This is a genomic window from Gemmatimonas phototrophica, from assembly GCF_000695095.2.
In the GTDB taxonomy this organism is placed as follows: Bacteria; Gemmatimonadota; Gemmatimonadetes; order Gemmatimonadales; family Gemmatimonadaceae; genus Gemmatimonas; species Gemmatimonas phototrophica.
Window position 1 is genome coordinate 2,243,206 of record NZ_CP011454.1, and the last position, 57,671, is coordinate 2,300,876.

The window sequence follows — 57,671 nt, forward strand, 5'->3', positions numbered from 1 at the left end:
TGATTCGCGGGTATATCACCGGATCGGCGTGGAAGGAGTATCAGGCGACCGGGACGTTGGCTGGTGAGGCGCTCCCGTCGGGGCTTCGCGAAAGCGACCGACTGACGCCGCCCATGTTCAGCCCGGCCACGAAGGCGGAAACGGGACACGACGAGAACATCACCATCGGAACCGTGGTCGATCGTGTTGGCGCCGACACGGCTGCCGAATTGGAGCGTCTGGCCAGGACCGTGTACGAGTTCGGTCGGGCCACCGCCGAACCGCGAGGCATTATCCTCGCGGATACCAAGTTCGAGTTTGGTTGGCGCGACGGACGCCTCCTGCTGATTGATGAAGTGCTGACACCGGACAGTTCCCGGTTTTGGCCGGCCGACAGTTACGAACCAGGACGCGGTCAGCCGAGTTTCGACAAACAGCCCCTGCGCGATTGGCTGGATGTGGAGCGAAAGGCCGGACGCTGGAACGGCGACGCGCCGCCCCCAACGCTTCCCTCCGAGATCATCCGCACGACCAGCCTTCGATATCGCGACGCGTTTTTCCGGTTGACCGGTGCCGCCCTCGATCTGGCCGCGCTCGGTCTTCCCGAGGATCGGTAACGCCATGATTGTGCGCGAGGGCTACCCGGTCATTCTTGGCGCCATGACGGCAGCAGTCGTGCTGTTTGCTGCGGCATTGCGTCTGCGTTCCTGGCCGGTGTGGTTGATGGCTCTCGCGGCAACCGTGGGTACCCTCATCATTTCATGGAGGTACCGGTGAGCGCTGGAGAGACCCCTGAACGCCGTCGGATGCGTCCCCGTCAGGCCGCGGCCATCGCTCTGCCGAACGGGTTCACGCTGGCCAATCTTTTCTTCGGCATCTTTGGAATTGTCGCCGCGTCCCGCGGTGACTTTGACGCCGCAGCACGGTTCATCGTGTTTGGTGCCATTGCGGACACACTCGATGGCCGAATCGCGCGCGCCACCAAGTCAGGCTCTCGGTTCGGGGAGGAACTTGACTCGCTGGTCGATGCCATTTCGTTTGGCACCGCACCGGCGCTGATCATGTACTTCGCCGTGTTCCAGAGCAGTCGATGGGAATGGATCTTCTGCTTCTTTTTCACGGCCTGCGCCGTCATGCGACTGGCCCGTTTCAACGTGGAACAGGCCGGGCGCAAGAATACCCATTTTACAGGCCTCCCCAGCCCTGCTGCCGGCATCACGCTGGCGACCTACTATTGGTTCAGCCAGACCCCGTTGTACACCGAAACCATCATCGGTGATCTCCCGTGGCACCAGATGCTGCGCTGGGTCATGCTGGGCCTTGGCATGCTCATGATCAGCAACGTCCAGTATGCCAAAGTCCCCACGGTGAATTTCCATTCGCTCAAGGGGATTCTCGGATTTCTGCTGGTTACCGGCACGTTCATCGGCGTCATTTTCCTGCCGAAGAAGTTCTTCTTTCCTGCGTCGATGGCGTATGTCCTGTACGGCATTCTGCGCACCGTCTTTCTTGGCCTGCTGGATCGACTCCCCGGACGCGAACATCCGGATGACGATGAAGAGGACGAGGATGATGTCCCACCCCGTCGCCGTCGCCGGCGGCGGCGTCCCAATAGAAACCAATCCGGTTCCGATACCGGTCGCGAGGAGTCACCCGCATGACCCGTTTCCGTTGCGCCATTCATATCGTTCCGCGGCGTGGTATCCTCGATCCGCAGGGGAAAGCCGTGGCTGATGCCCTGCACTCCCTGGGCTTCGGCGCCGTCGGCGACGTGCGCGTTGGGCGTTACGTGGTCGTTGACACGGATGCGGCGTCGGCAGATGCGGCCCGTGCGTCGGTCACGGCCATGTGCGAGAAATTGCTGGCCAATCCCGTGACGGAAGATTTCGAAATCGCCAGCGTGGAGCAGGCGTGAAGGCCGGGATCGTTCGCTTTCCGGGATCGAACTGCGATGAGGACGCGTACCACGCGGTTGCGGATGTCCTCGGACAGGAAGCCGTCTATCTCTGGCACAAGGATCACGACCTGCAGGGGGTCGATCTGGTGATTCTCCCGGGGGGATTCAGCTACGGGGATTATCTGCGCGCCGGGGCCATTGCGCGGTTCAGCCCGATCATGCAGGAAGTGGTGCAACACGCGAAACGTGGTGGATTGGTGCTGGGGATCTGCAATGGATTCCAGATTGCCTGCGAAGCCGGCCTGTTGCCCGGCGCGCTGTTGCGCAACGACACACTGCGCTTTGTCAGTGCACCAGTCTCGCTGCGCGTTGAAAGCATCGCGACCGCATTCACCTCACAGTATCACCTCGGACAGGTAGTCTCCATTCCGGTGGCTCACGGTGATGGTCGGTATACAGCCGATGGGGATACGCTTGCGCGTCTGGAGGGTGAAGGTCATGTGGTGTTTCGCTACGTCACCGGTGAAGGCGAAGCCACGACATCGGCGAATCCGAACGGCTCATTGCGGAACATTGCCGGTATCGTAAGCGCCGAGGGCAACGTCCTCGGCATGATGCCACATCCGGAGCGTGCGCTCGAAACCGCCCTGGGCTCCACAGACGGTCTTCCTCTCTTTCGGTCCATCCTCGAATCGATGCTCGGAGGCGTTCCGGCATGAGCACCCCCACATCTGCGACCGGATCAACGGTTGTCTCACGTCCTGGCGATCCGGTCATTACGCCGGCATTGGTCGCCGAGCATGGCATCACGGAGTTCGAGTACGAGCGATTGGTCAACATGCTGGGCCGCACGCCCACATTCACCGAGATCGGGGTAGTCAGTGCTCTCTGGAGCGAGCACTGCTCGTACAAGCACTCCCGCCCGATGCTCAAGACGCTCCCCACCAAGGCGCCGTGGGTTCTGCAGGGACCAGGGGAAAACGCTGGCGTGATCTCTGTTGGCGATGGCTGGGCGGTGGCCTTCAAGATCGAATCGCACAACCACCCCTCGGCGGTCGAACCGTATCAGGGCGCTGCCACCGGCGTGGGGGGGATCCTGCGCGATGTCTTTACCATGGGCGCGCGTCCCATTGCCCTGCTCAACTCACTGCGCTTTGGACCGTTAACGTCCTCGCGAGTGCGCTGGCTGTTTGCCGGTGTCGTGAAGGGAATTGGCGATTACGGGAATTGCGTAGGGGTCCCGACTGTCGGCGGCGAGGTCGTGTTCGACCCGTCGTATGAAGGCAACCCCTTGGTTAACGCCATGTGTGTAGGCCTCATGCGCGAGGATGAACTCATCCGCGCCGTGGCTTCCGGTGTGGGGAACCCCATCATGGCGGTTGGTGCACGAACGGGACGTGATGGCATTCACGGCGCCTCCTTTGCCTCGGAAGACCTGTCGGAATCGAGTGAGGCGAAACGGCCCATGGTGCAGGTCGGTGACCCGTTCACCGAAAAGCTGCTGCTCGAAGCCTCGCTTGAACTGATCCGCAGCGGCTTCATCGTGGCCATTCAGGACATGGGAGCGGCAGGCCTGACCTCCTCGTCGGCGGAAATGGCCGAGCGCGGAGATGTTGGTGTCACGATTGATGTCACCAAGGTGCCCGTGCGCGAGCAGGGCATGACGCCCTATGAGATTCTGTTATCGGAATCACAGGAACGCATGCTGGTGGTCGCCAAGCTCGGCCACGAAGACGACGTTCGCGCGATTCTCGCGAAGTGGGATCTTGAAGCGGCCGTCATTGGTGAGGTCATTGCCGAACCGGTGTATCGTGTCACCGAGGGGAGTACGGTGGTGGCCGAGTTCCCCGGTTCACGCCTCGTGACCGAGTGTCCGCAGTACGTGTTGGAGCCGAAGGAAAGCGAGACGCTCAAGAGTGCGCGAGGCAAGGATCCTCTGGCGGTGAAACCGCTGGACGAGGAACGGGATCATTCGTGGACACTCGAGAAGCTGCTGTCATCGCCGACGATCGCCAGCAAGCGGTGGGTGTGGCAGCAGTACGATTCCACCGTCCGCACGAGCACCGTTCGTGGTCCCGGAAGCGACGCTGCCGTTGTACGTCTGCGCGGCACCGACAAGGCCATTGCGTTGTGCATCGACGGAAACGGTCGGCATGTCGCGCTGTCGCCACGGAACGGAGGGCGAGCGGCCGTGTGCGAAGCGGCCCGCAATGTGGCCTGCAGTGGTGCCCGACCGATGGCGATTACCAACAACCTGAACTTCGGGAATCCCAAGAAGCCTGAAGTGTATTTCCAGCTCAGTGAAGCCATTGCCGGGATGGGCGAAGCGTGCACCGTGCTCGAGACGCCCGTAACCGGTGGCAACGTTTCGCTGTACAACGAAAATCCGCAGGGTGCCATTCATCCAACCCCAACCATCGGTATGGTTGGCCTTGTGGAATCCATGGCCCACGTCACCCCCTCGGCGTTTCAGCAGGTTGGTGACGACATCGTACTGCTAGGTGAATGCACCGATGAACTGGGGGCCAGTGAATACCTGCTGTCGATTCATGGGCTCACCATTGGCGAGCCACCGGTATGCGATCCGAAGGCGGAGCGTGGCCTGATTGATGCGCTGCTGGAGTCCATCAAGCAGGGAGCCGTTCGCTCGGCCCACGATTGCAGTGATGGCGGACTCGCCGTAGCGCTAGCGGAATGTGCCATGATGGCGCGTGGCGCCACTTTTGGGTTTTCCGTCGATCTGTCACCGTGGGCAGCGCTCCCCCACCGGGCGCTGCTGTTCGGCGAAGCGCACGGCCGTGTGGTGGTCTCAACGTCGAACAGCGCCGAGGTGCTGCAGATCGCGCAGCGGCACGGGGTACCGGCTCGCGTCATCGGTCAGGTGACCGACGCGTCGGCAGGCGCAAGTTTCACCATTTCCGACGATACGTTTTCGGCGCCCGTGGCCTGGCTTGCCAAGGCGTTTCATGAAGCGATCCCGCAGGCAATGGACGGCGAGACGCCGGCCGAGCATGTGGTGGCCGCATCGCACGCTCCTACCAACGACTGACGGGGAGTTCTCCCATGTGTGGTATTTTCGGCGTCTACGGCCATAAGGATGCGGCCGCCCTGACGCAGTTGGGCCTGTACTCGTTGCAGCATCGCGGGCAGGAGTCAGCGGGCATTGTGGCCGTGGATGATATCGGTCACGCCCGGGTCAGTCGTGCGATGGGATTGGTGTCGGAGGGATTTGCCGACGATGAGATGGCGGTCCTCCAGGGCCCCATCGCCATCGGGCATACCCGCTACAGCACCGCGGGCTCCTCGGCCATCGAGAACGCGCAGCCTGTACTGGCGCGGGTGCGACGGAGTCATATCGCGCTGGCGCACAACGGGAACCTCACGAATGCCGTTGAACTTCGGCGCGCACTCGAAGACGACGGGGCCATTTTTTCCAGTACGATGGACTCGGAGGTCATCGTCCACCGGATTGCCCGCGCAACGGGCGACACACCTGAGGCGAAGGTCGCGGAAGCGCTGCAGGGTGTAGAAGGCGCCTACTGTCTCCTCGTGGTACTCGATGAGACGGTCATTGTGGCGCGTGATCCCCACGGGTGGCGGCCGTTGGTGATGGGCCGTCTGGCCGACAGCATTGTTTTTGCCTCGGAAACCTGTGCGCTGGATATCGTTGGCGCTGTCGTCGAGCGCGAGATTCAACCCGGGGAAATCGTTGCCGTTGACAGTCACGGCATTCGCTCGCTCCGCGCCCTGGAAAGCGCGCCACTCAATCGCTGCGTGTTCGAGCACGTGTATTTCGCGCGCCCTGACAGCAAAGTGTTTGGGGGATCGGTGGATCGTTCGCGGCGAGCGTTGGGGCGTCAGTTGGCGCGCGAGTGCCCTGCGATTGGTGCCGAGGTCGTTTTTGCCGTCCCGGATTCATCAAACTCCGCCGCGTTGGGCTTCGCGGAAGAGTCCGGCATCCCGTACGAGCTGGCACTCATTCGCAATCACTACGTGGGACGTACCTTCATTCAGCCAACGCAATCAGGGCGAAATGCGAAGGTCAAGGTGAAGTACAACCCGGTGCGCGAAATCATTGAAGGCAAGAAGGTCGTCATGGTGGACGACTCGATCGTCCGGGGGACTACGACCCGTGGGTTGGTGTCGCTGGTGCGGGCGGCAGGCGCGAAGGAAGTACACATGCGTGTCTCCAGTGCACCGATCATCAGTCCCTGCTACTACGGCATTGATACCCCTCGGCGCGAAGAACTCATCGCGGCGCAGATGACCCACGAGGAACTCGTGCGCCATCTCGGCGTTGACTCGCTGGGCTATCTCTCCATCGACGGGATGTTGTCAGCCATGCCCGAAGGGCCCTCGGGCTATTGCCACGCCTGTTTCTCCGGTCGGTATCCCACGGCCACGCCGGCCGATCCGGAACTGTTGCGTGCTGGCAGCGCCGCCGGTGTGCCGGTTGGCGTCGCCTGACCCGCACCGCCTCATTCACTCATTGGGAGATCTCCACGTGACGCAGTCGGTCTACTTCTTCGGGAACGGCACGGCTGACGGCACGCGGGAGATGAAAGCGGTGCTTGGTGGAAAGGGGGCGAACCTTGCCGAGATGACCAATCTCGGCGTCCCGGTGCCCCCGGGGTTTACGATTGCAGCCGATCAGTGCGTCTCGTACCTGGAGCATGGCGGCATCACGGAGGCCTTGCGTACCGAGGTGCAACACGCGCTGGTGCGGCTGGAGAGCGCCAGCGGAAAACGGTTCGGCGACGCCGGAAATCCTTTGCTGGTATCCGTGCGCTCTGGTGCAGCCGTGAGTATGCCCGGAATGATGGAGACAATCCTGAACCTGGGATTGAATGATGTCACCGTGGAAGGATTGGCGGCCGCCAGTGGCAATCCGCGCTTCGCGTACGATTCGTATCGACGCTTTTTACAGATGTATGCAGACGTCGTCTTGGGTGTCAGCATTCATCGCTTCGAGCAGCTGCTGAGCACCAAGCGATTGACCAATGGCGTCTCGACAGATGCCGAGCTGAGCGCCGACGCCCTGCGATCGCTGGTCCATGAGTACCAGCAACTGGTGCGCTCCGTGACGGGAGCGGACTTTCCCATGGATCCTCAGGTGCAGTTGTGGGGCGCCATTGAGGCCGTCTGGAAGTCATGGACGCTCAAGAAGGCGATCGACTATCGCAAGGTCAATGGTATTCCACACACGCTTGGTACCGGCGTAAACATCGTCTCCATGGTGTTTGGCAACATGGGCGATGATTCCGGCACCGGTGTGGCCTTCACGCGTGATCCGAGTACCGGTGAACATCGGTTCTACGGTGAATTTCTCGTGAACGCGCAGGGTGAAGATGTTGTGGCGGGTATCCGGACACCGCTTCACATCGACGAAATGGCGCAACGCCTGCCAGGTGCATACGAGCAGTTGCTCGATACGCAGGCGCGATTGGAACGGCACTTTCGTGACATGCAGGACATCGAGTTTACCGTGGAACGTGGCACGCTGTATCTGCTGCAGACGCGGACCGGTAAACGCACCACAGCGGCGGCACTGCAGATTGCCCTCGACATGGTGACCGAAGGGTTGATTTCGCAGCGGGAAGCGGTGCTGCGACTGCAGCCCAACCAGCTTGATCAACTCCTGCATCGTGTCATCGCCACGACCTCGCAGTCCACGCCGATCGCCGTAGGGCTGCCGGCCAGCCCCGGAGCAGCCAGCGGGATTGTCGTGTTCGATCCCGACGTGGCTGAACGGCGTCACCAGCAGGGTGAGCAAGTCATTCTGGTGCGCGAGGAAACCACCCCGGAGGATTTCCACGGCATTGTCGCAGCGCGCGCGGTCCTTACCGCACGCGGCGGGATGACCAGCCATGCCGCCGTCGTGGCACGCGGCATGGGAAAGTGCGCCATCGTGGGGTGCACCGCGGTGGAAATTCTTCCCGATCAGCGCAGCATGCGCATCGGTGATGCGGTGATTGCCGAAGGGGATTGGCTGACGCTCGACGGCGGCACGGGACGCGTCTTTGCCGGTGACCTGCCAACGCAGCCGAGTGAGGTGATGCGTGTCATCAATGGGCAGCAGGCGGAGAGCGATGCGCCCACCTATCAGGGATTCGCCAAGCTGATGGGATGGGCCGACAGTCACCGACGCCTCCGGGTGCGTGCCAATGCGGATACACCTCGTGATGCCCGCATGGCGCGCAACTTCGGAGCCGAAGGGATCGGCCTCTGTCGCACCGAACATATGTTTTTTGAGGGCGATCGGATCACGGCCATGCGTGAGATGATCGTCGCCCGCGACGAGGGTGGTCGCCGCCGCGCTCTGGAAAAACTACTTCCCATGCAGCGGGCGGATTTTGAGGGAATTTTTCAGGCGATGGATGGCTATCCGGTCACCATCCGCCTGCTCGATCCGCCGCTGCATGAGTTCCTGCCGCATGGAGGCGAGGAGAGTTCACTCCTGGCGGCGTCGCTGCATCTCTCCCGACAGGAGCTGTCGCGCATTGTGTCGTCGTTGCGCGAAACGAATCCCATGTTGGGACATCGCGGATGCCGACTCGGCATCGTGTACCCCGAAATCACCGAGATGCAGGCGCGCGCCATCTTTGAGGCCGCGGTACGCGCGTATCGTCGGGGGATTGATGTGCACCCCGAGATCATGGTACCCCTGATCTCTGATGTCACCGAGTTCCGCCATCAGCGTGCAATCATCGAACGCGCGGCCGACCAGGTCATGGGGGTGATGGGCGAGCGCGTTCCCTATCTCATCGGCACCATGATCGAATTGCCGCGGGCAGCCCTCACGGCCGATGAGATTGCTGCGGAGGCCGACTTCTTTTCGTTCGGTACGAACGATCTCACGCAGACCACGTTCGGCTTGAGTCGTGATGATGCTGGTCGGTTTCTGCCGCAATATGTTGAGCGTGGCATCTATCCCGATGATCCGTTTCAGGTGCTCGACACCAAGGGCGTTGGAAAGTTGGTAAGATGGGCGGTCCGTGATGGACGTGAGGCGAAGCCGGGCCTGAAGGTTGGCATCTGCGGAGAGCATGGTGGAGAACCGCGTAGTGTGGCCTTCTGCCACTCGGTGGGTCTCGACTACGTGTCCTGCTCACCCTACCGGGTACCTGTAGCCCGACTGGCGGCCGCGCACGCGTCGCTGGCGGATTGAGGGGGCGAACCCCATCGCCCACTCTGGCGATGGGGCTGACCAGCGGATAACGTGGCACCCATGACCTGCCATCGTAATCTCTGGTTGTCCGTGGCCGTTGCCACGGCCGTGACCGTCGCCGGTGCGCCCGCCCATGCGCAAGCACCGGCCCCCGTCCCCGCCAAAGCCGTGTCGGCACGTCCGGCTGATGTCGCGTCGCTCGACGCCATTCTCGCGGCGCTGTACGATGTGATTTCCGGCCCGGCCGGCCAGCAGCGGGATTGGGATCGGTTCCGTTCGCTGTTCGCTCCAGGCGCGCGACTGATTCCAACGGGTGGCCCCGCCGGACAACCCGCTCGGGCCACGGTGCTGACGCCGGATGAATACGTCCTGCGAGCCGCCCCTGGTCTGGAGCGCGATGGCTTCTTTGAGCGGGAAATCGGTCGCAGTGTGGATACCTTCGGCCGGATTACCCAGGTATTCAGTGCCTACGATTCCAAACGACTCCCGACCGATGCCGCTCCCTTTCAACGCGGCATCAACAGCATTCAACTGTTGAACGACGGTACCCGTTGGTGGGTGATGACGGTGTACTGGGATGCCGAGCGCGCCGACAACCCGATTCCCGCGCGGTACCTGAAGCCATCCGGACGCTGACACGCGACACCTCTCACCGCACCAATCCCCATGTTATCTCCTGCCGCGCGTATCGCCGTCATCGGGGCCGGTCCGTCGGGGATTACGGCCGTCAAGCACCTCCGTGAGGCGGGATTTGACCACGTCGTCTGCTTTGACCGGAATGATGCCGTGGGAGGAAACTGGCTCTATCGTCCCGACTCCTCCCACTCCAGCGTCTTTGAAACCACACACATCATCAGTTCGAAGACGCTCTCGTCGTACCATGCGTATCCCATGCCGGCGTCGTATCCCGACTATCCGTCGCACGCGCAGTTAGCCGCCTATTTTCAAGGTTACGCGGACCGGTTCGATGTGACGCGTCATGTCACGTTTGGCGTCGAGGTACGGCAGGCGGTGCCCCTCCCCGGCGATCGGTGGCGGCTGGAGATTGCGGAGCATGGTGTGGCACGCACCGAGGAGTTTGATGCCCTGGTGGTAGCCAATGGGCACCATTGGAAACCTCGAATGCCTGCCTACCCTGGACAATTCACCGGGGAACTGCTGCACTCACACGACTACAAGCGGGCCGCACCATTTGCAGGACGTCGGGTGCTGGTCATCGGAGGCGGAAACTCCGCCTGTGATGTGGCCGTCGAAACGTCGCGAGTGTCGGCCGCGACTCACATTTCGTGGCGGCGCGGCTATTACATCGTTCCGAAGTTCATCTTCGGCCAGCCCGGCGACGTCATCAACGCTCGCTCACTCTGGCTTCCGCGCGCCATCAAGACGCGAGTCAACGAGTGGCTGTTACGCCTTGTTCAAGGTAGGAATCGGGAGTACGGCTTGCCCGATCCGTCCTACCGGTTTGGGGCAACGCACCCCACCATCAACTCCGAACTGTTTTACGCCATTCGCCACGGGCATATCACTCCGCGGCGCGACATCGCACGCTACGACGGTTCAACGGTGCACTTCGTTGACGGATCGCAGGGCGACTACGATGTGATCATTGCGTGTACCGGCTATTGGATTGCGCACCCGTTTTTTTCACCGGATGTCCTCGACTACTCCACTGGCGCAGTACCGCTCTATCTGCGAATGCTGCCGGCACAGTATCGCACGCTTTCGTTCATCGGCTTGTTCCAACCACTCGGATGCATCTGGCCCGCGGCCGAGTTGCAGAGCGAATTGTTGGCCCGGTATCTGCGCGGACAATGGACGCCGCCAGGAGACCTGACATCGTTGATTCAGCGGGAGATTCGCTCTCCCGATTTCGAACAGCTCGATACCCCTCGTCATACCATCACGGTGGACTATCACGCGTTTCGCGGTCGCCTGCTGTCGCAACTGGGGCGCTGACCACGACTCAGCGGCCGCCGCATGCGCCAAAAAGGCCGGTGCCCCCGAGACGGGAGGCACCGGCCTTTTTCTGTCGCTGCTAGTGGAGGTGAGGGGAATCGAACCCCTGTCCGAGACTAGATCGACCCCAGCTTCTACGTGCGTATTCCATTGATTGAGGTCTCCCTTGGCTGGCCAATGGAAAGCCCACCTCGGGACAAGCGTTCTAGAGTTTCGCCTTTTGACGGAACGCGCACCGAAAGACTAGCCCAGATTTGCGATACTCACGTGCCGCCCCGGGCGGGCTGCCGCGTGAGCACTGCTACGTAACCCGAAGGTTAGGCAGCGAGCGCGAGGTTGTTGTTCGCGATTGGAATTTTCCCGAGTGTTTTACCAGGTGCTCGAGGACCTGGGCACGCTACCAGAGCTTCACCAACCCCGTCGAAGCCAGTCACCCCCGGTTCGAACGGTCCTGCCACAACCCACCGCTTTGTACACTACACGACCACCGGGGGTTCCGGCAACAGCGGCGCCCCTTTGACGTTCAGGTCAGGCCGCTTCGCAGGTCATCGACGAAACATCCGGATCGTCCGACTTGAGCCCACGGGCGACGTACTCGGCATAGAACGTGAGGTAGTTCGAAAAGATGGCTTCCACCTCGGCGAAATCACGGACCTGATGCAGCTTGGCGCGCAGATCGGCGGAGTTGGGCAGCCCCTTCACGTACCAGCCGAGGTGCTTCCGAAACTCAATCGCCGCGCCAATGGGATCGACCTCGTAATCCTGTACCATGCGGGCATGATCAAGCGCCACGGCGAACCGCTCATTGACGCCAGGGGTTGCCGGCAGCGGCTCGCCGTTGATGAGTGCGCGAGTCTGCCGGAAGATCCACGGCTGGCCGTACGAGCCACGCCCGATCATCAGGCCATCCGCCTTGGTATGGTCGAGCATCCGCTTGGCGTCTTCGGCGGTCTTGATATCGCCGTTGCCTAGCACCGGGATATCCAACGCCTCAGCCACTTTTGCGATCTCGTCCCAATTGGCCTGCCCCGTGTACATCTGCGTCCGTGTACGGGCATGGAGTGCAAAGACCCGGGCCCCGGCATCCTGCATGCGCAAGGCAATTCCGACCGGGTCTCTCATCTCTTCGTTCCACCCGCTGCGGGTCTTTACCGTGACCGGCAAATGCGTCGCCTTCGACACCGCACGAATGATCTCCTGCACCAGATCCAAGTCCTTCAGGCAGCCAGAGCCACCGTTGCGGCGGACCACCTTTTTTACCGGACAACCGAAGTTGATATCGACGAAGTCCGGCATGAAAAGATCGGTGACCATGGCCGCTGCATCGGCCATCGCTGCTGGGTCCGCCCCGAAGATCTGCACCCCGATAGGATGTTCGTCGGCATTGAAGCGCAACTTGCTGATCGTGGCTTCGTTTTCCCGCCGGATTCCCTCTGCCGACAAAAACTCGGTCACCACGACGTCGGCGCCGTGTCCGTGGCACAAACGGCGAAATGGCGATTCCGAAACGCCAGCCATGGGCGCCAGGTACAATGGCGTCTGGTGGGGCACCTTGAAAGGAAAGGTCTTGCGCGACAATGACTTGGACATGTACTGGAAGCTAGCGCGCCCGGCCGACCTGAGCAACGCGACCGTTTGACTCCGGGCGTTGGGCGGTTAGGATACAGGGCTATGGAACTTCGCGAGTTTTTTTCAGAAGAGGCCGTCCAGCTTGAGCTTCAGGGCACCAGCAAGGACGAAATTCTCAAGGAACTGATCGGGCTGCTCAAGCTCGACGAAAAGTCCGAGGGCATGCTGTTCAAGATGCTCAAGCGGCGAGAGAATCTTGGGTCCACGGGCATTGGTCGTGGAATCGCGATTCCGCATTGTCGCTCCCTTGTCGTCAACCGTCTTCGCGTGGCGTTCGGGCGCAAGAAGGACGGGGTGGATTTCAAGGCCATCGACGACAAACCGGTCAATTTCTTCTTCCTGATCGTTGCGCCGCCGCTGGAGGTCTCCAATCAATACCTCCCGGTGCTCGGAAAGATCGCGCAGTTCAGCAAGGAAGGTGATGTGCCTGGTCGTCTGCTTGAGATTACCTCACCCGCCGAATTCATGGCCCTGCTGGAAGAGAAGCGCGTCTAGTTTCTCTTCGCGCTCGACCACATGTCAGTGGTCGATGCGCACGCGGGTCAGGGTATCCTGCAGTCGCGAGTACACGCGAACGCTTTGCAGGAGTGCAGCCGTGGCCAGTCCGGCCACGAGTCCCATCCACAGCCCGCGCTCTCTGAGCGCGGTGTGGAAACCGAGGTAGTATCCCAGCGGGATCCCGACGCCCCAGAACGCCACCATGTGCAGCACGGCGGGCACGCGGGTATCGCCCGTCCCCCGCAACACCCCGCTGGTGACGGCCTGCAGGCCGTCGAAGACCTGAAACCACCCGGCCAGGGGGATCAATGTCACCGCCACGGCGACCGTGGCGGTCTCGCCGGTGTACAGGGACGTCAGCCACTCCGGCGCGAGAATGAAGACCAGTGCGCTGACGCACATGAATCCCACGCCGCACACGATGGCGGCAATGGCATCTCGTCGTGCGGCTACCATATCGCCGCGTCCAATGGCGCGACCAATCACGGCGGCAGCGGCGCCGGAAATGCCAAGTGGGACCATGAAGGTGAGGGCCGCCATGTTGAGGGCAATCTCATGGCCAGCAAGGGACGCGGTACCCATCCAACCCATGAAGAGTGCCGTCAGCCCAAAGGCAAAGCCTTCAAAGAACCACTGAATCCCTATCGGCACCCCAATGCGCAGCATCCGCGACATTGGAGCCCACAGGAATGATTCCGGTCGCCACGGCAGCACCATTTCCCGAAGCAGCGACCATGCCGTGACGGCCAGAACGAGCGCCATGATCCACGTGGAAATGGCGGTGGCATACCCAGCGCCTTCTACCCCCAGCGCTGGTGCCCCACCGTGCCCGAAGATCAGCAACCAATTGGCGGCCGCATTCACCAGGTTGGCGATGAACGCGGCGATGAGAATCGGCCGCACAGGTCCCATGGCCTGCAGGGTCTGTCGCATCACGGTAAAGGCAAAAAACGGAATGGTGCCGAGTAAGCGACGACGTGCGTACACCGCCGTCTCCTGGACCACCTCCGCCGGTTGATTGAGCGCACTGAGCAACCACTCGCCGGGAAGCAACGCGGCCATGACCACGACGGAGACAAGCGCCGATAGCAGCAGGCCACGCTGCACCCCACGCGCCGCCCCCTCGCGATCTCCTGCCCCTATCGCCTGTGACACCACGGGATCGAGTGCGAAGAGCAGACCAATACCGAACACACTGACATTGAAAAAGTAAAAATTGCCCAAGGCCACTGCGGCGATCGCCGCGCCGCCAAGCTTGCCCACCATGAGCGTATCTACCACACCCATGGCCTGCACACCAAGATTGATAAGGACTACCGGCGAAGCGACCTGCACCATGTCCCGCAGATCGCCCCGCCACCCTCTATCCTGCGTCACACCGCCAGCGCGCAACGGATCACCGCGTACGCGCCGCCTTCACGAGCGCACGGACCTCGGACAACATGCGCGGCGCGTCGTACGGGATGCCGTCCTTGATCGTCCACTGCACACCACCGCCCGGGCCGGCGGCAGCATCCGCGCGCTGGGGATAGAGGGCCTTGAGATCCTCCAACGGATTGCCATTCACCACCACGAGATCAGCAAGAAACCCGGCACGTATACGACCGAGGCGCTGCTCCTCACCGAGAATTTTGGCGTTGTTGGCCGTGACGTGCTGCAACACCTTGAGCGTGGAAAAGCCGGCTTCCTGATGCAGCTCCAACTCGCGCACCAGGCCGAATCCATAAACCTGATAAATGAAGCCGGCATCTTCGCCCGCACCGATCACGCCCCCGAGCCGTTCGAAATCACGCACGGCCCGGAACCAGATCTGGTAATTCTCTTTCCAGAACGCTTCGTCGGTGCTGCTCCAATTCGCGAAGTACGATCCATGATTCGCCGCATCGGGGCGGAAGTACTTCTCGAGCGTCGGGTGCAGATACTCGGTAAACCACGGCTGCGTCTCCGCACGCTGCAGATCGCGACTCGCCTCATAGATATCGAGCGTCGGATTCCACGCGACGCCCCCCTGCACCATCGCCTTCAGCACCTCCTGCAGGCGCGCGGGATCGGCTTCCCGCCACAAGCGCCCCGCGTAGCGGAAACGCATGCCTTCGTCGGCATAGTTGAAATTGGAGGGGAATTGCTGCGCACCACTGAGCAAGGCCGCATCGGGTACACCATACCAATGCTCAATGCTCGTCAGTCCACCTTTGGCCGCATCCCACGCGTTGGTTTCATCAACCGCCATGTGGTGCGCCGTCCGCAGCCCCAGCTTCTTTGCTTCATCCAGAACAGGCGCGTACACATCTTTGTCCATGCCGAAGAGCTTGAGACCGTCCACCCCTTGTGCCTTGAGGTCGCGGACCCGTTGCCTGGCTTCCACCTCGTTCTTGGGAACGGGCATGTACGCGTATCGGGCGTAGACGTACAGGCGAGGTGCGGCAACCTCACCGGCGGCACTGCGGGTGCGGAGCTGGAGCGTTTTTGGCGTCTCACTCGACACATCGCGAACCGAGGTAATGCCCATGCCAAGCCACAACTTCAGCTGATACTCCAGCGGCTGAGGAATACCTCCCCGCTCGTCCTGCACATGCCCATGGAGATTGATGAGCCCTGGCATGACGTACTTCCCGGTGGCATCAATCTCGACGTCAGCGGGAATACGCTTCACCTCACCCATCTTGACGGCCACCGGATCCAACGACACCACGTCGATGATCCGGTTCCCCTCAAGGATGATGTCCTTGGGGCCCTCGGCCGGCGTGCCGTTCCCTTCAATCACCATGGCATTCCGGATGGCCAGGCGACGGGGACGCACCCCATGGGTAGGTGCCGTCTGTGCCGCGACCGCCGGCGCATCCAGCAGCAGCAGACCAGCAGCCAGTATACGCGTGAACACGTTCAGACGGCGCATCTGATTACTCCCACTCGATGGTGGCGGGGGGCTTGGAGCTGATGTCGTACACCACGCGGTTCACGCCGTCCACTTCGTTGATGATGCGATTGGAAATCCGCCCCAGCACATCATGGGGGAACGCATACCAATCGGCCGTCATCCCGTCCGTGCTGGTCACGGCACGCAGCGCGATCACGTGTTCATAGGTACGGCCATCGCCCATGACACCAACGGAGCGCACCGGGAGGAACACCGCAAACGCCTGCCAAATTTCGGGGTACAGTCCAGCGGCCCGGATTTCTTCGAGGTAGATGGCGTCGGCGCGGCGAAGAATATCCAGTGCATAGGGTGAGACTTCGCCCAACACCCGAATCGCCAGTCCTGGTCCCGGGAATGGATGACGTCCAACCATTTCTTCAGGGAGCCCCAATTCGCGTCCCACGTTGCGGACTTCGTCCTTGAACAGTTCACGCAATGGCTCGATCAAACCGAACTTCATGTCCTTTGGCAGGCCACCCACATTGTGGTGAGTCTTGATCGTCGCGGACGGTCCGCCCTTGGCACTCACGGATTCAATCACGTCGGGGTACAGGGTACCCTGCACCAGGAACGCCGCGTTCTTTCCCGCCTCCTCCGACGCGCTTTCAAAGACGCGGATGAAGTGCTCGCCAATGATCTTCCGCTTGCGTTCAGGCTCTCCGACACCCGCAAGCGCCGTGAGAAAGCGGTCCTCCGCGCGAACCGTGATGAGCTTCATGCCGAGATGCTGTCCCATGGTGCGTTCGACCTGCTCGCGCTCATGCAGCCGCAGCAGCCCGGTATCCACAAAGATGCACGTCAGCTGGTCGCCAATCGCCTTGTGGACAAGCGCCGCGGCAACACTGGAGTCTACGCCGCCGGAAAGCCCACAAATAACCTGGCGGTCACCGACGAGCGCACGGATCTTGGCGACTTCCTGATCAATGAAATGCCCCGGCGTCCAATCAGGGGTGCAGTGGCACACGCCGAACAGGAAATTCTGAATGATCTCGGCGCCGCGCACGGTGTGGTGCACTTCGGAGTGAAACTGGATAGCATAGATCGGCTTCTGCTCATGGCGGAACCCCGCGCACGTGCTGCCACTATGCGCCGTGGCGACATAGCCAGGCGGCACCTGCTCCACGTGATCCCCATGGCTCATCCAGACTGTCGTGCGCTCTCCCTGATCAAACCCGGCAAAGAGCCCCGACGGTTCGTCTACCACGACCTCGGCGCGACCATACTCCCGACGACCGCCTCCCACGACGGCACCGCCCTCGAGATGTGCGATGAGCTGCATGCCGTAGCACACGCCGAGGACCGGAGCGATGTCAAGCAGTTCGCGGGACACCGTAGGCGCGCCTTCATCCGTTACCGAACTCGGACCACCCGACAGAACGATGCCCGTGGGATTCCACGCCCGTATCCACTCCAACGATTGTGTGGGCGGATGAATCTCGGAATAGACCCGCGCTTCACGGACCCGGCGAGCAATGAGCTGCGTGAACTGCGATCCGCAGTCAAGAATGAGGATGCGACTCGACGTGTTCCGCATCAGACCTTCCACTCCGGTCCCGTGAGCTTGAGGAATTCAACTGCTTTCGTCTCGAGGTCGAGAATGGCCCCGGTGGGCGCCCCGTGCAGCCAGCCACAGCCTTCGCCCGGGTTGACCAGCAAGGACTCGCCTCGCGCCTTCATTTCCGGGACATGCGTAAAGCCATGGACGATGACCTCATGTCCGTCGATGGAGCGCTGGTGCACGTCGGCGAGATCGTGAATCAGCAGCACCGACTTGCCACCAAGATCGAAGCTGTGGGGGGACTCGTAGAGTTCCGCCGCACCGAATCCCGTCTTCGCAGCGGCCATCAAGGCGTCGCGATCTCCATCGTTTCGACCGAAGACGCCCAACAGCGGCAGCGACAGATCATGAAACGGCTGCAAGGAAAATGGTGAGCAATAATCCCCAGCATGCATCACCAGCGACACACCACCGGCAACCATCTGCTCGAGTAATGCACGAATGGCGGGCACGCGATCATGGGTGTCCGACAACAGGCCGATCCGCATCAGGCAGTTCTCCAGTGGAGGGGTGCGCGCTCAAGGCGCACGAGATCTTCTTGGCTCTCACGCACGCCAACGACGGCGAACTGTTCGCCATCCACCAACACCTCGGCGGGGCGTGCGCGTGAGTTGTAGTTCGAGGCCATTGAAAAACCGTAGGCCCCCGCGGTGCGCACGGCGAGCAGCGCGCCGGCCTGCACATCGGGAACGGCTCGATCCTTCGCAAAGAAATCGCCGGACTCGCAGATCGGTCCAACGATATCAGCCACCACAGCCCCATCGGTGATCACCACCGGGTCGATGGCATGATAGGCCTGGTACAGTGCCGGGCGAATGAGATCGTTCATCCCGGCATCGGTCACGACGAAGTCTTTGCCGGCGGCATGCTTGCGATACAGCACTTCGGTCAGAAGCACTCCGGCTTCGGCCACCAGAAAGCGTCCCGGCTCGAGCAGCAGCGTCAATCCGGTGTCGAGTGCCGCCGCCCGGACAATGCGGGCATAGTCGTCGATGTCCGCTTCCGTTTCGTGCGCTTCGTAGGGCACCGACAGTCCACCGCCAACGTCGAGAAACGCAATGGGTTGACCCGCGGCCCTCGCCTGTTCCAACGCTGACAGCAAGCGCGGGAGGGCGTCCCGCAGCGGATCCGCGTTACCGATCTGCGAGCCGAGGTGCATCCCCAAACCACGCAGCTGCACGTTGGGCAAGTCAGGCAGGCAGGCAACGAGGCGGGAAACGTCATCCCGAGGAATCCCAAACTTCTGCCCCTTTTCGCCGGTCTTGATATAGGCGTGCGGCGTATCAACCGTGACTTCGGGGTTCACGCGAATAGCAATTGGCGCGATCACCCCAAGACGCTCGGCCACCGCATTCACTGTGACCAGTTCCGCTTCCGACTCGATGTTGATGAGTTGCACGCCGGCGTTGAGCGCCTGCGCGATTTCGTGAACAGTCTTGCCGACACCACTGAACACCACATCGCGGCCGTGAAAGCCTGCGGCGAGCGCACGATACAGCTCGCCCCCGGACACGATGTCGACGCCGGCCCCCAGCGATCGCAGCAGCGACAGGATCGAGAGATTGGAGTTGGCCTTGACGGCGAAATGAATGTGATGCGGCACCCCATGGAACGCCTGATCCAGTTGGTGAAACCGGTGGCGGATGGTGTTGGCGCAGTACACGTAGGTGGGCGTCCCCACGGCCGACGCGATCGTCGGCAGTGGGACCTCTTCGGCGTGCAGCACGCCGGCCCGATAGTCGAACCCGGTGGACGTCACGAGGCAGTATTCCTGGATGCTCAGTACGATCGGGCCCAGAGCACTTCGTACTTCGCGGGCTCTCCGGTCACCATGCACGTGGTTGGCGCCACGGGCGAGCGGAATTCCGGATCGGGGATGCAGCGAATGGTGGCCTTGGTCTCTTCCTTGACTCGAGCCTCCACGGCCGGATCGCCATTCCATCCCGCATACACGAATGCTCCCGGACCGTCCATGATCTCCTTGAACTTGTCGTAGCTGATGGGCTCCCGAATGCTGTTGGCTTCCAGCCGTGCCTTGGCCGCCGCAAACATGTCGGCCTGAATCTGGTCCAGGATGACCGGCAATTCCGTGCGGAGCGCGTCAAGAGCAATCGGGCGCTTCTCGCGCGTGTCCCGGCGCACCAGCATGCCGCTGGACTGCGCCAGGTCGCGAGGGCCGATCTCCATGCGCAACGGAATCCCCCGCAGTTCCCAGTGGTAGTACTTCGCGCCGGGCTTGATGCCGATACGGTCGTCCACGTGGCAGCGGATCCGTTCATGATCGGGGCGCTTGAAACTGCCCAGTTCCTCGGCAATGCGCTTGGCCGCCTCGATCGTGGCGGCCCGCTCCTCGTCGGACTTCCAGATGGGGACAATCACCATCTGGATGGGTGTGAGCTTGGGCGGTAACCGCAGTCCGGCATCGTCCCCATGCGTCATGACCAACCCGCCGATCATGCGCGTGGAGACGCCCCACGACGTGTTCCACGCAAAGTCCTGCTGCCCGGCTTCGTTCTGGAACGTGAGGTCGAACGCTTTCGCGAAATTCTGCCCGAGGTTGTGGGACGTTCCGGCCTGCAGCGCCTTGTTGTCCTGCATGAGCGCCTCGCACGCGTAGGTGCGCAGTGCTCCCGCAAACTTCTCGCTGTCCGTCTTCTGACCTGTTACCACCGGCATGGCCATATGGCCTTCCATAAACTCGCGGTACACGCCCAACATGCGGCGTGTTTCCTCCTCCGCCTCATCGTGCGTGGCGTGCGCGGTGTGCCCTTCCTGCCAGAGAAATTCCATGGTACGCAGGAACAACCGGGTCCGCATTTCCCAGCGTACCACGTTGGCCCACTGGTTGTAGAGCAATGGGAGATCGCGATAGCTCTGCACCCACTTCGCGAACATCGAATAGATGATCGTTTCCGAAGTCGGGCGTACCACCAGGCGCTCCTCCAGCAGTTTGCCACCACCGTGCGTGACAACCGCGCACTCCGGCGCGAACCCCTCGACGTGCTCCGCCTCCTTCGAGAGGAAACTCTCAGGAATGAACAGCGGAAAGTAGGCGTTGACGTGGCCCGTCGCCTTGAACATGTCATCGAGGGCCCGCTGCATGCGCTCCCAGATGCCATAGCCGTGCGGACGGATCACCATGCACCCACGGACCGGCGAATAATCGGCCAGTTCGGAGCGCAATACGAGTTCGTTGTACCAGTCGCTGAAGTTCTCAGCGCGGCTTGTCAGCTTCTTGTCGTCACTCATGACCGGGATCCGTTCTGCAGAGAGGCCCAGGCGCACAGCGCCTCGAGCGTGGTGAAAATCTGATCGTCGTGTCCGGCACGTCGGACGCGCCACGGCGCGTCGGTGCTGGCGGTATCCACGATGACAAAAGCATGGGCCCCGGCTTTCCGGCCAGCGTCCACTTGCTTGTCGAGCTTCTGCGCCTTGAGGGCGTATTCCACAGTGCAGCCGGCCTGGCGCATGGCCGTTGCCGTCTGCAGGGCACCAGCGGGCGCTGACGCCTGCTCCGGTGACTGCGCAATCCAGAATTCGAGTGCCGTCCCGCGTGACTGCATCAGCCCGCGGGACCGGAGCAGTTCTCCAATGACCACATCGCCCATGCCAAAGCCGAGCGCGGGCAGATCGGCCCCTCCCAGCGACTTGAGCAGATTGTCATACCGACCGCCCCCACAGATCGCGCGAAACTCTCCGACGTTGTCAAACAGTTCGAACACGATGCCCGTGTAGTACGCGAGGCCGCGCACGATCGTGAGATCAAAACGGATCCACGAGGCGACGCCCAGCGCGTCGAGATGCGCCAGGTATTCCGCAAACCGATCCAGATGCGGTTTGACCGCGGGCGCTTCACCGTATCGGGCCTGCACCGCTGCAAAATCGAGTGTCGCGAAACCCAGAATGATCTCGGCGGTTTCGGTCGGAAGCCCTGCCGCTGCCAGTTTTTCGGCAGACACCTCGCGCGGCTGCCGCTCGAGCTTGTCGAGCACCGCATACACCGCAGGCCACGACGTGTCGGGGATCGCCAGATGTTCCAGCAGGCCGTTCAACAGACGGCGATCACTGACACGAGCACGCACATCCGTGTTCGTCAGTCCGAAGCTGCGCATGATTTCGATGGCCATCGAAATCAGTTCGGCGTCCGCCAGCACATCGCTCTCGCCCACGATGTCCACGTTGAGCTGAAAGTGCTCGCGTAATCGCCCCTTCTGCGTGCGCTCGTACCGGAAGAGCTGGGGAAGAGAGAACCAGCGGACCGGCTTGCGCAGTGTCTGCGCCTTGGCGCCCACCATGCGCGCGAAGGTCGGCGTCATTTCCGGACGCATGGCCACCGGTCGGTCACCCTTGTCCACAAAATTGTACAGCTGGGTGACGATTTCATCGCCACTCTTCTGGGTGTACAACTCCAGCGGCTCGAGCGGCGGCCCGTCGTACTCCAGAAACGCATAGCGCCGCACGATGCGGCGCCAGGTTTCGAAGATGTGGGCTCGCTCGGCGAATTGTTCGGGGTAGAAATCGCGGAAACCGGGCAGTGGCTTTTGGGACATCCGGGAAAGCTACCGAGCCAACGGATGCACCTGCAACCGTTCCATGGCATCCCCTACCGTGTGAAAGGACCCGGTTACCAGGACAGTGGCAGCCTCTGCGCGGGCATGGGCCAGCGCACTCGTGAAATCATCGATACGAAGGATGGGAAGTCCTTGCGTCCGTGCCCATGACTCCACCTCGAGCAGATCCCACGTCCGGTTGGCCGGAGCCGTCGGGGCCATAGTGACCACGATCTTTTCCGCCGCTCGTGCCACCGCGGTCAGAATACCGCGCCAGTCCTTGTCCCGCAGCACACAGACGACGGCCGTAATGGGATGGGGCAGGCCGACCGCGACGAGGTTGGCAACCACCGTGGCCGCCCCGTCAGCATTGTGCGCCACATCGAACAGCCAGGGAGCCGCAAGATGGAACCGCCCCGCCAGATGCACTCCAGGCAACAGTGTGGCGGCATTCGCCTCGATGTCGGCCCAGCGCCCCCCTGCCCCACGAAGCATGGCGAGGGCCACCGCCGTATTGTGCGCCTGAAAATGTCCTACCAACGGCGTCGTGAGGCGCCTTTCCGTCCCCCCCGATGCCAGCGTGAAGCTCGTGCCAAGTGCATCGACCACCACGTCACGGACCTGCCAGTCTTCACCCGTAACCAGCACGGGAGTCGCCCCCGCGCCGACCGCCCGCGCCCGCAGGAACTCGCGAATAGCTGGCTGCGTGTCCCCAACGACCGCGACGGTCACGGGCTTGAAGATCCCTGCCTTCTCCGTCGCGATGGCCTCGAGCGTCTCCCCGAGAAACTCCATGTGGTCAAACCCGATCTGCGTGACCCCGGCGGCCAGCGGCGAGACCACATTGGTCGCGTCGAGTCTTCCCCCGAGGCCCACTTCGACGATCGCGACATCTACCCCCGCTGCCGCGAAGTAGCTGAGCGCCATCGCCGTTGTGGCTTCGAAAAACGTGGCCCCCAGTTCCGTGAGGCGAGGTTCCCAACGGGTGAGCCATTCGGTAATGGCCGCGTGCGACATTGGCACACCATCGATCACGATGCGCTCGGAGAAGTCCACGAGATGTGGCGACGTGTAGCGACCCACCCGTAACCCGGAACCGCGCAGCAGGGCATCCAAAGTGGCAACGGTACTTCCCTTGCCGTTGGTGCCCGCGACGTGGAAGACCGGATAAGCGTCCTGTGGCTGGCCAAGGTCGGCCAGCAGCGCCGACACGCGCTCAAGGCCAAGGCGCCACGCCCCGCCGGTACGCGCAAAAAGACGACGGAGCGCCGCGTGGTACGCCGTTTCCGTTTCGTCAGGCCGTTGGGGCGCGACGGTCCGTGGTGCCCGTGGGTCCAGCGGGCGCTCGCCGGTCAGCTTTCCTGCTGGTCATAACCGGCAGCCGACGGCCGACCAGTCATGTGCCGCAGCAAGCGGGACAACGTGGCGCGCATCTCCTTCCGGTGCACCACGCGATCCACCATCCCCTTTTCCAGCAGGAACTCCGCGGTCTGGAACCCCTCAGGCAAATCCTGGCCAAGCGTCTGCTTGATGACACGCGGACCGGCAAACCCGATGACCGCGCCCGGCTCCGCCAGAATGGCATCGCCCAACATGGCATAGCTCGCGCTTACGCCACCCGTGGTGGGATTGGTGAGCACCGAGATGTACGGAATCCGCCGCTCAGCGAGCTGCGACAAGACCGCCGAGGCCTTGGCCATTTGCATGAGCGACAGGATACCCTCCTGCATGCGGGCGCCGCCCGACTGCGAGACGATGACCAGGGGGTGCTTCTTTTCAAGCGAGCGCTGGCCAAGGCGGGCGATTTTCTCACCCACAACCGAGCCCATGGAACCGCCCATGAAGGCAAAATCCATCACGCCGATGCCTACCGGCATCCCTTCCAGCTGGCCGACCACGGTCAGGATGGCATCACTGTCGCCGGCATTGGCCAGGGCGCGCTTGAGGCGGGCCGGATAATCGGGGAACCCGAGCGGATCGACCGAGCGCAGTTCGCCCCCGATTTCGTTCAGCGTCCCCTCGTCAATCAATGACCCGGCGTAGTCCCACGCCCGCATGCGCCGGTGGAAGTCACACGCCGGGCACACGTTGAGGTTCCTCAAAAACTTGTCACGGATATCCGTGTGCCCACAGGCCTCGCACTTCTCCCACGTATCGGGGGGAATCTCGAGGCGTTCACGTCGCGGCTGACGGGGCTTTCTTTCTTTCCGAAACCAGGCCATAGGAGGGATAAGATCGGAACTTCGGGCGCGGAAGGCTAGACCTTGCGAATAGCCCAGCCCGTTAAACTGCGCCCTCCGGCCCTGCTTCGAGGGGAAGGCTGGGGGGGACGTCATAACCCCAGCGCGTCCGGTTGCCCCCGCCCCTCTGCGGATATTCGGAGCAGCACCGCGACGGAAAGCCAGCTGACGAGCAGGAATGAGCCACCGGCGCTGAAGAAGGGGAGCGGGATGCCGGTGACCGGCATGAGGTTGAGCGTCATCCCGACATTGACGATGACATGAACGAACCACGCGGACATCAACCCGAAGGCCACGAGACTGGGGAAGGCGTCGGCCGCACGGGTTGCCACCCGGGTGCTGCGCAGAAACAGCGCCAGGAACAGCGACAAGGCAACGCACACCCCGACAAACCCCAACTCTTCGCCAACGACGGAAAAAATGAAGTCGGTCTGGCGTTCCGGCAGAAAGCTCAGGCGTTTCTGGGTGCCGAGGGTGAAGCCCTTGCCGAACAAACCACCAGAGCCGATGGCCACCTTGCTCTGAATGACGTTGTAGCCGGCACCTTGCGCGTCATACGCCGGGTCAATGAAGACCAGGAATCGTCGCTGCTGATACGGCTTGAGCTTGTCCCAAAGCAGCGGCGCCACGACGCCCATGACCACGTTGGCCACAATCAGGACGACCCCTTCAACCAGGAACGGACGAAACCAGAGCACAAGCGCCACGAGGATGAGAAACCACGCCCCCCACAACCCGGTGCTGAACGCCAGGATCAGGCTCACCCCCGGACTGGCCAGCATCACCAGCAGTGGCCACGGGACACCGGCCCAAAACAGCATGGCGAAACAAATGCCGACAAAGACCATGCCGGTGCCAAGGTCTGGCTGCAGCATGACGAGAACCCACGGTACGCCAACGATCGTCAGGGGCTTCCATAGCTCCAGCAAGGATCGGACGGTATCCCGCTGCATGGCCAGCGTTCTGGCGAGCATCAGCGTGGTGGCGAGCTTTGCCAACTCGGACGGTTGTCCGACCCGCCGACCGGCGATCGTCAGCCAGCCATTCATGCTCCGCGCCGTCCCGCCGCCGCTCCCGACGAACAAGACGGCAATCAGCAGCACGATACTCATGAGATACAGCGGCCAGGCGCTCCACTCAATGAGCCGCACCGATCCGCGGGTGACGGTCCATGCCGCTCCCAGCGCGAGAACGACCCACGTGATCTGCCGCTTCCACAACCCTTCCAGGGCCGGGTCGGGCACGTCCATCTGGCCAGCCGAAAACACCATCGCCAACCCGAACAGGGTCAGCAGCAAGGCGGTCAGCAGCAGTGGGACATCAACACTCTGCCGCCTGAGGATACCCGTGGAGGCCATTGGCTCAGTCGTTGGTAACGGCGGTCATGGTCAGCTTAGCCTTCAGATAGCGTTCCATGAGCTTGGTGGCAACCTTGGCGGCCGTTGAACCGTGCAGCCCTTCTTCGATAATGATGGCCAGCACGATTCTCGGCTTGTCTGCCGGCGCATAGCCGACGAACCAGGCGTAGTCTTCCTGCCCAGTGACCTGTGCCGTGCCCGTCTTGCCGGCAATGGTCAGTCCCTGAATCTGGGCACCCGCCGCCGTGCCACGGCTCACGACATCGGCCAGCGCCACTTGAATGCTCTTGATCTGTTCGGCGTTGAGATTGAGCAGCTTCTTGCGTTCCGGAGTACGCGCGACAATCTGCGGCGTGGCGGCGTAGCCGTCCGTGGCGAGCGCCGTATAAAAGCGCGCCATGTTGATGGGCGTCTGTGAGTTGTCCGCCTGTCCAATGGACAGGCTCAACACCACCGACTTGTTCCAGCCGCGAGGCCCGTACGTGCGGTCAAAGTACTCCGTGCTGCGCGGCCAGATGGAACGCTTTTCTCCGGGCATATCAATGCCCGTGGGTTCGCCGAAACCCAGCCGCACACCGCCCGCGAGCAACCGCGTGATGCCGATCTTGAGCCCGAGCTGATAGAAGTACACGTCGCACGACTTGGCGATCGCCTGCGCCAGCGTGATATCCCCGTGTCCACGCTTGTCCCAGCATTTGAAGACACGCCCGTAGTAGTAGCCGCCCGTACAGGGCGTCTCCATGTGCGTCTCCATGGTGACGAGGCCAAGCTCCATGCCCAGGGCGGCCGTGGCCAGCTTCCAGGTGGACGCGGGCGGATATCGCCCCGACAACGCGCGGTTGAAGAGCGGCGTGTACTGGTGCTCCTGCAATTCCTTGTAGTACGCATTCGACACTCCACCGATGAACCGGTTGATGTCGTAGCTGGGGGCGCTGTAGATGGCGAGTACACCGCCCGTCTGCGGCTCGAGGGCCACCACGGCACCACGCAGCGAGTCGCCGAAGTACTCATGCGAATACCGCTGGAGATCGAGATCGATGTTGGTGCGCAATGGCGGTGGCGCCTCGGGTTGTACCTCCGGGCGCACGCCATTGTCGCGAACCACACGATTCTTCGCATCCACCTCGACGAACCGACTCCCTTCACGAGCGCGCAACTGCTCTTCGTACTGCAGTTCGAGTCCGCCTTTGCCCACCTGTTGTCCCGCCTTGTAGGCATCGTAGCGCGGCAGCTCGAGCTGCTCCGGGGAAATTTCACCGGTATATCCAACCAGCGCCGCGACCGCCTGCGCATCCGGATAGTAGCGTTTGGGTGCGCTTTGAATGATCAACCCGGGAAACTCCGAGCGTCGCTCCTCCAGCACGGACACCACTTGAAAGCTGGCATCGTTGAAGATCACGGCCGGTCGTGTTGGCGCTGCCCGATAGCGACGAATGGCCAGCGCCTGCTGCGCCGAATCGATCTCGATGATGCGCGACAGGGACCGTAACGCCGATCGCAAGGAGTCCGTGGTTGGACTCAGGATCGAGACGGAGTAACCGGGGAGGTTTTCGGCAATGATGGCGCCATGGCGGTCGTAAATGATGCCGCGCGCCCCCGGAAGTGGTACCTCCCGCAAACGATTGCTTTCCGATGCCAGCACGAACTCGGCATTCTGCAAGACCTGCGTGCGGAAGAACGCACCGCCAAGCACGGTAAAAATGAGCACCAGCAGCGCCCGCGCCACCCGCGCGCGGCGCAAGACGGAATTGGGATGGTAACTCATGCCGCCATCCTCACCTGATCGGGGCGCACCCGTGCGCCACCATTACAACGAGTGTGGTCGATACAACGGACGGAACAACACCAGCAACAGGACCGCGATGATGGCCGTCAGCGCCGCCGACAGTGGCGCCCAGACCAACAGTGACACCAACAGGGACACACCCGCACCAACCCCGGTGAGCAACGTCATGGCAATATCAAACAGCCACTTGGCGCCAAAGACAAACAACCCGGTGAGTGCCACGTGGTCGGCAAAGAACACGGCTTTGAGCCACGATGCCCCAAAGGCCACGAGCGTGAGCACAATGGCACTGGCACCAAAACTTCCCGGAGCCAAGGCATCAAGCGCGAGCCCGGTGAGAAAGCCGGTCAATGCCGCATACCCCGGACGCATACGTACGGCAGAGAAGAGCACCGCGATCACGGCGAAGTCCGCCGCGGCGCGCCCGGCAATGAGTGGACGCACGCTGAACTGCGCGACAATGAGCAGGGCAAACCCGAGCCACGCGCGCAGGGCGCTGCCGATTCCGGGAGACTGTGAAGCGGACCGCATCAACGACGCTCCCTTGGCGGCACCGTGGGACGGGCCAAGGGGGGACGCGGCGCCAGAGCGCGTACCGGCAATGGCACGCGCACGGTGCCGGAGTCCGGACGTCGGATCCGCGTGCTATCCCCTCGAAGGCTGCTGTCGGCACGGGTGCCGAACCCGCCGCCAATGGTATCCGCCAGCGACAGACTGTCGGCACTCAGGGAGTCCAGCGCGGCACGACGGGCGGCCAGTTCATCGAGAGCGGTGACGCGCGCCAGCGAATCGCCCGCGGCGGCGACCGCACGTGCGGCGCTGTCCGCTGCTGCCGCGCTTGTCCACACCCCATTCACGCCGCGCTGCGCTCGTCCCGGCAACAAGACCAGCACCGGACCAATATTCTCCGGCAACACCGCAGGTTTCACCAGATACGTCCGGGCCCACTTTTCCGGTGTGCTCAATTCCCCGATCACCGTGCCGACAGGAATGCCGCGGGGATAGGTGGCCCCGAGCCCGGAACTCACAATGAGGGTTCCGGTATCCAGTTTGGCGCGAAACGGCACGCCCCGCATTTCCAGCAACCACCGCTCGGCGCCTTCTGCCAGATGGGGCTGCATAATTCCGAAGGCGTTCTGATCAGCACTCATGACGCTCACCCGAAAATCGGGATGTGCCCACGTGAGCGCCGTGCTCGTCGTGCGATCGACAGAAACCACCATGCCCACCAGACCATCAGCGGTCACCACCGGCTGATACGGCTGCACGCCAACGTCACTCCCCACCGTTAACGCAATGGAGAATTCGTCCCCACCACGAATGGGCAACAGCTCCGCCGGCACAAAGCCATCCTGCAAGCGCGCCGACAACCCAAGCAGTTGGCGGAGTGTTCTGTTCTCGTCGCTGATGGCACGCAGGCTCAGCGTGTCCGTGACCGCACGCCCGCGTGTGACCAGCAAGTCATTGCGCGCCACCACAGCGGCGCGAATGGTGGCGGCTCGCCCTTCGAGTTGCACCAGCGGCGACAGCACCGTGGCGCGCAGCAGCGCGGCCACGTCTTCACGCGTGCGCCGCGGAGAAAGAAAAGCCAGGACCGACAATGCCACGCACACCAGCACGAGGCCGGTGTCGAGACGCCCTTCGCCGCGAACGTTCCGTGCCACGCGTATTCAGCGAGTGAAAAGGGGAATGATGTGACTCAGGTGGTCAACACCGACCAGTACTTCTCTTCATCATCAAGAATCTTGCCGGTCCCACGCACGACACACGTGAGCGGATCCTCGTCAACATGAATGGGCAGCCCCGTTTCCTGAGAGAGCAGCACATCCAGTCCGCGAATGAGCGCTCCGCCGCCGGTCATCACGATGCCGCGATCCACGATGTCCGAGGCCAACTCCGGCGGGGTGATTTCGAGCGCGCGCCGCACCGCATCCACAATCTGCTGAATGGGTTCCTGCACCGCTTCCCGAATTTCACTGGAGTGCACGCGCACCGTCTTGGGAATGCCAGAGACCAGATCGCGCCCCTTCACTTCCATTTCACGTTCTTCGCCCACCGGATACGCCGAACCGATCTGAATCTTGATCTGCTCCGCCGTGGGCTCACCGATCAGCAGATTGTAGTTCTTGCGCATGAACTGCACGATGCTGATGTCCAGCTCATCGCCACCAGTACGAATGGAGGTATCGCTGACGATGCCAGACAGCGCGATGACGGCGATCTCCGTGGTGCCCCCGCCGATGTCGATCACCATGTTGCCCGTGGGCGACTCCACCGGAAGACCCACGCCGATGGCCGCCGCCATGGGTTCCGTCACCATGAAGACTTCTTTGGCGCCAGCGCCGAGTGCCGAGTCTCGCACGGCGCGCTTTTCCACTTCCGTAATGCCCGACGGCACGCACACGATCACGCGCGGCTTCACCTTGAAGACGTGCTTGTCGATCACCAGCGTCAGGAAATAGCGCAGCATCTTTTCCGTCACATCGAAGTCGGCGATCACGCCGTCCTTCATGGGCCGGACGGCCATGATGCCATCGGGGGTCCGCCCGAGCATGCGCTTGGCCTCGAGGCCAACGCCCTTGATCTTCTTGGTCTCACGGTCGAGCGCGACGACAGAGGGCTCGTTCAGCACGATCCCCTCGCCTTTCACATAGATCAGCGTATTGGCAGTGCCAAGGTCTACGGCGATGGCATTCGCCGGGAAGAACGAGTTCGACTTACTGAAGGGCCAGAACATCCAGAGAGACCGGGGCGGCGCGACACCGGAGGGTGGCGCCTGTGAAAAACGGGCAGCGACGTATACGGTAACGTATTGGCTCACGCCAGAGCGGACAAGCTGTTGGAATATCGTGACCTAGCGCACTGCCGCCGTCAGCGGTCAGGTCCGTGGTGGCCGCAAAGTTCCGCGGTCACACCAAAAAAAGCGGCCGGTCCCATCAGGGACCGGCCGCGTGCCATCAGGGGCAGCTACCAAGGCGATCGTCGGGCACCAGTGGCCCCCCATACCGGTCAGAGGAACGAAGAGGGGTCGGTGAGCTCCATCCCGAACGCTTCCGCCACTCCCGGAAAGGTGACCTTTCCGCCGGACATGTTGAGCCCCTTCAGCAGCGCGCCATTGTCCTTCAGCGCCTTCTTCCATCCCTTGTTCGCCAGCTGCAGCGTATAGGGCAACGTCGCATTGGTGAGCGCCAAGGTGGACGTGCGCGGCACGGCCCCTGGCATGTTGGCGACGCCATAGTGGATGATACCGTCCACGGTGTACGTGGGATTCTCATGTGTGGTCGGCTTGATCGTCTCCACGCAACCACCCTGATCCACCGCCACGTCCACGATTACCGCTCCCGGACGCATCTTGGCCAGATCGGCGCGCCGCACGAGCTTGGGGGCTTTGGCACCCGGAATGAGCACTCCACCAATGACCAGGTCACAGGTGCTGATCTGCTCAAGGATGTTGTGTCGGTTGGAGTGAACAAGCTGCACGTTGGCCGGCATGACGTCGGACAGGTAGCGCAGGCGCTCCAACGACAGGTCGAGCACCACCACCTTGGCACCGAGTCCCGCCGCCATCTTCGCGGCGTTCACGCCCACAATGCCGCCGCCCAGAATTACGACCTTGGCCGGCGCCACGCCCGGCACGCCACCCAGCAGTACGCCACGACCACCATACAGCTTTTCGAGGTACTTGGCCCCTTCCTGCACCGCCATGCGCCCCGCCACCTCAGACATTGGAATCAGCAACGGCAGATCGCGATTCGGGAGTTCGACGGTCTCGTACGCAATGCAGGTGGCTCCGCTGGCCAGGTGCGCCTGGGTCAGCGCTTCATCGGCGGCAAAATGGAAATACGTGAACAGCGTGAGGTCCGGGCGCAGATACTGCCACTCCGGCGCGATGGGCTCCTTGACCTTGAGAAGCAGCTCCGCTTTCCCCCACGCGGAGGCCGCGTCGGGAACGATCTGAGCGCCAACGGCCACGTAGGCCGCATCTTCGAAACCGCTGCCAATGCCGGCCCCGGTTTCGATGAAAACGTCGTGGCCCGATGCCACCAGCGCCTCCGCGCCAGCCGGGACCAAAGCCACACGGTTCTCGTTGGTCTTGATCTCCTTCGGTACACCGATACGCATAGTCGATTCTGGATAGGGGGAGTTCGTCAGCGGACCGCTTTGGGGCCGAGACTGACGAGAATGTGTCGATCCGGATCGAAGAAATCGCGCGCCACGTCGCGCACCTGATCTTCGTCGATGGCATCCACGAGCGCCATCAGCTCGTCAATCGTGCGGAACGGCTCGCCGTACAGCGCGGTCGTTGCCGCCCGATACATGCGCGAGGAGACGCCTTCCATGGACATCACCAACTGCCCACGTAACTGACGCTTTCCCGCCGCCAACTCACTGGCCGTCAAACCATTCAGTGCCACTCCACGCAGAACCTCACGGACCGCGTCGATGGCCTGTTGCGCCGTCTCCGGTGCACTCGCCAGATACACACCGTGCGATCCGGTATCGGCGTACGCGCTGCTGAAGCTGTGCACGCTGTATGCGAGGCCTAGCTCCTCGCGGACCCGCTGAAACAGGCGCGAACTCATACCGCCGCCCAACAACATGTCGATCAACGCAAAGGCATAACGGCGATCATCGCCATGAGCGATGCCCTGCCCGCCAAGCACGATGTGCGTCTGGCCGATGTCCTTGCGCTTGATGTGCTCCGCATGCGGTCCAGCCACTTCCACCGGATCCACCGGGAACGGCGTGACATCACCTTTCGGGATGTCCATCCACCCGGTCTGTCGCAGTGTTTCAAGCAGCTGCTCATGCTCAACACGTCCCGACGCGGCAACCACCAATCGCCCGGGATGATATGCCCGCGCGTGGAGGGCCCGGATGTCCGGGACATCGAGTGTCTTGACCGTGTCGCGGGTTCCGAGAATCGCGAAGCCGTGAGGATGGTCTCCCCACAGCGCACGGTTGTGCACATCGAAAATGATGTCGTCGGGCGTGTCCTCCACCATGCTGATCTCTTCAAGGATCACCTTGCGCTCAAGCGCGAGATCCTCCGATCGCAGCAGCGGATGAAAGATGAGTTCCCCAATGACATGCGCGGCTTCCGCCAGATGCTCGTCGAGCACACGAGCCTGATAGGACGTGTGCTCGCGTTCGGTGTACGCATCGAGCGAGCCCCCGAGGGTTTCGAGGGACAACGCGATTTCCTGGGCACTCCGCGATCGGGTGCCCTTGAACACCATGTGTTCGAGCAAATGGGAGACCCCCATCTGCTCGGGGTGTTCATGCAATGTCGCTGCGCGAACCCAGGCGCCGAAAGCAACCGACCGCGCTCCCGGAACGGCTTCCGAGAGCACGGTCAGTCCATTGGGAAGGTCCGTACGGTGCAGCGTGGGCGCCGGAGCGCCCAGAGGCTTAGCGCCGATCGCGACCACCGCCGTTCCGTCCACCACGTCCACCACGATCGCCGCCACCGCTGCGCTCACCGTCTTCACGACGGGGGCGCTCCGGCTCGTCGGCCATGCCTTCCGGCTTGGGCAGCAACGCCTTCATGCTGAGGCGCAGGCGGCCACGCTCATCGCGGTCAACGAGCTTGACCGTGACACGATCACCCTTCTTGCACACGTCTTCGGGCTTCTCGACACGCTCCCACTTCATCTCGGAGACGTGCAGCAGCGCTTCAGTGCCGGGCATGATCTCGACGAAGGCGCCGAACGCGGTGACCGTCTTCACGGTGCCTTCGTACGTCTCACCGACCACCGCTTCCGCGGTGATGGCCTGCACCATCTGCTTCGCGCGCTCCATGCTCTCGCCGCCGACAGCAGCAATCGTCACGGTACCGTCGTCATCCACGGTGAGCTCGGCACCCGTCTCTTCCTGAATGCCGCGGATGTTCTTGCCCTTCGGACCGATCAGTTCACCAATCTTGTCGACCGGGATCTGCACCGTCACGATGCGTGGCGCGTACTTGGACAGCTCCGTCCGCGGCGTCGCGAGCGACTTGCTCATTTCACCGAGAATGTGGAGACGTCCTTCCTTGGCCTGCGTGAGGGCCTCTTCCATGATCTTGAGGTCGAGCCCTTCGATCTTGATGTCCATCTGGATAGACGTGATGCCTTCCGTCGTGCCCGCGACCTTGAAGTCCATATCGCCGAGATGATCTTCGGTGCCAAGGATGTCGGTGAGGATCGCGTACTTCTTGCCTTCCTTGATCAGACCCATTGCGACGCCGGCGACGGCCGCCTTCATGGGCACGCCGGCATCGAACAGGGCGAGCGAGCCGCCACACACCGACGCCATCGACGACGAGCCGTTCGACTCGAGCACGTCGGAGACGATGCGGATGGTGTACGGGAAGTCGGCGAAGTCGGGGAGCACGCCCTGAATGGCACGCTCGGCGAGATTGCCGTGACCGATTTCGCGGCGGCTGGTGCCACGCATCGGACGCACTTCACCGGTGGAGAACGGCGGGAAGTTGTAGTGCAACATGAACGAGCGCGTGACTTCGCCCGCTTCCTTGATGGAATCGAGACGTTGCGCGTCCTTCGCAGTACCGAGGGTCGCGGCCACGAGCGCCTGCGTCTGACCACGCGTGAAGAGCGACGAGCCATGCGCGCGCGGCAGCACACCGTTGTCGATGCTGATGCCACGCACTTCGTTCGGCTTGCGCCCGTCGACACGCAGATTGGTATCGAGCACCTGCGCACGCAGTTCGTGATATTCGACGTCGCCGAGGATGGTGTGAATGTCCTTGGCGTTGTCGGGGAACTCTGCCAGCAGGCCTTCGGCGAGTTCCTTCTTGGTGCGCTCCACGGCCTCGACGCGCGTGTGCTTGTCCTTCTGATTGAGCGCTTCACGCACTCGACCCGATGCAAGCTCCTTCACGCGCACCACGATGCCTTCCGGCGTCTCGGCCTTCGTCCACGACATTTTCGGCTGCTGTACCTTGGCGAGCAGTTCCTCCTGCGCCGCAATAAGCTCACGAATGCCGTCGTGCGACAGGCGCAGCGACTCGAGCACGTCCTCTTCAGACACTTCGAGCGCGCCACCTTCCACCATCACGATGGAATCCTTCGAACCGGCGACCACGAGCTCCAGGTCGGAGAACGCGAGCTGCTGGAACGTGGGGTTGAGCACCCAGTGTCCCTGCACGCGACCGACACGCACGCCGGCGATGGGGCCGAGGAACGGAATCTTCGACGCGTTCAGCGCGAAGGAAGCCGCGACGAGCGCGAGTACATCGGCGTCATTCTCCTGGTCGGCCGAGATGACGTAGATGAAGACCTGCACTTCGTTCTGGAAGCCTTCCGGGAACAATGGCCGGATGGAGCGGTCGATGATGCGCGCCGCAAGGATCTCGTGATCATGCGGACGCCCTTCGCGCTTGATGAACCCACCCGGAATCTTGCCGGCGGCGTAGGTCTTTTCCTTGTACTCGACCGTCAGCGGGAAGAACGGGAGCGGGCTCTTGTTCTCGCTGACCGTCACGGCGGCGAGCACCATGGTCTCGCCGAACTGCACTACTGCGGAACCCGCTGCCTGCTTCGCCATACGTCCGGTTTCGATAACCAGAGGGCGACCGGCGAACGTCCGCTCGATTCGATGCATCATCTGCTTTGTAGCCTCATGAGAACGCAAATCGCGCGGCAGGCAGTGGTGCCCCCGCGCGACGACGTGACAGAACCGCTTTTAGTAGCGGAGTCCAAGGTCCTGCACGAGCGTGCGATACTGCTGCACGTCCGTACGCTTCAAATAGTCCAGCAGACGGCGGCGCTTGCCAACCATCTTGAGGAGGCCGCGACGACCATGATGGTCCTTCGCATGCGTACGGAAATGACCCGTCAGGTAGTTGATGCGCTCCGTGAGGAGGGCAATCTGTACGCGGGTCGAACCGGTGTCCCCTTCGTGGGCCCGGTACTTGTCGATCGTGGTAGCCTTGTCGAACGCCATCGTCGTTGTATTCTCAGCCGTTATCCGAGCTGTCGTCGCGCAAGTTGGTGCGTGACATTCACCGCGGGTTTAGAGCGCGCAATTGCAGGAAGCACGGTAGCTTACTCGACTTAGCCCCCCCTGTAAAGGACCAAGACGTGCCCGACCGCTATCTGGGGCGAACAATCGGGAAGTACCGGGTGACCCGTCATTTGGGGACGGGCGCCTTTTCGTGGGTCTATGAGGCGGTGGATCTCGATCTGGAGATCCCGGTCGCCCTCAAGATTCTCCGTCCCGAATACGCCGGCCAAGACCTCGCTGAAGCCCGATTCCGACGGGAGGCCGCCACGGCGGCGCGCTTGCGGCACCCGAACATCGTGACGGTGCGCGACGTGGGACAGGTGGACGGGGCGGCCTTTGTGGCTATGGACCTGTACCCGCTGACGCTCGGGCGGCGGCTGAATCTGGTGGGACGGTTGCCTGAGGCCGATGTCGTCCGGCTCGGCATCGGGATCGCCGCGGCCCTGTCGGTCGCCCACGCCAGCCAGGTCGTTCATCGCGACATCAAGCCGGACAATATCCTGCTGGACCAGGATGGCGATGCCGTCGTGGCCGATTTCGGGCTCGCCCGCGCCCTCGCGGTCGGGACGTCGCTGGGAGACACCAATCAGGTGCAGGGGACCCCGCACTACTTCAGTCCGGAACAGGCCCGCGGGAAAGAGCTCGATGGGCGCAGTGACTTGTACTCTCTCGGGGTGACGCTCTACCGGGCCGCCACCGGTGCCCTGCCCTTTGATGGCGATGACTGGTACGCCGTCGCGCGGGATCACATTGAGACGCCCCCCCCGGACCCTCGCTCCTTGGTACCGGAGCTGACGCCCGAGTTTGGAGCACTGCTACTTCGGCTGATGGCCAAGGAGCCCGGCGCGCGGTTTACCAATGCCCTTCAGGTGGTCGATGCCCTCGCCGCCCTGCCTACCGCCCCCGACCGCAGTACCGGGCTTCCCCGCCTGGGCTCCAACACGGTGGATGCCTTCCGAGCGCCACTCCCGTCCGTCTCTCGGTTCTGGCCGGTGCTCGCCCTGCTGTCTGTGGGCGCGGTCATTGGCTGGATGGCGTGGGATCGGCCGCTGCAAGTCAATGCGGGGGGCGTCGCCACCGACACCCTTCGACTCCGCTCGGACAGTGCGGTCGCGGTGGCCGCGGGCGGCGATTCCGCCATGGCGGCGCCTCTCGTGCTCGATAGCCTGCCCGCGAAACGCGACACCCCACCAGGGAGGCGCGCCCGCACGCCCCTCCCGCGCACCGTGACCCTTGAGCTGTCAACCACCGATTCGGCCCTCCTGTACATCGACAATCGCCTAATGGGTACCGGCCGGTTCAGCGGCGAGGTGCCGGTGACGGCACGCCTGGCGGTCAAGGCGGTGGTTCCCGACGCTCCCACGACCTGTCGGACGGCGCTCCGGGATACCGTGCTGACTCAGCTCAAGGCGGGTCAGGTCGTCACGCTGGAGCTGCCAGTCCGGGGATGCGCGGTGGTGCGGTTCCGGGTCGAACCCCGTGATGCCCGCGTCACTTTTGTGCCGGTGGACGGCGGCCGCAGCTACGAAACGCGAGCCGACAGTACGGAATCCTATTCCCTGCCCACCGGCCGCTATGTCATGCGCATCGCCGCCCCCTACTGCATTCAGTTCGCCGATACCGTCGTGGTGACCAGGGGCGGATTCCCAACCGTCGTCCCCAGAAAGCTCGTCTGCAGCTGATTCACCACCCGGCCGCGCTCCGCTCCCGCCTACCGCACGACCGCCACGCTGCCAGCGCCCACTGTCACCCCCAACAATGTCCCCGCCCAGAAAACCCGCGACTGCCACCAGGGGCGATCAGGCCGGACGACCAGCAGAAAGTGGTCCGTTTTCACCCGGGACACCTGCCCGGTAACGAGGGCGGTTGCAGTCGCACTATCGCGGGCAATGACTCTGAGCCGCGCTACCAGGCCGTCGCGCTGCAGGGGATCGACCACATAACTCGAAAGCCCCGGGCGCACCCAACGGGCTTCCTGCACCCGGAAGGTGGCGGTCGAATCGGTGACACTGTCAATCTCGAACCGGGCGGCATCTCGCGGAATGCGCGGCAGCATTGAGGCTGCCGGTGTGCCCGTGAATGGGACGCGATTCCACGTTGGAAGCCGAAGCCGGTGGCACCCGGCCAACAAGACCGCCGCGCACAGCACGACGATCAGCTGTTTCACCGCGTAAAGACCGAGCGAAGGTCGTTGAACGTCACCAGAAGGATGAGAGCCAGCACCGACAGCACGCCCACTCTGGCGAACGCTTCCCGGGTGCGCATGCTGAACGATCCGCCCTTCAGACGCTCGGCGAGCACCAGCAGAATCTGACCGCCATCGAGTACAGGAATGGGGACCAGATTCAGAATGGCAATATTGAGGCTGAGAAACGCGATGAGTGACCAGAGTGTCTCAGCGCCGTTCTTCGCGGCCTGCACGGAGGTACGGGCAATCTGAATGGGGCCGCCGAGATTCTTCGCCGACACTTCACCGGAGACGAGCCCACCCAACACGGTGACCACGTTTCGTGCCATCCCCCACGTGGCGCGGGTTCCGTTGGACACGGCCTGCGCCATGGACACCGGCTCGCGCACCACCGAGTCGCGCACCATGATGCCCACGCGACCCACCTTCTTCGCGGCCCCGGTGACCGGGTCCTGGGCATCAGCCACCTGCGGCGTGATCACGCGCTGCAGACGCTCGGCGCCACGCTGGACATCGATGGTTACCGTGCCCGACGTGACGGGCGAAACGCGCACCAGGACTTCATCCCAGCCCCGTACCGCTTCCCCGTTGATTGCCACAATCCGATCGCCGGCAGCCAGCCCCGCCGCCGCAGCGGGTGCACCCGCCACCACGGAATCGATGACGGCCGGCAAATACGGGTTACCGTACTTGTAGTAAATCCCGCTTGTCACCGTCATGGTGAGCAGAATGTTCATGATCACCCCCGCCGCGAGAATGAACACGCGAGCCGAGGTGGACTTGCTTTCCACCCAGCGATCGGCGGGAACCGCTTTCGGCCCGAAGGGGGCCATCCCCTGCGGATCCCACAATGAGCCCGGCACGTTGGAGGGCTTTTCGGGGGCATCCTGCAGCGACCCGCGGTCGGCGTCTCCGCCCTCGATACCGGCCAATGCATCATCATCGCGCGAGGCCATACGGACATAGCCCCCCAACGGAATGAGCGACACCCGATAGTCAGTTTCGCCGCGCTTCCATCCCAAAATGCGACGCCCCCACCCGAGCGAGAACACCGGGGCGTACACCCCACACAACTTGGCCGCTACAAAATGCCCGAGCTCGTGCACAAACACGACGAGCCCGAACACCAACAACGGCGCGATATACACGGTCAACGACGACATACGATTCAGGACTCCCTGGCAATACGAGACTGCACATGCTGCCGTGCCGCCGCATCAGCGGCAAGCAACGCCTCCAGCGAATCACCGGGCAGACGACCCAACTCCTGCAGGGCCGCATCCACCCGCTCGGCGATGCCACTGAAGTGCAGTGCGCCCTCCAGAAACTGTGCGACGGCGACTTCGTTCGCCGCATTGAAGACGGCCGGCGCGGCACCACCGGCACGCCCCGCAGCGATACCCAATCCCAGCATGGGAAAGGCATCATGGCGGACATGCTCAAAGGTCAGGCCGCCAAGCGCCACCGGATCAAATGGTGGTACGCCACTGTCGGGCACGCGTTCCGGCCAGGTCAGCGCATACAGAATGGGCAATTCCATGCTTGGCACCCCCATCTGGGCCAGGACACTGCCGTCCACAAACTCCACGAACGAGTGGATGATGCTCTGCGGATGGACAACCACATCGATGCGATCATACGGCACGCCGAACAGGTGATGCGCCTCGATCACCTCCAGCGCCTTGTTCGCCAGTGTCGCACTGTCGATGGTGATCTTGCTCCCCATTTGCCACGTCGGATGCTTGAGCGCATCCGCCCGGGTTGCCCCAGCAATGCGCTCCGCCGGCCACGTGCGAAAGGGCCCACCGGAGGCGGTGAGGATCAGCCGTTTGACCTCATGCGGCTGGCGTCCCGCCAGACACTGCAGGATGGCGGAATGCTCGCTGTCCACCGGCACCAGCTCACCGCCATGCTCACGGGCCATTCGGGTGACAATGTCACCGGCCACCACCAGTGTCTCCTTGTTGGCGAGCGCCACCCGCTTCCCGTGGCGCAACGCCGCAAGCGTCGCGGGCAGCCCTGCCGCGCCCACGACGGCATTGATGACCACCTGGGCATCGGGGTGGGTGGCTGCTTCAACAAGGCACGACGGGCCGCGGCCCCAACCCCCAGGCGCCTCCGGGCAGTCCTGCACCAGTCCGACGTAGGCGGGCGAAAAACGGGCCACCTGCTCCGCCAATGCGGCCAGATTGCCGTTGGCCGTCATGGCGACCGGCACAAAGCGCTCCTGCTGGCGCTCCAGGACACGCAACGCACTGGTGCCAATGGATCCCGTGGCCCCCAGCAACGCGACGCCTACGGGGCGCTGGGCGGCCGTGGTGGCAGCCTCCGAACGGCTGGCGTAAGCGCTCATCGTGCGCCCGGTGCGGGAATGAGCAAGAGATCATACAGGGCGTACGCCGCCGGCAGCACGAAAAACAGTGAATCAAGACGGTCGAGCACGCCCCCGTGCCCGGGAAACAACGTCCCGCTGTCTTTCACACCGGCCTCACGCTTGAGCAGCGACTCCGCCAGATCCCCGATCTGCGCGACGATACTGATGGCCACGCCAAAGATCACCAGCCCCCACGGGGTAAATGCCAACTGGGCCTTCGGAATCAGCAGCCCATACACAAAAGCGTACGTCACGCCCACGGTCACGACCAGCGCCCCAACGGCCCCGGCAACGGTCTTTCCCGGGCTCACCGATGGAATGAGCTTGCGACCACCAATCAGGTGTCCACTAAAATACGCCCCGGTATCGCTCGCCCAGGTCAACACCACCGGAAAGATCACGGCCAGGGCCCCGGCGGTATCCCCCACCGCGTAGTTGTGGTACCGGAGCACATAGACAAAACTCAGTGTGCCTCCGGTATACAACGCACCAAATACCGTCGTGCTCGCCGCCCCCAGAGGCTTGCCATCCACCCCACGCGTCCAGATGGCCGCACCGAGCACGGCCACGACGCTGAGGACCCAGGCATACACCGGGACCTGTACCACGCCCAGATAATGGGCATGCACCCCGAGCGGAATAAGCGCGGCCAGTACGATCCCAATGACGCTCATGGGCGTGCTGCCACCTTCCCGGGCAATCCGATAGAACTCCCACGCGGCGAGCCCGGACAGGCCTCCAGCCAGCGTGGCAAGTGCAGCATCACCAATCCAGATGACACCGAGAACCAGCGGCGCTCCGATGAGCGCCACAATGGCACGACGACCCAGTTCGTTCACGACGCGGCCGGAATTACGTACTCACCTTGCCGAAGCGCCGGTCGCGACGTTGGAAGTCGCAAATGGCTTCGTACAGTGCCGCCCGATCAAAATCGGGCCACAGGACGCTGGAGATGTAAAGCTCCGCGTAGGCGACCTGCCAGAGCAGGAAGTTTGAGAGACGCTGCTCCCCGGAGGTCCGGATCAGCAGGTCGGGATCAGGGCAACCGGCGGTGAACAGTCGGTTACGGAATTCATGCTCGTCGATGGCGTCGGGAGTGAGCACGCCCCTCTGGACATCATGTGCCAGCAGCCGCGCCGCACGCACCAGCTCCGAGCGTCCGCCATAGGAGATAAACAGGTTGAGTCCCAGTCGCGTTCCGGTGGCGGTCTGCTGACGCACGCGTTCGACCGCCGCGGCAGCGGCTGGACTCAGTCGCTCCAGATCACCGTGCACATGCACGCAGACCCCCTGTGCGGCCAGATCTGAGGCTTCGCGCGCGATGTACTCCTCGAGCAGCGACATGAGGGCCGAGACTTCGTGCGGCGGGCGCTGCCAGTTCTCCTGTGAGAACGCAAAGAGCGAGAGCCACTCCACCCCGGCTTCCAGACAGCCCTCCACCACCGCGCGTACCGCCTTCATTCCGGAACGATGGCCAAATGGGCGGGGCATATGACGCTCCCTCGCCCATCGGCCATTACCGTCCATGATAATTGCAATGTGCCGCGGCACCGCCCCGTGCACGCGAATGCGGGCCAACAGATCCGACTCAGTGTCAGTCATGATGGACGGGGGCGGTGATTGTTACAGCGCACGTGAGTCCGCAGGGACTCACACTTCCATGATTTCGGCTTCCTTCGCCTTCAGCAGCACTTCGAGCTTCGCGATCTCGTCGTCGTGCACCTTCTGGAGATCCTTCTCCGCATGCTTCTTGTCGTCTTCCGACACGCCATCGACCTTCTTGATCTTGTCGCGCGCATCTGTCCGGGCATGACGAATGGCGATCTTGCCATCTTCCGCCTGCTTGTGCAGCACCTTCGCGAGTTCCTTGCGACGCTGTTCCGTCATGCTGGGCAGCGGCACGCGAATCACGCCGTTCTGGTGGGCCGGATCCAATCCGAGATCCGATTCGCGAATGGCCTTCTCAATGGCCTTGGCTTGCCCCTTGTCGAAGGGGGTGACCAGGAGAATCCGCGGCTCGGGGGCGGAGACCGACGCCACCTGATTGAGTGGCACCAGCGCACCGTACGCCTCGACCCGGATGGTGTCGAGCATGTTCGGCGACGCCTTCCCGGTACGGACACCGGAAAACTCACGCTTCGTGTTGTCGAGGGCCTTTTCCATGCCGGCCTTCGCATCCTTCAGGATCTGCGCAATTGTGCTCATGAAACCAGTGTCCCTACGCGTTCGCCCCGGATGGCGCGTTCGATGGCGCCAGGGCGGTGGAGGTTGAGTACCACGATCGGCAGCTGATTCTCCTTGCAGAGCGTAATGGCCGTTTGGTCCATGACGCGCAGTTCCTCAAGCATGACATCGCGGTAGCTGATCGTTTCGTACATGATGGCGTTCGGATCCTTCTTCGGATCAGCCGAATACACGCCGTCCACGCTGGTGGCCTTGATGATGACGTCCGCCTTCATCTGGATGGCCCGCAGCACCGCCGCCGTGTCCGTGGAAAAATACGGATTCCCGGTTCCGGCGGCAAAGATCACGGTACGCCCCTTCTCAAAATGACGCAGCGCCCGCCGGCGAATGTACGGCTCCGCGAGTTCTTCCATGCGGATGGCCGTCATGACGCGGGTATCGAGCCCCTTCTTCTCCAGGACGTCCTGCAACGCCATGGCATTGATGACGGTCCCGAGCATGCCCATGTAGTCGGCCCCGACGCGATCCATCCCCATCTGCGACAGCTGGGTTCCGCGCACGATGTTGCCACCACCAATCACCAGGCCGAGCTGCACGCCCATCCTGGCCACTTCGACGATCTGGTCGGCAAAGAACCCGATCCGATCGAAATCAAACCCCACCCCACGCTCTCCGGCGAGCGCTTCGCCGGAGAGCTTGAGCAGAATGCGCTTGAAGCGCAGGTCGGACCCGCTGTTCGCGGCGTCGCTCATGGCTATTACTCGGCGCCGAGCTGCAAACGGGCGAAACGGTCCACCGTAATCTCACCGCCCGCCTTCTTCGCGTGGTCGGCAACCAGCTGCGCGATGGTCAGGCTCGCGTCGCGCACCCAGGGCTGCGGCAACAGCGTCACGTCCTTCAGGAACGCTTCCACCTTGCCCGTGGCGATCTTCGCGATCATCGCGTCGGGCTTGCCCGTCTCGCGGGCCTGCTCTTCGGCAATGCGCTTCTCGCTCTCGATCTTTTCCGCCGGCACCCCGTTGCGATCGACGGCGATCGGTGCCGATGCCGCAACGTGCTCCGCGATGTACTTCACCAACTCGAGCGTGGCTTCGTGAGCCGCCACTTCCGGCGACGACGCCGTGATCTGCACGATGGTGGCGAGCTTGCCGTTGTGGTGCTTGTACATGCCGACCTGGCCGTTGGCGCCGGCATCGAAGCGCACCGAGCGCTTCACGTTCACCGCTTCGCCCGTCCGCGCCGACGCGCCCTTCACGAACTCGGCCACCGATTCGGTGGGGTTCGACGACAGGGGCTCGGCGAGCAACGCCTCAAGATCCGTGGCGCTCGACTGGACGCGGTGCGCGACCAGCGTGGCCACGACCTTGCCGAAATCTTCGTTGCGCGCCACGAAGTCCGTTTCGCAGGCAACCTCGATGAGCGCCGCCGAGGTGCCATTGTTGAACACCTCACCGCCAACGATGCCTTCGCTCGTGGAGCGATCGGCACGCTTCTCGGCCTTGGCGATGCCCTTCTTGCGGAGATACTCAACCGCGGCATCCATGTCGCCGCTGGTCTCCTCGAGGGCCTTCTTGCAATCCATCATGCCAGCGCCCGTGCGCTGGCGGAGTTCCGAGACGTCCTTGGCCGTGATCGCCATCGTCAGTTCCTGTCTATCGCTGAAGTGAGCGGAGTAATACGTCAGAGGGTCCTGCCTGATGCCGTGATTCTCTGGGTGAGAACACCCAAAGGAGCCACGGTCCTGCTACAACAACGCCGCCGGGAATGTGCCGGCGGCGTCGCGGTCCTGCATCCAGTGAGTCGGCGCCCCGAAAGGCACCGTGTCCGGATTCCGAGCGTGCAGCCGGTGCTTACTCGGCAGATTCAGCGCTACCCGCGTCATCACCAGCCGGGGCGTCGCCCGCCGGGCTCTCCCCAACCTTGAGGCGCGCCGCGATGGCTTCCGGCTTGGCCCGACGGCGGCGCGGACGACGATCGTTGCCGCCACTACCGCCGCGGTTGTCACCGCCACGGTCGCCGCCACCACGATTGTCACCGCCACGGCCACGGTCACCACGATCCGCGCGCTCAGCGCCGCGGTCGCTGGAGAACGTGTACGCTTCCTGCTCGTCGTCGCTTGGACGAGCGGGCGCCTCGCGGCGCGCCTCGTCGATGGTATCAGCGATGACCTTCGCGATCAGCTCCACCGACCGGATGGCATCGTCGTTACCGGCGATCGGCACCGTGATGAGATCGGGATCGGCGTTCGTGTCCACGATGGCAACGATCGGCACGCCGAGCTTGTTGGCTTCGGAAACGGCGATGCGTTCCTTCTTGGAGTCGATGATGAACAGCAGCCCCGGGAGGCGGTTCATCGTCTTGATGCCGGAGAGGTACTTGGACAGCTTCTCGCGCTGACGCGACATGAGGAGCTGTTCCTTCTTGGTGTAGTTCAGCAGGCTGCCGTCTTCCGTACCGGCCTCAAGTTCCTTGAGCTTCTTGACCTGCTTCTTGACCGTCTGGTAGTTGGTCAGCATGCCGCCGAGCCAACGCTCCGTGACGAACATGCCGCCGCAGCGCGTGGCCTCGTCCTTCACGATCGCGGCCAGCTGGCGCTTGGTGCAGACGAACAGCACGTTCTCGCCGCGCAGGACGACCTCGCGGACGAGCTTCTGCGCCAGTTCGATCTGACGGAGCGTCTTCTGCAGGTCGATGATATGAATGCCGTTGCGCTCGGCGAAAATGAACCGGCGCATCTTGGGGTTCCAACGACGGGTCTGGTGCCCGAAGTGAACGCCCGCGGCGAGCAACTGCTCGAGTGACGGACTAGCCATGGTGAATTGCCCTGAGGGTTTTTTGTAGAATCGTCCGCGGTCGTCACCGTCCGTGGCGACTGCGCCCCCTAAGGGCACAGCACCCGCCACCAACTCGGACCGCGTGTGAGATGTACTGGTTGAGTGCCCGGAACCAGCGGCTCCGGGCTTGCTCGATTAACGCTTCGAGAACTGGAAGCGCTTGCGGGCGCCAGCGCGGCCCGGCTTCTTACGCTCGACCTCACGCGCATCGCGCGTGAGCAGGCCGAACTCACGAAGCTTCTTGCGGTTGCTCTCGTCAAGCTTGACGAGAGCACGGGCCACCGCGAGGCGCACGGCGCCCGCCTGACCCGACATGCCGCCACCGTTCAGCGTCGCCTTGACGTCGAACTTGCCGAGCGCGTCGGTGAGCGTGAACGGCTGCTGAATGGCCGACACGAGCGTCGGACGCGGGAAGTAGTCACCCAGCGTACGGCCGTTGACTTCCCACTTGCCCGTACCAGGCGTGAGATAGAGGCGGCATACCGCCTCCTTGCGACGGCCGACGGCCTGAATCTGTTCCGACATTACTTGGCCTCGGCGGTGGAGAAGGAAAGCGTGGCCGGGCTCTGCGCAATGTGCGGATGCTCGGCGCCAGCGAAAACGCGCAGCTTACGGCGCAGCACCTGACGGCCAAGAGCCGTCTTGGGCAGCATGCCATACACGGCCTTTTCGATGACCCGCTCCGGGTGCTTGGCCAGCATCGTGGCGAAGGGCGTGTGCTTCTCGTGGCCCATGTAGCCCGTGTGACTGAAGTAGGTCTTCTGCTCCGCCTTGCGGCCAGTGACCTGCACCTTGGACGCATTGATCACGATGACGAAGTCACCCGTGTCCATGTGCGGGGTGTACATGGGCTTATGCTTGCCGCGGATGATCTTCGCGACTTCCGACGCGAGCCGGCCAAGGACCATTCCTTCCGCGTCGACGATGTACCACCGACGGTCGATATCCTTCGGGGTCGCGCTGTAGGTCTTCATGCTAACGTGATCCGTGCGTGTTGCGGAGAAGCCGTGGACCGTGGGCACTCCGCCCGCGGATCGGCCCCCGGCAAAGGGTTACCGTGTAGACCCGCCGGCACTCGCTGGCGGGGGTGCGTCTGTCCAGACGCATACAGACACGTGTCCCGGGAAAACGGGACAGACTCGTAGCTTACACAGCTCTGAAGTGCCTGTCAATGTGGAGCTTGTGTCCGGTTTCCTCACTTGACCGTCATTTTTCCGTCGAAATTCCAAAACTACGAATGCCTTCCCGTCTCCGCGGCCCGACAATCCATCAACACTGGCCCCTTGCCAGCGCGTGTACGGCGGTTCATGCTGCCCCTTCGCAATACCCGGTTCGCGGGGACAGGACGCCCCGCCTCACCCCTCATGGAGTAGCTGCATGTCGATGATGTCGGAGTTCAAGGAATTTGCCATGAAGGGCAGCGTGATGGACCTCGCCATTGGCGTGGTCATCGGCGGTGCTTTTCAAAAGATTGTCGACAGCATGGTCGGCGACATCATCATGCCGGTGGTGGGATTGCTCACCGGCGGTATCGACTTCACCAACCGCTTCCTGACGGTCGGTGGTGGAACCTTTGCCACCCTCGAAGAGGCCAAGAAAGCGGGTGCACCAACCGTGGCCTACGGCCTGTTTCTCAACCAGGTGCTGACGTTTCTCATCGTTGCCTTTACCCTCTTCCTGGTCATCAAGGGAGTCAATCGCATGCGTCGGAACGAACCGGCGAAGGGCTGACCGCGCCCCGCGGGGGTGCGAGCGACAACCTGGTCGCCCGCACCAGCCCCCTGGCCCGGCGGATTATTCCGGAAGAGGCCCCAGTTCCACCAGGAGGGCTCCCTTGTCCACCGCCTGCCCCGCCGTCACCCGCACGGCGATGACCACGCCGGGGGCCGCGGTGCGGAGTTCATTCTCCATCTTCATGGCCTCGATCATGACGAGGCCCTGCCCAGCGGTGACCATGTCGCCAACCGCTACGGCAATCCGGACCACCAGCCCCGGCATTGGTGCCACCAACGGAGCCGGCCCACTGGATGCGGTGGCGGCGGCCGTCAGGTCCTTGATGGCCCGCATGCGCTCGTCCAGCGCCTCGGCATCCACTCGGGTGCCGTCGACATCCAACTGCCAGTGCCCGCGCCCCTGACCACGCCGGGCCACCACACGATGCACCTGTTCCCCGATGCGCACGAGTCGCACCGGCGTTCCCGGAACCGGTGACAGCAATACCTCATGGCGCGTGCCGTCAACGGTTGCGTGGGCACCCTCCAATTCCACGGTGATACGCTCGCCGTTCACATCCACGAGATACTTCATCGGGGCCCCCGCTGCAGCACGCACACCGTCTCCACGTGCGCGGTCTGCGGAAACATGTCAAAGCACTGAACGGCCGCGACTTGCCACGACGGAAGGCGCGACAGATCCCGAGCCAACGTGGCAGGATCACAACTGATATAGACCACACCGCGAAGCCCGTGCTGGGCATCTGCCTCCAACCAGGTCGTCACGTCGGCGTGCACGCCGCGGCGCGGCGGATTCAGCACCACCGTGTCGGGGCGTTCACCCGAACCCAGCGATGGCAACGCACGCTCCACCAGGTCGCAGAGGACCCGGCTGGACGCTGACGGCCCGGAGGCGGCCACCTGCACCTTCTCTACCGCCGACGCCGCACCGGCGGGATCCGCTTCAATGGCCAACACCGAAATCCCCGCCGTTGCCAATCGTGCGGCCAGCGCCCCCGAGCCGGCGTACGCATCCACAACCCGTGTCGGCGCGAAGGTCCCCACGGCGTCGAACACATAATCGCGCAGAGCCGTGGCCACGACCGGATTGACCTGAGCGAATGCCAGCGCCTCACGCGCCTGCGGCGCGTACTCGGCCGGCGCGGCGTCGTTCTTCGTGTCACGAACGGCGGTGGTCGGTGCCGTTGGGGTATACCACACGCCGCTGATGCGCGGGTCGGCGGCGCGTGCCGCCACCGTCCACGACTCCTGATCCGGCCAGTGGGTCCCGCCCTCAACGACGAGGGCAACCGTCAACGCCGCCGTGGCCTCCGCGCCCTCTGGGCTTTCGTCCAACCGCAGACCCAACCGGAGCGTCTCACCTACCGGCAAGGCAGGACTGCCTTTCCGAATGAGGGGGCGCAGCGTCTGCCAGACGGACACCAACGCCGGATGGGCAATGTGACAGGTCTCAAGCGCGAACACGCGCGCCGGATCATCGTGCGGATGCAGACCACCAACCCAGCCGGCACTCCGTCGCAACAGCGTGAGCGTGAGTCTGCTGCGATACCCCCATGCCACATCCGACACCAACGCCGGCAACGGAATGTCCCGTTTGCCAATGCGCGCCACGGTGTCCTGTACGATATGGCGCCGGGCCTCGGTTTGTGCGTCGGCGTTCAGATGCTGCAGCTGGCAACCGCCACAGCGATCCTGCGTGTAGTGGACACATATCGGCTCTACCCGTGCGGCCGATGGTGTGAGTACCTGCAGCACCCGTCCACGCGCGTGCCGAGCATGCGTGACGTATGCCACCTGCACCACATCCCCCGGCGCCGTCCGCGGCACAAATACCGCCAGACCATCGAGGCGGCCGACCCCATCGCCACCGGCCGCAATGCGATCAATGGTGAGGGTAGCAACCGACTCGGGAAGGCGCGACGAACGCGAACGATCCGCGTTACGGCCGCGGCCGCGAGACAAGGAACGACGGGTCACCGGCTCACCTGGCAAAAGAGAGGATGCATCACGAACGAAGTCCTTCGCGGCGTGCCACCGCCGCCCACCCAGCCAGCGGAGCGGTCACCGCCGTCGCATCTGCGCCCGCAACGGCGGTCCCTGATGACACCCGCCCCGCCGTGCGCTCCTCATGCGCGACCAGCGCGGCGGCGATGGCGGCCAACCGGAGCGTGTCGCGATCGGTGCTGGGCGCCGTCAATGAGGCCAATCGCTGCTCCAGCCACTGAATGCTAATGTCCCCGGACTGAAACTCGGGGTCATCCATGACCCGGAGATGAAACCCGCGCGACGTTTCTACGCCGTCGATCGTGAGTTCATGCAAGGCACGGCGCATTCGGGCAATGGCCAGGGGGCGCGTCGGCGCATGCACAATCAGCTTTGCCAACATGGGATCGTAGTGCAGTCCCACTTCACTGCCCGCCTCGATGCCACCGTCCCACCGAACACCGGGCCCGCTGGGAAGATGCAGATAATCGATACGACCGGTACTCGGAAGAAATCCGTTGGCAGGATCTTCGCTGGTGATGCGGCACTCCATCGCCCACCCGCGCGGCGTGAATTCGCGCTGCGCAAACGGCAGCACCTCGCCGGCGGCAATACGAATCTGCCACTGCACCAGATCCAGCCCCATCACCAGCTCCGTCACCGGATGCTCCACCTGAATCCGGGTGTTCATCTCGAGGAAGTAGTACTGACCATCCCGGTCGAGCAGAAACTCACAGGTCCCGGCATTCACGTAGCCCGCCGCTCTCGCGGCGGCCACCGCCGTCGCCCCCATCCGTGCCCGCAATTCGGGTGACACGGCAACGCTGGGCGCTTCTTCAATCATCTTCTGGTGCCGGCGCTGCACAGAGCATTCCCGCTCGCCGAGATGCACGACGTTGCCGTGACTATCGGCGAGCACCTGGATCTCCACGTGCCGCGGCCCTTCGATGTACTTCTCCACGTACACCGCGTCGTCACCAAAGGCGTTCAGCGACTCGCGTCGGGCCGATGCCAACGCGTCGGCCAGATCATCCCGATGGCGTACAATGCGCATGCCTTTGCCGCCACCGCCAGCGGCGGCCTTGAGCAGGACCGGGAAGCCGTAGGCTTCGGCAATCGCGATGGCTTCGTCGGCGTCCCGAACCCCTTCCGCATTGCCAGGCACCACGGGCACGCCAGCGGCGATCGCCAATTGCCGGGCGGCCGTCTTGGAGCCCATCGCTTCGATCGCCTCGGCCGGCGGACCAATGAACACCAATCCCGCCTCACGGACGGCGCGCGCAAACCACGCACGTTCCGAGAGAAACCCGTACCCGGGGTGAATGGCCTCTGCTCCCATGCGCTTGGCAACGTCGATGAGCGTGTGGCCCAGCAGATAGCTCTGACTGGAGGGAGCCGGCCCGACCAACACGGCCTCATCGGCTTCGCGCACATGAGGGGCACTGGCATCGGCCTCGGAGTACACCGCAACCGTCTTGACGCCGAGCTCCTGGCAGGCGCGAATCACGCGAAGCGCGATCTCACCGCGATTGGCCACCAATACCTTGCTGAACATGGCGGCGCTCACAGCGGAAGGTTGCCGTGCTTCTTGGGCGGGTTGCGATCCCGCTTGCCCTGCAGCGAATCCAGCGCGTCAATGAGTCGTGGACGAGTATCCCGTGGATCAATCACGTCATCCACGTAGCCGCGTGCGGCGGCAATGTAGGGATTGGCGAACTTCTCCGTGTACTCCGCGACGCGCGCATCCAGTGCCGCCTGCTTGTCCGGCGCCTCCGCAATCTCCTTGCGGTACAGAATTTCAACCGCCCCCTTGGGACCCATGACCGCAATCTCGGCGGTCGGCCACGCCACATTGAAATCACCGCGGATGTGTTTGGAGCTCATCACGTCGTACGCACCGCCATATGCCTTGCGGGTGATGACGGTGAGCTTGGGCACGGTGGCTTCGCAGTACGCATACAGCAGTTTGGCCCCATGCTTGATGATGCCGCCATGTTCCTGCGCCAATCCCGGCAGAAAGCCTGGTACATCCTCGAAGGTGACCAGCGGAATGTTGAAGCAGTCGCAGAAGCGGACAAAGCGCGCGGCTTTCATGGAGGCGTTGATGTCGAGCACGCCAGCGAGCACGGCGGGTTGGTTGGCGACAATACCAACACTGTAGCCGCCGAGGTGGGCAAAACCCACGAGGATGTTGGCGGCGTAGTCGGGCTGCACTTCGTACAACAGTCCGTCGTCCACGACGCGCGTGATGACTTCGCGCATGTCGTAGGGTTTGTTCGGATTGTCGGGCACCACGTCGAGCAGCGACTCCTCGCGGCGATCTCGCGGGTCGCGACCGCTGCCGCGCGGCGGATTGTCCACGTTGTTGCCGGGGACATAGCGAAACAACTCGCGAATGTGCTGCAGGCAGGCGAGTTCGGAATCGCAGGCGAAATGCGCCACACCGCTGGTGCCGGCGTGCGCGTCGGCCCCGCCCAATTGCTCCATGGTCACATCTTCGTGCGTCACGGTCTTCACGACATTCGGGCCGGTGACGAACATGTAGCTCGTCCCGCGCACCATGTAGATGAAGTCGGTAATGGCCGGTGAATACACGGCCCCGCCGGCACATGGGCCGAGGATCGCCGAGATCTGCGGAATGACTCCCGACGCCAGCGTATTCTTGAGGAAGATGTCGGCGTATCCGCCGAGCGAAACCACGCCCTCCTGAATGCGCGCGCCACCGGAATCATTCAGACCGATGATCGGGGCTCCATTGCGCATGGCGAGGTCCATGACCTTGCAGATCTTGGCCGCGTGGGCCTCGGAGAGCGAGCCGCCAAACACGGTGAAGTCCTGCGAAAACACGTACACCAGGCGTCCTTCGATGCGCCCGTGCCCGGTCACCACCCCATCGCCATAGACGGGCGCCTCACCCTCAGCGAGGGATCGAGAGGTGACGAAGCGATCGATTTCCACGAAGGAGCCGTCATCGAGCAGCACGTCCAGGCGCTCGCGGGCGGACAGTTTACCCTTGGCGTGTTGCTGGGCAATGCGGGCAGCGCCGCCACCTTGTTCCGAGGCGTCGCGGGCCACAGCGAGGCGCTCAAGCTTTTCACGCATGGCAGAAGACGGGGAGGTCTGGGTCATGCTGCCGGAAGCTAGCGAGCGATCCGGGAAAAACGAGGAGCCGACCCGAACTGGGGCCGGCTCCGGTGCTCTGCCGTAATGAACGCGGGATGAACTCCCGGGACCATCCGGTGCTTACGGCTTGTAAATAATGGGGAGCGTCACTTTTACGCGCACCGGAGAGCCGTTCACTTTGGCCGGATTGAAATCGAGCTTCGTGACCACCTTCTTGGCCGCCTCGCCCAGCGCGGTCTGGGTGGCGTCCACCACCTCGACCGAGCTCGGATCCACCTTCCCCTTGGCGTCCACGACAAACTGCAGTTCGACCATTCCACCCACGCCGCGGCTCTTCAGGTCGGCCGGATACGAATCGGCAATGATACGGGCGGCGACCACCGAGCTGGCGAGCTTGGGCGGGGCCTGCACATCGGAGATGGCGTAGACCTTGTCATCCTGCGCCTGTGCTGTCGAAACGAAGGGGCCAGCCACAAAGGCGGCAGCAATCGCGGGAATGAGGGCAAGACGGAACGAAAGCGTGGACATGAAGGAAGATCCTCAGGGTTCACTGTAATCACGGGGGGATTCCGGACAGTCAACCGACCGCCGGTCATCGTTGACTGAGCCCCGAAGTCGGAACCAGCCGCGACACAGTTTCCTCTATCGGATGGTCTCCGAAGGAGCTGAAGCATTCCTCACGGGAAGCATGTACATTGTCACACTCCCGGCACACGACGCGGATAATTGGACGTCCGGGCGCTGTTTCGGCCGAGCCTGCTGGAACGTCCTTTGCACAGCACGGTCCCATTGAACGTCCCTCAATCATCATTTGCCGCCTCCACCACCTATGTCCGACTTTCTCGATCTGCATGACGACGCCGCCGCGCGGCGCGTGCTGTACTGTGTTGCCGGCCTCCTCGTTACCGTGCCCTTCGTTCAGGCTGGCGCGCAGATCTGGCCGTTGCAGCTCAGCAATATTCAGTGGCGCTTCGGGGCAGCCAACGCGTTGTCCAGCATCCTCCTGTTGCCCTTCCTGGGCCTCTCCTTGCTGATGCTGATGGCCCGCGGCCTGGAGAGCCGTGGCCTGTCCCGGTCCATTGGGGCGGTTTCGGCGATTTTCACTCTCGGACTGCTCGGTTCGCTGGTCGTGTTCGCGCTCGACGCGCTGCAGCTTAAGACCATCGTCAGTACGCAGATGTCCGGCGCCTTCAACAGCACCGCGGTTCGGGTAGGCCTGGTCACCGTCGTGTTTTTTCTGGCCTTCGCCTTTCTCACGCTGATGAGCTTCAAGGCCCCGCGGGGCAACTCGTCGCCCGCTCGTCGTTCCTCCGCAAAGTCCGGGAAGGAAAGCAGCGAGGACGTCGGATTGATCATCGGGGTTCGCGAGGGGTAAGACTGTTGCACTAGCGCAGCGGTCTGATGTCTCGGCGCCTCCACTTTGCGTGGAGGCGCTTTTATGTTGTATCCTCGCAACGGGCTAATAAACAGGGCCCCGACATTGCTGTCGGGGCCCTGTTCCCTTTCCGGACGGTTCGGCTTAGAGGCCGAGTTCGTCTTCCGAGCTATGCACCTTGCTCGGCGTGTCCGGCTTGGGCGGCTGCTCTTCCGGCACCGACGTCACGGCGAGCACGATACGGCGGTGGATGGGATCCACTTCCAGTACCCGCATGACGAGGTTCATCGTTTCCCAGGCGAAGTCCGCCGGGTTGGTGACGGTGCCTTCCGGGTTCAGCTGGCTGACCGGAACGAAGCCTTCAATGTCGTTGCCGAGATCGACGACCACGCCCTTGTCCATGAGACGCACAACCTTGCCCGGGAGCTCAGTGCCGACCGGGTAGGTCTCACCGATGCGAAGCCACGGATCTTCCTCAGCCTGCTTGAGGCCGAGCGAGATGCGCTTGTTTTCGCTATCGATGTTGAGGATGACCACGTCCACGGCATCGCCCTTCTTCACGACTTCCGACGGGTGCTGGACACGCTTGGTCCAGGACATATCGGAGATGTGAATGAGGCCGTCGATCCCCGGCTCGATTTCGACGAAGGCGCCGAACGAGGTCAGGTTGCGAACCTTGCCATTGATACGCGTGCCCACCGGGTACTTGAGCGGCAGGATGACCCACGGATCCTGCTCGGTCTGCTTCATGCCGAGCGAGATCTTCTCTTCGGTCTCGTCGACCTTGAGCACCACCGCCTCGATGGCTTCGCCGATCGACACGATCTTCGAGGGATGACGGACGTTGCGCGTCCAGCTCATCTCGGAGATGTGCACGAGGCCTTCGATGCCCGGCTCGAGCTCGATGAAGGCGCCGTAGTTCGTGATGGACACGACCTTGCCGTTCACGCGCGTACCCACCGGGTACTTGGCCGCCACGTCCTTCCACGGATAGCTCTGGAGCTGCTTGAGGCCGAGCGAGATACGCTCGCGCTCCCAATCGATATCCAGCACCTTGATTTCGAGCTCCATGCCGATCTGGACCATCTCGCTCGGATGCGAGATACGGCCCCACGACATGTCCGTGATGTGCAGCAGGCCGTCGACGCCGCCGAGATCGATGAACGCACCGAAGTCCGTGATGTTCTTGACAACACCCTTCCGCACCTGATCCTTCGACAGCTCCTTCATGAGCTTCTCGCGCTTGCCCGCGCGTTCGGTCTCAAGAATCACGCGGCGCGACACAACGATGTTGCGGCGACGCTTGTTGAGCTTGATGATCTTGAACTCGTACTTCTGGCCCAGGAGCTCATCGATGTTCGGCACGCGACGGAGCGCGATCTGCGAACCCGGGAGGAACGCGTCGACGCCCATGAGGTCGACGACCACGCCACCCTTGATCTTCTTGACCAGCGTCCCTTCGACCGGCATGTCGCTTTCGTAGGCCACGCGAATGCGTTCCCACACGCGCATGAAGTCGGCCTTCTTCTTGGACAGGACGACCGAGCCTTCCTGGTCCTCGAGGTGCTCGAGCAGCACTTCGACTTCGTCGCCCGCCTTGAGCTCGGGCATGTCCTTGAACTCTTCGAGCGGAATCGTGCCTTCGGACTTGAATCCGATATCCAGCACGACGAGGTTCTCGCGAATTTCAAGAACGGTCGCCTTGACGATCTCGCCTTCTTCGATCGACGCCAGCGTGCCGTTGTACAGCTCCAACATCCGCTCGTACTCGTCGGACGTGAACTCGTCCTCTTCGTAGAGCTCGGGGCGGCGGTTCGCCAAGGGGCGGAGCTGGCTCTTCTGCAGATCGCGCTTCTCGCGCGCCGTCAGCTTGCCATAGAGGGGCGCGTCATCTTCGGCGCCTTCGACTTCGGTGTTGAGCTCGGGGCTCAGTTCAGTGCTCATATGGTGCGGTTTCTCCAGATTCGCGGAACTACACTCGCCGCGCCGAGAAAAGGGGTAAATGACGGAAAGGCTGGAACCCCGAAACATAGAACGGCTTGGGGTCCTGTACAAGCCCAGCCCTCCCCCTACCTGCGGAGACGCTCCCGGGTGGCCCGTCCCAAGGCCACGATGCGTTCCACCTGCTCTTCCTGGGTCACCGTGGTCGTGTCGATGGTAATGGCATCGCGGGCAGGCGCGCTCTGAGTGGCGTCCTGGGCGTCCCTGGCCACCAGCGCCTCCACCTCTTCGGCAATTTCCGAATCATTGGGGCGCCGGCTCAGCCGCTGAATCAAGCGGCGGCGCGCCCGCTCCCAGGTGTCCGCCACCAGAAAGACCTTGAGTTGCGCCTTCGGGAATACCGCGGTTCCGATATCCCGGCCGTCCACGACCACGTCCACCGCCGACCCGGCGGATCGGACCTGCGAATTGACCCACTCCCGAACGGCTGGCATCGCGGCCACCCGGGACACGTTTCGGGTTACGGTGGTCCCGCGGAGTGCCTCATCCTGCTCCATCCCATCCACGAGCGGCAAGACGGAGCGGGCCGTCAGCCGCCAGGTGATCCGGTTCGCCTGCTCGAGCACGGAGGCCTCGGTCCACAGGTCGGCCGGTGCGCCCGAGGCAACCGCGAGAAAGGTGATGGCCCGGTAGAAGGCCCCGGAGTCCACATGGCGCACATCAAGCAGCTGGGCCACCCACTGCGCCGTGGAGCTCTTGCCAGAGGCAGCCGGCCCGTCAATCGCGATGACCAGCGGCGGCGTCCCACCGCCCGGCGCCACTTCCGGCGCGGCCGGCCGACCCACCGCGACCGACAGGTCGCGCCAGAACGCGGGATACGACACCGCCACACATCCCGGGTCATCGATCGTGATGTGATTGCCGGGCAGCGCCCCCAACACCCCGAACGCCATGGCCAGGCGGTGATCGCCGTGGGTGACCACATGCCCTCGGAGTGCAGACCGGGAGCCGACGATGCGCATCCCATCCGGAAACTCCTCGACCTCGACCCCCAGGCCCCGCAGGTTCTCCACCACGGCGCGAATGCGGTCGCTCTCCTTGACCCGCAGCTCCTGGGCGTCGGCGATACGCGTTTCACCGCGCGACCGCGCCGCCAGGCAGGCGATCATGGGGAGTTCGTCAATGCACCGCGGGATTTCCGCCCCGGAAATAGTCGTCCCACTCAGAGGTGATGGCCGAACTACCAGGGTCCCGATCCGTTCACCACCAACCATGCGCTCGTCTTCCACCCCAATGTCGGCGCCCATGCGACGCAACACATCGAAGGCCCCGGTGCGCGTCGGATTGAGACACACATTCTCGAGACGCAGGCGCCCCGCGTCGGCCATCGCGGCAAGCGCCGCAAAGAAGGTCGCCGACGAGGGATCGGAGGGCACCATGACGTCGGCCGTCTGCAGCACCTGCCCGGCCGGTAAGGTGACTCCGGCGTCGCTGACAGTCAGTGCCACGCCGCGGGCCAAGAGCATGCGCTCGCTGTGGTCCCGTGACCGGACGGGTTCCTCGACGGTGACTTCCACCCCGGCGGCCAGCCCCGCCAAGAGCAGCGCCCCTTTGACCTGGGCGCTGGCATGTGTGTTTACGAACCGAATGGAGGTGAGCGGTTGCCCGGAGACGCGCATGGGCAGCCCATCGTGCCCCGGGGCGCCCTCAAACGCAATGGTGGCCCCCATGGCCGCCAGGGGCGTCGCCACCCGCTTCATGGGGCGGCGACTCAGGCTCGCGTCTCCTTCAAAACGGGCTTCACGCCCAGCGAGGCCGGCGACCAGTCCCGCGAGCAGCCGCGTCGTCGTCCCGCTGTTCCCACAATCGAACGCTGACTCCGGCGAATGCAGCGCCGCCAACCCGCGGCCATGCACCACGAAGTCTGCACTCAGCGCCGGAATGTCCACCCCCATGGCACGCAGCGCCCCCGCCGTGGCGTGCACGTCGGCCGACGGCAGAATGTCACGCACGCGCGTGGGGCCGTCGGCCATGGCCGCAAAGATCAGGGCGCGATGACTGATCGACTTGTCGCCGGGAGCACGAATGGTCCCCTGCACCGTCAGCGGCAGGAGCCCACTCACCGAAGCCAGGCCTCCAGCGCGGTGGCCGCATCGGTCTTGTCATCGCGGTACTTCACAATCACCGGCGTCTGCAACGACAACCCCTCCGCCTCACCAAAAGCCGAGCTGACCCTGCGCGCCCCCGGCACCACCACGGCCCCTTCCGGAATCACCAATGGAGAACCGGCAGACGCCCGATGGACGGTTTCCTTGACGAGATCGTATACCGGCGTCCCCCGCGTCAGTACGACGCCAGCGCCGAGAACGGCCTTGGTCCGCACCACGGTGCCC

Annotated in this window: 50 protein-coding genes, 1 other RNA gene and 1 pseudogene (2 of these 52 only partly in view); 13 read left to right on the forward strand and 39 right to left on the reverse strand. The window is 63.2% G+C overall.

From position 1 onward, the window contains the following. From GEMMAAP_RS09480 to GEMMAAP_RS09520, 9 genes are all read left to right on the forward strand, one after another. On the forward strand, window positions 1–596 hold the 3' portion of the coding sequence (locus GEMMAAP_RS09480) for a phosphoribosylaminoimidazolesuccinocarboxamide synthase (protein WP_026850750.1). The gene continues 349 nt to the left of window position 1, outside the view; the window shows 596 of its 945 coding nt (coding positions 350–945); its start codon lies off the left edge, out of view; its stop codon occupies window positions 594–596. A gap of 189 nt (window positions 597–785) precedes the next feature. Then, entirely contained in the window at window positions 786–1,640 is an 855-nt protein-coding gene (gene pssA, locus GEMMAAP_RS09485; RefSeq protein WP_158514797.1) for a CDP-diacylglycerol--serine O-phosphatidyltransferase, read from the forward strand. Beyond that, window positions 1,637–1,894, forward strand: coding sequence for a phosphoribosylformylglycinamidine synthase subunit PurS (gene purS, locus GEMMAAP_RS09490; RefSeq protein ID WP_026850749.1), 258 nt, complete (start codon window positions 1,637–1,639; stop codon window positions 1,892–1,894). Before pssA ends, purS begins: the two co-directional genes overlap by 4 nt. After that, complete coding sequence (purQ, locus tag GEMMAAP_RS09495; RefSeq protein ID WP_026850748.1) at window positions 1,891–2,595, forward strand: phosphoribosylformylglycinamidine synthase subunit PurQ; 705 nt, start codon at window positions 1,891–1,893, stop codon at window positions 2,593–2,595. The genes purS and purQ overlap by 4 nt, the downstream gene beginning before the upstream one ends. Beyond that, window positions 2,592–4,925, forward strand: a complete 2,334-nt coding sequence (purL, locus tag GEMMAAP_RS09500; RefSeq protein ID WP_026850747.1) for a phosphoribosylformylglycinamidine synthase subunit PurL — start codon at window positions 2,592–2,594, stop codon at window positions 4,923–4,925. The genes purQ and purL overlap by 4 nt, the downstream gene beginning before the upstream one ends. 14 nt (window positions 4,926–4,939) lie before the next feature. Continuing rightward, window positions 4,940–6,343, forward strand: a complete 1,404-nt coding sequence (purF, locus tag GEMMAAP_RS09505; protein WP_043581646.1) for an amidophosphoribosyltransferase — start codon at window positions 4,940–4,942, stop codon at window positions 6,341–6,343. A 37-nt stretch (window positions 6,344–6,380) separates the two neighbouring features. Beyond that, window positions 6,381–9,044 (forward strand): pyruvate, phosphate dikinase, encoded by a 2,664-nt coding sequence (ppdK, locus tag GEMMAAP_RS09510; protein ID WP_026850746.1) that lies wholly within the window; start codon window positions 6,381–6,383, stop codon window positions 9,042–9,044. A 60-nt stretch (window positions 9,045–9,104) separates the two neighbouring features. Further along, window positions 9,105–9,680 (forward strand): hypothetical protein, encoded by a 576-nt coding sequence (locus GEMMAAP_RS09515; RefSeq protein ID WP_145979077.1) that lies wholly within the window; start codon window positions 9,105–9,107, stop codon window positions 9,678–9,680. Between the two features lie 30 nt (window positions 9,681–9,710). Beyond that, the gene (locus tag GEMMAAP_RS09520; protein ID WP_026850745.1) at window positions 9,711–11,000 is read left to right on the forward strand and encodes a flavin-containing monooxygenase; all 1,290 of its coding nucleotides are present in this window, start codon (window positions 9,711–9,713) and stop codon (window positions 10,998–11,000) included. A gap of 80 nt (window positions 11,001–11,080) precedes the next feature. Here the strand turns inward: GEMMAAP_RS09520 and ssrA are convergent. Both ssrA and dusB read right to left on the reverse strand, forming a co-directional pair. After that, window positions 11,081–11,438: a transfer-messenger RNA gene (gene ssrA, locus GEMMAAP_RS09525) on the reverse strand. Between the two features lie 90 nt (window positions 11,439–11,528). After that, window positions 11,529–12,590, reverse strand: coding sequence for a tRNA dihydrouridine synthase DusB (gene dusB, locus GEMMAAP_RS09530; protein ID WP_075071474.1), 1,062 nt, complete (start codon window positions 12,588–12,590; stop codon window positions 11,529–11,531). An 81-nt stretch (window positions 12,591–12,671) separates the two neighbouring features. Between dusB and GEMMAAP_RS09535 the strand changes: the two genes are divergently transcribed. Next, window positions 12,672–13,124, forward strand: a complete 453-nt coding sequence (locus GEMMAAP_RS09535) for a PTS sugar transporter subunit IIA (protein WP_053334506.1) — start codon at window positions 12,672–12,674, stop codon at window positions 13,122–13,124. A gap of 24 nt (window positions 13,125–13,148) precedes the next feature. On the opposite strand, the gene GEMMAAP_RS09540 is transcribed toward GEMMAAP_RS09535, so the two are convergent. The 18 genes from GEMMAAP_RS09540 to rpsO form a co-directional block, all read right to left on the reverse strand. Next, window positions 13,149–14,465 (reverse strand): MATE family efflux transporter, encoded by a 1,317-nt coding sequence (locus tag GEMMAAP_RS09540; protein ID WP_053334505.1) that lies wholly within the window; start codon window positions 14,463–14,465, stop codon window positions 13,149–13,151. Between the two features lie 58 nt (window positions 14,466–14,523). Beyond that, window positions 14,524–16,023, reverse strand: coding sequence for an amidohydrolase family protein (locus GEMMAAP_RS09545; RefSeq protein WP_053334504.1), 1,500 nt, complete (start codon window positions 16,021–16,023; stop codon window positions 14,524–14,526). 4 nt (window positions 16,024–16,027) lie between these two features. Continuing rightward, window positions 16,028–17,578: a glutamine-hydrolyzing GMP synthase gene (gene guaA, locus GEMMAAP_RS09550; protein WP_026850742.1), complete on the reverse strand. Its 1,551-nt coding sequence runs from the start codon at window positions 17,576–17,578 to the stop codon at window positions 16,028–16,030. Then, on the reverse strand, window positions 17,578–18,090 hold the full coding sequence (locus tag GEMMAAP_RS09555; protein WP_026850741.1) for a YfcE family phosphodiesterase: 513 nt from the start codon (window positions 18,088–18,090) through the stop codon (window positions 17,578–17,580). The genes guaA and GEMMAAP_RS09555 overlap by 1 nt, the downstream gene beginning before the upstream one ends. After that, window positions 18,090–19,361, reverse strand: a complete 1,272-nt coding sequence (gene lysA, locus GEMMAAP_RS09560; RefSeq protein WP_043581644.1) for a diaminopimelate decarboxylase — start codon at window positions 19,359–19,361, stop codon at window positions 18,090–18,092. Before lysA ends, GEMMAAP_RS09555 begins: the two co-directional genes overlap by 1 nt. A gap of 20 nt (window positions 19,362–19,381) precedes the next feature. Then, window positions 19,382–20,851, reverse strand: coding sequence for a proline--tRNA ligase (gene proS / locus GEMMAAP_RS09565; RefSeq protein ID WP_026850739.1), 1,470 nt, complete (start codon window positions 20,849–20,851; stop codon window positions 19,382–19,384). After that, a complete protein-coding gene (gene hisS / locus GEMMAAP_RS09570; protein ID WP_053334503.1) occupies window positions 20,848–22,152 on the reverse strand; it encodes a histidine--tRNA ligase in 1,305 nt (434 codons plus the stop codon). Before hisS ends, proS begins: the two co-directional genes overlap by 4 nt. 9 nt (window positions 22,153–22,161) lie before the next feature. Continuing rightward, window positions 22,162–23,364 carry a bifunctional folylpolyglutamate synthase/dihydrofolate synthase gene (locus GEMMAAP_RS09575; RefSeq protein ID WP_053334502.1) on the reverse strand — a complete coding sequence of 401 codons (1,203 nt, stop codon included), beginning with the start codon at window positions 23,362–23,364 and terminating at the stop codon, window positions 22,162–22,164. A 140-nt stretch (window positions 23,365–23,504) separates the two neighbouring features. Next, window positions 23,505–24,374, reverse strand: a complete 870-nt coding sequence (gene accD, locus GEMMAAP_RS09580; protein WP_026850738.1) for an acetyl-CoA carboxylase, carboxyltransferase subunit beta — start codon at window positions 24,372–24,374, stop codon at window positions 23,505–23,507. A gap of 110 nt (window positions 24,375–24,484) precedes the next feature. Next, the gene (gene rodA, locus GEMMAAP_RS09585) at window positions 24,485–25,750 is read right to left on the reverse strand and encodes a rod shape-determining protein RodA (RefSeq protein ID WP_053334501.1); all 1,266 of its coding nucleotides are present in this window, start codon (window positions 25,748–25,750) and stop codon (window positions 24,485–24,487) included. Window positions 25,751–25,754: 4 nt separating this feature from the next. Further along, window positions 25,755–27,515, reverse strand: a complete 1,761-nt coding sequence (gene mrdA, locus GEMMAAP_RS09590; RefSeq protein ID WP_043581643.1) for a penicillin-binding protein 2 — start codon at window positions 27,513–27,515, stop codon at window positions 25,755–25,757. A 42-nt stretch (window positions 27,516–27,557) separates the two neighbouring features. Beyond that, window positions 27,558–28,067: a rod shape-determining protein MreD gene (locus tag GEMMAAP_RS09595; RefSeq protein ID WP_026850736.1), complete on the reverse strand. Its 510-nt coding sequence runs from the start codon at window positions 28,065–28,067 to the stop codon at window positions 27,558–27,560. Beyond that, on the reverse strand, window positions 28,067–29,200 hold the full coding sequence (mreC, locus tag GEMMAAP_RS09600) for a rod shape-determining protein MreC (RefSeq protein WP_026850735.1): 1,134 nt from the start codon (window positions 29,198–29,200) through the stop codon (window positions 28,067–28,069). The genes GEMMAAP_RS09595 and mreC overlap by 1 nt, the downstream gene beginning before the upstream one ends. A 35-nt stretch (window positions 29,201–29,235) precedes the next feature. Further along, on the reverse strand, window positions 29,236–30,273 hold the full coding sequence (locus GEMMAAP_RS09605; RefSeq protein ID WP_026850734.1) for a rod shape-determining protein: 1,038 nt from the start codon (window positions 30,271–30,273) through the stop codon (window positions 29,236–29,238). Window positions 30,274–30,545: 272 nt separating this feature from the next. Further along, window positions 30,546–31,658 carry an alanine dehydrogenase gene (ald, locus tag GEMMAAP_RS09610; RefSeq protein ID WP_026850733.1) on the reverse strand — a complete coding sequence of 371 codons (1,113 nt, stop codon included), beginning with the start codon at window positions 31,656–31,658 and terminating at the stop codon, window positions 30,546–30,548. A 26-nt stretch (window positions 31,659–31,684) separates the two neighbouring features. Continuing rightward, a complete protein-coding gene (locus GEMMAAP_RS09615; RefSeq protein ID WP_053334500.1) occupies window positions 31,685–33,028 on the reverse strand; it encodes a M16 family metallopeptidase in 1,344 nt (447 codons plus the stop codon). Continuing rightward, window positions 32,949–35,141: a polyribonucleotide nucleotidyltransferase gene (locus GEMMAAP_RS09620; protein ID WP_026850732.1), complete on the reverse strand. Its 2,193-nt coding sequence runs from the start codon at window positions 35,139–35,141 to the stop codon at window positions 32,949–32,951. Before GEMMAAP_RS09620 ends, GEMMAAP_RS09615 begins: the two co-directional genes overlap by 80 nt. Before the next feature lie 81 nt (window positions 35,142–35,222). Next, a complete protein-coding gene (gene rpsO / locus GEMMAAP_RS09625; RefSeq protein WP_026850731.1) occupies window positions 35,223–35,483 on the reverse strand; it encodes a 30S ribosomal protein S15 in 261 nt (86 codons plus the stop codon). A 137-nt stretch (window positions 35,484–35,620) separates the two neighbouring features. On the opposite strand from rpsO, the gene GEMMAAP_RS09630 reads away from it, so the two are divergent. Continuing rightward, window positions 35,621–37,225, forward strand: a complete 1,605-nt coding sequence (locus tag GEMMAAP_RS09630; RefSeq protein WP_053334499.1) for a serine/threonine-protein kinase — start codon at window positions 35,621–35,623, stop codon at window positions 37,223–37,225. Between the two features lie 29 nt (window positions 37,226–37,254). On the opposite strand, the gene GEMMAAP_RS09635 is transcribed toward GEMMAAP_RS09630, so the two are convergent. The 11 genes from GEMMAAP_RS09635 to rplM all read right to left on the reverse strand — a co-directional run bounded on the left by GEMMAAP_RS09635 (window position 37,255) and on the right by rplM (window position 46,097). Then, entirely contained in the window at window positions 37,255–37,710 is a 456-nt protein-coding gene (locus tag GEMMAAP_RS09635; RefSeq protein WP_145979078.1) for a hypothetical protein, read from the reverse strand. Next, on the reverse strand, window positions 37,707–38,894 hold the full coding sequence (rseP, locus tag GEMMAAP_RS09640) for an RIP metalloprotease RseP (RefSeq protein WP_026850729.1): 1,188 nt from the start codon (window positions 38,892–38,894) through the stop codon (window positions 37,707–37,709). The genes GEMMAAP_RS09635 and rseP overlap by 4 nt, the downstream gene beginning before the upstream one ends. Before the next feature lie 5 nt (window positions 38,895–38,899). Continuing rightward, window positions 38,900–40,084, reverse strand: coding sequence for a 1-deoxy-D-xylulose-5-phosphate reductoisomerase (dxr, locus tag GEMMAAP_RS09645; protein WP_053334498.1), 1,185 nt, complete (start codon window positions 40,082–40,084; stop codon window positions 38,900–38,902). Beyond that, complete coding sequence (locus GEMMAAP_RS09650) at window positions 40,081–40,944, reverse strand: phosphatidate cytidylyltransferase (RefSeq protein WP_026850727.1); 864 nt, start codon at window positions 40,942–40,944, stop codon at window positions 40,081–40,083. The genes dxr and GEMMAAP_RS09650 overlap by 4 nt, the downstream gene beginning before the upstream one ends. 13 nt (window positions 40,945–40,957) lie before the next feature. Further along, on the reverse strand, window positions 40,958–41,707 hold the full coding sequence (uppS, locus tag GEMMAAP_RS09655; RefSeq protein WP_043581642.1) for an undecaprenyl pyrophosphate synthase: 750 nt from the start codon (window positions 41,705–41,707) through the stop codon (window positions 40,958–40,960). Window positions 41,708–41,755: 48 nt separating this feature from the next. Then, window positions 41,756–42,310, reverse strand: coding sequence for a ribosome recycling factor (gene frr / locus GEMMAAP_RS09660; RefSeq protein ID WP_026850725.1), 555 nt, complete (start codon window positions 42,308–42,310; stop codon window positions 41,756–41,758). Then, window positions 42,307–43,041 (reverse strand): UMP kinase, encoded by a 735-nt coding sequence (gene pyrH / locus GEMMAAP_RS09665; protein WP_026850724.1) that lies wholly within the window; start codon window positions 43,039–43,041, stop codon window positions 42,307–42,309. Before pyrH ends, frr begins: the two co-directional genes overlap by 4 nt. Before the next feature lie 5 nt (window positions 43,042–43,046). Then, entirely contained in the window at window positions 43,047–43,928 is an 882-nt protein-coding gene (gene tsf / locus GEMMAAP_RS09670) for a translation elongation factor Ts (RefSeq protein WP_026850723.1), read from the reverse strand. Between the two features lie 211 nt (window positions 43,929–44,139). After that, window positions 44,140–45,102: a 30S ribosomal protein S2 gene (gene rpsB, locus GEMMAAP_RS09675; RefSeq protein WP_043581641.1), complete on the reverse strand. Its 963-nt coding sequence runs from the start codon at window positions 45,100–45,102 to the stop codon at window positions 44,140–44,142. A 156-nt stretch (window positions 45,103–45,258) separates the two neighbouring features. Next, the gene (gene rpsI, locus GEMMAAP_RS09680) at window positions 45,259–45,648 is read right to left on the reverse strand and encodes a 30S ribosomal protein S9 (RefSeq protein ID WP_026850722.1); all 390 of its coding nucleotides are present in this window, start codon (window positions 45,646–45,648) and stop codon (window positions 45,259–45,261) included. Beyond that, window positions 45,648–46,097, reverse strand: a complete 450-nt coding sequence (gene rplM / locus GEMMAAP_RS09685; RefSeq protein WP_026850721.1) for a 50S ribosomal protein L13 — start codon at window positions 46,095–46,097, stop codon at window positions 45,648–45,650. Before rplM ends, rpsI begins: the two co-directional genes overlap by 1 nt. Before the next feature lie 409 nt (window positions 46,098–46,506). On the opposite strand from rplM, the pseudogene mscL reads away from it, so the two are divergent. Next, window positions 46,507–46,848 (forward strand): annotated as a pseudogene (gene mscL, locus GEMMAAP_RS09690) (large conductance mechanosensitive channel protein MscL); the annotation flags it as partial. Between the two features lie 69 nt (window positions 46,849–46,917). Here mscL and GEMMAAP_RS21065 read toward each other — a convergent pair. From GEMMAAP_RS21065 to GEMMAAP_RS09715, 5 genes are all read right to left on the reverse strand, one after another. Beyond that, window positions 46,918–47,430 (reverse strand): acyl-CoA carboxylase biotin carboxyl carrier protein subunit, encoded by a 513-nt coding sequence (locus GEMMAAP_RS21065; RefSeq protein WP_053334496.1) that lies wholly within the window; start codon window positions 47,428–47,430, stop codon window positions 46,918–46,920. Beyond that, window positions 47,427–48,833, reverse strand: coding sequence for a 23S rRNA (uracil(1939)-C(5))-methyltransferase RlmD (gene rlmD / locus GEMMAAP_RS09700; protein WP_026850720.1), 1,407 nt, complete (start codon window positions 48,831–48,833; stop codon window positions 47,427–47,429). The genes GEMMAAP_RS21065 and rlmD overlap by 4 nt, the downstream gene beginning before the upstream one ends. 28 nt (window positions 48,834–48,861) lie before the next feature. Next, the gene (gene accC / locus GEMMAAP_RS09705) at window positions 48,862–50,406 is read right to left on the reverse strand and encodes an acetyl-CoA carboxylase biotin carboxylase subunit (RefSeq protein ID WP_238588219.1); all 1,545 of its coding nucleotides are present in this window, start codon (window positions 50,404–50,406) and stop codon (window positions 48,862–48,864) included. Continuing rightward, entirely contained in the window at window positions 50,403–51,941 is a 1,539-nt protein-coding gene (locus GEMMAAP_RS09710) for an acyl-CoA carboxylase subunit beta (protein ID WP_026850719.1), read from the reverse strand. Before GEMMAAP_RS09710 ends, accC begins: the two co-directional genes overlap by 4 nt. Window positions 51,942–52,082: 141 nt before the next feature. Further along, complete coding sequence (locus GEMMAAP_RS09715; RefSeq protein ID WP_026850718.1) at window positions 52,083–52,490, reverse strand: energy transducer TonB; 408 nt, start codon at window positions 52,488–52,490, stop codon at window positions 52,083–52,085. Between the two features lie 301 nt (window positions 52,491–52,791). On the opposite strand from GEMMAAP_RS09715, the gene GEMMAAP_RS09720 reads away from it, so the two are divergent. Beyond that, the gene (locus GEMMAAP_RS09720; RefSeq protein WP_026850717.1) at window positions 52,792–53,337 is read left to right on the forward strand and encodes a hypothetical protein; all 546 of its coding nucleotides are present in this window, start codon (window positions 52,792–52,794) and stop codon (window positions 53,335–53,337) included. A gap of 144 nt (window positions 53,338–53,481) precedes the next feature. Here GEMMAAP_RS09720 and GEMMAAP_RS09725 read toward each other — a convergent pair whose 3' ends face one another. The 3 genes in view from GEMMAAP_RS09725 to GEMMAAP_RS09735 are tightly spaced (at most 38 nt apart) and all read right to left on the reverse strand, a layout consistent with a single transcriptional unit that may run on beyond the window. Next, window positions 53,482–55,368, reverse strand: coding sequence for a 30S ribosomal protein S1 (locus tag GEMMAAP_RS09725; protein WP_238588221.1), 1,887 nt, complete (start codon window positions 55,366–55,368; stop codon window positions 53,482–53,484). A gap of 38 nt (window positions 55,369–55,406) precedes the next feature. Beyond that, window positions 55,407–57,401, reverse strand: a complete 1,995-nt coding sequence (gene aroA / locus GEMMAAP_RS09730; protein WP_043581640.1) for a 3-phosphoshikimate 1-carboxyvinyltransferase — start codon at window positions 57,399–57,401, stop codon at window positions 55,407–55,409. Next, a protein-coding gene (locus GEMMAAP_RS09735) for a 2,3,4,5-tetrahydropyridine-2,6-dicarboxylate N-succinyltransferase (protein WP_026850715.1) crosses the window boundary here: on the reverse strand, window positions 57,398–57,671 show its 3' portion. The gene runs 578 nt beyond the window's last position; the window shows 274 of its 852 coding nt (coding positions 579–852); its start codon lies off the right edge, out of view; its stop codon occupies window positions 57,398–57,400. Before GEMMAAP_RS09735 ends, aroA begins: the two co-directional genes overlap by 4 nt.

Coding starts and splice junctions, on each gene's coding strand:
- GEMMAAP_RS09620 (WP_026850732.1), bottom strand. CDS start 35,141: ATGCATCGAATCGAGCGGACGTTCGCCGGTCGCCCTCTGGTTATCGAA.
- GEMMAAP_RS09715 (WP_026850718.1), bottom strand. CDS start 52,490: ATGTCCACGCTTTCGTTCCGTCTTGCCCTCATTCCCGCGATTGCTGCC.
- GEMMAAP_RS09535 (WP_053334506.1), top strand. CDS start 12,672: ATGGAACTTCGCGAGTTTTTTTCAGAAGAGGCCGTCCAGCTTGAGCTT.
- GEMMAAP_RS09540 (WP_053334505.1), bottom strand. CDS start 14,465: ATGGTGCAGGTCGCTTCGCCGGTAGTCCTTATCAATCTTGGTGTGCAG.
- GEMMAAP_RS09520 (WP_026850745.1), top strand. CDS start 9,711: ATGTTATCTCCTGCCGCGCGTATCGCCGTCATCGGGGCCGGTCCGTCG.
- GEMMAAP_RS21065 (WP_053334496.1), bottom strand. CDS start 47,430: ATGAAGTATCTCGTGGATGTGAACGGCGAGCGTATCACCGTGGAATTG.
- GEMMAAP_RS09605 (WP_026850734.1), bottom strand. CDS start 30,273: ATGTTCTGGCCCTTCAGTAAGTCGAACTCGTTCTTCCCGGCGAATGCC.
- rplM (WP_026850721.1), bottom strand. CDS start 46,097: ATGAAGACCTACAGCGCGACCCCGAAGGATATCGACCGTCGGTGGTAC.
- GEMMAAP_RS09545 (WP_053334504.1), bottom strand. CDS start 16,023: ATGCGCCGTCTGAACGTGTTCACGCGTATACTGGCTGCTGGTCTGCTG.
- GEMMAAP_RS09720 (WP_026850717.1), top strand. CDS start 52,792: ATGTCCGACTTTCTCGATCTGCATGACGACGCCGCCGCGCGGCGCGTG.
- GEMMAAP_RS09595 (WP_026850736.1), bottom strand. CDS start 28,067: ATGCGGTCCGCTTCACAGTCTCCCGGAATCGGCAGCGCCCTGCGCGCG.
- dxr (WP_053334498.1), bottom strand. CDS start 40,084: ATGAGCGCTTACGCCAGCCGTTCGGAGGCTGCCACCACGGCCGCCCAG.
- rodA (WP_053334501.1), bottom strand. CDS start 25,750: ATGGCCTCCACGGGTATCCTCAGGCGGCAGAGTGTTGATGTCCCACTG.
- uppS (WP_043581642.1), bottom strand. CDS start 41,707: ATGACTGACACTGAGTCGGATCTGTTGGCCCGCATTCGCGTGCACGGG.
- tsf (WP_026850723.1), bottom strand. CDS start 43,928: ATGGCGATCACGGCCAAGGACGTCTCGGAACTCCGCCAGCGCACGGGC.
- accD (WP_026850738.1), bottom strand. CDS start 24,374: ATGGCCTGGTTTCGGAAAGAAAGAAAGCCCCGTCAGCCGCGACGTGAA.
- pyrH (WP_026850724.1), bottom strand. CDS start 43,041: ATGAGCGACGCCGCGAACAGCGGGTCCGACCTGCGCTTCAAGCGCATT.
- dusB (WP_075071474.1), bottom strand. CDS start 12,590: ATGTCCAAGTCATTGTCGCGCAAGACCTTTCCTTTCAAGGTGCCCCAC.
- GEMMAAP_RS09710 (WP_026850719.1), bottom strand. CDS start 51,941: ATGCGTGAAAAGCTTGAGCGCCTCGCTGTGGCCCGCGACGCCTCGGAA.
- rpsB (WP_043581641.1), bottom strand. CDS start 45,102: ATGGCTAGTCCGTCACTCGAGCAGTTGCTCGCCGCGGGCGTTCACTTC.
- GEMMAAP_RS09515 (WP_145979077.1), top strand. CDS start 9,105: ATGACCTGCCATCGTAATCTCTGGTTGTCCGTGGCCGTTGCCACGGCC.
- purL (WP_026850747.1), top strand. CDS start 2,592: ATGAGCACCCCCACATCTGCGACCGGATCAACGGTTGTCTCACGTCCT.
- mrdA (WP_043581643.1), bottom strand. CDS start 27,515: ATGAGTTACCATCCCAATTCCGTCTTGCGCCGCGCGCGGGTGGCGCGG.
- pssA (WP_158514797.1), top strand. CDS start 786: ATGCGTCCCCGTCAGGCCGCGGCCATCGCTCTGCCGAACGGGTTCACG.
- GEMMAAP_RS09725 (WP_238588221.1), bottom strand. CDS start 55,368: ATGTTTCGGGGTTCCAGCCTTTCCGTCATTTACCCCTTTTCTCGGCGC.
- ald (WP_026850733.1), bottom strand. CDS start 31,658: ATGCGTATCGGTGTACCGAAGGAGATCAAGACCAACGAGAACCGTGTG.
- rpsI (WP_026850722.1), bottom strand. CDS start 45,648: ATGTCGGAACAGATTCAGGCCGTCGGCCGTCGCAAGGAGGCGGTATGC.
- purS (WP_026850749.1), top strand. CDS start 1,637: ATGACCCGTTTCCGTTGCGCCATTCATATCGTTCCGCGGCGTGGTATC.
- frr (WP_026850725.1), bottom strand. CDS start 42,310: ATGAGCACAATTGCGCAGATCCTGAAGGATGCGAAGGCCGGCATGGAA.
- hisS (WP_053334503.1), bottom strand. CDS start 22,152: ATGTCCCAAAAGCCACTGCCCGGTTTCCGCGATTTCTACCCCGAACAA.
- purF (WP_043581646.1), top strand. CDS start 4,940: ATGTGTGGTATTTTCGGCGTCTACGGCCATAAGGATGCGGCCGCCCTG.
- guaA (WP_026850742.1), bottom strand. CDS start 17,578: ATGCGGAACACGTCGAGTCGCATCCTCATTCTTGACTGCGGATCGCAG.
- GEMMAAP_RS09555 (WP_026850741.1), bottom strand. CDS start 18,090: ATGCGGATCGGCCTGTTGTCGGACACCCATGATCGCGTGCCCGCCATT.
- rseP (WP_026850729.1), bottom strand. CDS start 38,894: ATGTCGTCGTTGACCGTGTATATCGCGCCGTTGTTGGTGTTCGGGCTC.
- rpsO (WP_026850731.1), bottom strand. CDS start 35,483: ATGGCGTTCGACAAGGCTACCACGATCGACAAGTACCGGGCCCACGAA.
- proS (WP_026850739.1), bottom strand. CDS start 20,851: ATGAGTGACGACAAGAAGCTGACAAGCCGCGCTGAGAACTTCAGCGAC.